Genomic DNA, 46,729 nt, shown 5'->3' on the forward strand with positions numbered 1-46,729 from the left:
TCGGCCGGCACCGCCCAGGCCAAGAAGGAAGCGCTGGAGAAGGTCGGCGTCCGCGTCGGCAAGACCCCCAGCGAGACCGCCCGCCTGATGCGTGAGGTCATGCAGGCCCGTTGATTCGGCGAAGGGCGCCCGGCGTGCCGCCGGGCGCCTTTGGCTTCTCTTGGGGTGACAGCCGTACTGGATCTTGGACAAACGGGACCGGGAGTACGGCGCGGCGCGGCCACGATAGCGGCGGGGCTTGAGAACATCGGGTACTGTGACGGCGCTTCTTGACCAGATTCGGACTGTCCCCAGAGCCGTCTTCGGTGACGAGGACCGGCGGCCGCTGCCGGTTTCGGGGATGTTGGCGGCGGCGCTGACGCTTGGCGTGGGCCTGGCCGTGCTGACCACGCTGACGCTGCTCGGGTGGATCGCGGCACCGCGCACCGCCTTCGGGCAGGGGTTGCCGGGGGTGTTCCGGACGGCGTGTCAGCTGTGGCTGGCGGCGCACCACGCGGGATTCGCCATTCCGGGCGGACGGGTGGGGCTGCTTCCGCTCGGGTTGATGATCCTGCCGGGGACGTTGCTGTATCGGGCGGGTCTCTGGATGGCCAGGGACGCGGATCTGCGGCTGCGGCTGCCCGCGCGGTTGCCGAAGGGCACGCCGAAGGACCTGGCCAACGCGCGGCGGCGGGCGCAGTTCGTGCTGATCGCGCGGGCGGGCGTCTCGCTGGCCGCGCCGTACGCGCTGCTGGCGGGCATGATCGCCCTGGTGGCGCAGAACGACGTCACTCAGCCCTTCCTGGGGGAGACGCTGGTCAGCCACTTCCTGCTGGCGTTCCTGGCCGCGTCGGTGGCGGTGGCCCGGACGATCGGGCCGTGGCGGTCGATGCTGCGGCTGCTGCCGGAGCGGCCGAGGTCGGTCGTGGTCGGCACGGCGATGGCCATGTCGATGATGCTGGCGGCCGGCCTGGTGCTGGTGCTGGGTTCGATCGCCGTCAACTTCGACGAGATCCAGAAATTGTCGGACATGCTCAGCCCGGGACTGGTGGGCGGGCTGCTGCTCCTCCTGATCGAGGGCCTCTACCTGTTCAACGCGGTCATCTGGGGCATGGCGTACATCGCCGGCCCGGGTTTCGCGATCGGCACGGGCACCCTGGTCGCGCCGACGGGTGTGAAACTGAGCACACTCCCGACGCTGCCGCTGCTCGGCGCGCTGCCCGATTCCGGAGCCGTGCCGCCGTGGATGATGGCGGTGATCGCGGTGCCGTTCGCGGCGGGCACGGTGGCCGGGGTGGTGGTCGCCAGGATCGCCCCGACGCCGTCGCTGGAGGCGGCCCCGCTGTGGGGTTTCGTCTGCGGGCTGTCCACGGGCGGCGTCGCCGGCATCCTGGCCGCCCTCTCCGGCGGCCCGCTGGGGGGAGCACGCCTGTCGGCGGTCGGGCCGTCCCCCTGGGAGGTCGCCCTGTCGGTGACGCTGGAGGTCGGCGTGGCCGCGGGCATCTCGGCGGGCCTGGCCAACTGGTGGATGATGTCCCGCTCCCCGGTGGCCCCGATCAAGAAAGCCGTGGTCAAGGTCGCCAAGAAGGTCAAACCGGCCAAACCCCTGCCCGGCCACTGGATGGACGCCACCGAGGCCGACACCATGCCCATCCCGGTCATCACGGACGACTGGAGCGACGAACACTCCGACACCGACGCGTTCCCCCGCAAACGCTCAGAACCGGCCCGCCCCGGCCGTAACGACATCGTCGACGAAACCGACGACCGGGGCGGCCACGTCATCTACGTCGACCCGTACGCCTGGGACCGCGACGACTGAATCACCCAGGCAGCATCACCCAGGCAGCGGCATATCGGCCGGCCACGGCACGCCCAGCTTGCTCTCCAGCGCCTTACGCAACGCCTCGGTGCACTCCTGCTGGGCGGTGACCGTCCCGGCCCCCTTCCGGCACTCCGTGTACGCGGTGAGCTCGGCCGAGAGGTACACCTGGACGACCGTGGTGACCAGCCCGAGCAGGAACGCGATCACGGAGATCACGATGGCGCCGGCCGCCATCCCGGTGCGCTGTTTGGCCCGGCCGAGCAGGCGCGCGTCCCGCACGCCCACCACGAACCCGAAGACCGACAGCGCCACCCCCGCGGCGGGCAGCATGAATGTGAAGATCAGGGCCATCAGGGCCAGGGTCAGCGCCCGGCGCCCGCCCAGTTCCGGCGTCGACACTTGCAGCGGTGTAGTCACGTTCTCCTCGCCCGATACCCTTCTCCCGCACCCAGTTCCACTCGCCGCCGTTAGGAGCTTGCCCTGTCTTCCCGACTCGTGGTCCTCGTCTCGGGTTCGGGGACCAACCTACAAGCCCTGCTGGACGCCGCGGCAGATGACGCCTTCGGCGCCGCCGTCGTCGCCGTCGGGGCCGACCGCGACGGCATCGAGGGTCTGGCCCGCGCCGAGCGCGCCGCCGTCCCGACGTTCGTCACCCGGGTTGGCGACCACGCCACCCGCGCGGCCTGGGACGCGGCGCTGGCCGCCCGCATCGCCGAGCACAAGCCGGATCTGGTGGTCTCCGCCGGTTTCATGAAGATCCTGGGTCCGAGCGTGCTGGACGTCTGGCCGGTCGTCAACACCCATCCCGCCCTGCTGCCCGCCTTCCCGGGCGCGCACGCGGTCCGGGACGCGCTGGCGTACGGCGTGCGCGTCACGGGTTGCACTGTGCATCTGGTGGATTCGGGGGTGGACACCGGGCCGGTGATCGCGCAGGAGGCGGTCGCCGTACTCGATGGGGACGATGAGGACAGCCTGCACGAACGCATCAAGACGGTTGAGCGACGGATGCTGGTCGAAGTCGTGGGCCGGATGGCGCGCGACGGCTGGCACGCGGACGGGCGGCATGTCCGGTTCGGCCGCGCGGAGAACTAACCCGGTTCCTGATAACCCGGGTTGAATCAAAACAGGAGGAGCACCCGTGACCAGAATCGCCATCAGGCGCGCGTTGATCGCGGTTTACGACAAGAGCGGGCTGGAGCAGCTGGCGCGGGGCCTGGAGGCGGCCGGTGTGGAGATCGTCTCCACCGGAGGCACTGCTGCGGCGATCGCGTCGTTCGGGATCCCGGTGACCAAGGTGGAGTCGCTCACCGGCTTCCCCGAGTGCCTGGACGGCCGGGTCAAGACGCTGCACCCCCGGGTGCACGCCGGCCTGCTCGCGGACGGCAACAACCCATCCCACGTCAAGCAACTGGACGAGCTGGAGATCGAGCCCTTCCAGCTCGCCGTGGTCAACCTCTACCCGTTCCGCGAAACCGTCGAATCCGGCGCCTCCGACGCCGAATGCGTCGAGCAGATCGACATCGGCGGTCCCGCCATGATCCGCGCCGCCGCCAAGAACCACAGCACGGTCGCCGTCGTGACCGACCCCGGCACCTACCCGGACGTCCTGGCCGCACTCTCCGAAGGCGGCTTCACGCGCACAGAACGCACCAGGCTGGCCGCCCGCGCCTACGCGCACACGGCCTCCTACGACATCGAGGTCGCCTCCTGGTTCGCCAACGTCTACGCGGCCGAGGAGAGCTGGCCGAGGTTCATGGGGGCGTCCTGGCGGCACCGCGCCACCCTCAGGTACGGTGAGAATCCACACCAGCAGGCTGCGCTCTACTCCGGCCAGGCCGGGGGGCTGGCGAACGCCGCGCAGCTGCACGGCAAGGAGATGTCCTACAACAACTACGTGGACGCGGACGCCGCCTGGCGGGCGGCCTGGGACTTCGAGGCCCCGGCCGTCGCGATCATCAAACACGCCAATCCCTGCGGCATCGCGGTCGCCGACGACGTGGTCGAGGCGCACCGCAAGGCCCACGCCTGCGACCCGGTCTCCGCGTACGGCGGAGTGATCGCGGTCAACCGCGAGGTCACCCGTGAGCTGGCCGAGCAGATCGCCCCGATCTTCACCGAGGTCCTGATCGCGCCCTCGTTCGCCGAGGACGCGCTGGCCGTGCTGACCGGCAAGAAGAACCTGCGCCTGCTGGCCTGCCCGGCGGGCCCGGCCAACCCGGCCGAGTTCCGGCGGATCGACGGCGGCCTGCTGGTGCAGCGCACCGACCGGTTCCAGGCCGACGGCGACCACCCGGAGAACTGGGAGCTGAAGGCGGGCCCCGCCGCGTCGGCGGAGGTCCTGGCCGACCTGGAGTTCGCCTGGCGGGCCTGCCGCTCGGTCAAGTCCAACGCGATCCTGCTCGCCTCGGGCGGCGCCTCGGTCGGGGTGGGCATGGGCCAGGTCAACCGGGTGGACTCGGCCCGGCTGGCGGTCTCCCGCGCGGGCGACCGCGCGGTCGGCGCGGCCGGCGCCTCGGACGCGTTCTTCCCGTTCGCGGACGGAATGCAGGTCCTGATCGACGCGGGCGTGACGGCGATCGTCGAACCCGGCGGCTCGATCCGCGACGAAGAGGTCATCGCCGCCGCAGAAGCCGCCGGTGTGACGCTCTACTTCACCGGCACCCGGCACTTCTTCCACTAGGGGGGCACCACATGACGGCTCGAATCCTGGACGGCTCGGCCACCGCCGCGAAGATCAAACTCGACCTGGCCCAGCGGATCGGCAAACTGGCCGAGCAGGGCGTCACGCCCGGCCTGGGCACCGTCCTGATCGGCGACGACCCGGCCAGCCGCATCTACGTGGCCAGCAAGCACCGGGACTGCGCCGACGTGGGCATCACCTCGATCGGCCGCGAACTGCCGGCCGACGCCACCCAGGCGCAGGTGGAGGCCGTGATCGACGAGCTCAACGCCGACCCGGCCTGCCACGGCTACCTGGTCCAGCTGCCGCTGCCCCGCCACCTGGACACGATGGCCCTGCTGGAGCGGGTCGCCCCGGGCAAGGACGCGGACGGCCTGCACCCGGTCAACCTGGGCCGCCTGGTGCACATGGTGGAGGCCCCGCTGCCGTGCACCCCGCACGGCATCGTGCACCTGCTCCGCGAGTACGGCGTGCCGATCAACGGCGCCGAGGTCGTGGTGGTCGGCCGCGGCATCACCGTGGGCCGCCCGCTGGGCCTGCTGCTGACCCGGCGGTCCGAGAACGCCACCGTCACCCTGTGCCACACCGGCACCCGCGAGCTGGCCTTCCACGTGCGCAACGCGGACATCGTGGTGGCCGCGGCCGGGGTGCCCGACCTGATCACCGCGGACATGGTGAAGCCCGGCGCGGCGGTGCTCGACGTGGGCGTGTCCCGGGTGAACGGAAAGATCGCCGGTGACGTCGCGCTCGGTGTCCGCGAGGTCGCCGGGTTCGTCGCCCCCAATCCGGGCGGCGTGGGCCCGATGACCCGCGCGCTGCTGCTCACCAACGTCGTCGAGGCGGCGGAACGGGCAGCCGCCTCGACGCGCTGAGGCTCAGCTCGCCCGGCGGCTCGCGGCTCCCGCCGCGGGCTGCGCGGGCGCCCCGGAGGGGGCCGCCGACTCGGTCGCCCGTTGCGGCGGGACCACCGGTGTCGGCCTGACCAGGCCCAGCGCGACGACCTCGTTGGCGAGGCGGGTGCGCCGGTTGGTGCCTTCCGGGATGCGGAACTTCTGGTAGAGCCGGAGCAGGTGCTGTTTGACCGCCGCCTCGGTCACCACCAGGTCGTCGGCGATCTCGCGGGCGGTGGCCGGAGCCACGAACGCCTCGTCCGAGAGCGCCGGCCGGCACAGTGAGGTGAGCACGTCGACCTCGCGCCGGGTGAGTTCGGGCGCGGCAGCCCGCCGCAGCTCGACCTCGGGCGCGATGTCCTCGCGGGGCACCCCGCCGACTCTGGCCCGGGCGGCGCCGAACGAGACGACATCGCCGTCGTCGAGCACCCTCCGGGCGATCGGCCTGCCGTTCACCCGTGTGCCGTTCCTGGATAAGCCCAGGTCGACGACATACAGGTACGGCCCCCGGCGGACGAATTCGGCGTGCAGTCGTGACACGCTCGGATCCGTCAGCCGGATGTCGGCCCCTCGGCCCCGGCCGATCGTGGTGATCTCGGGGCGCAAGGGCACCACCTCGCCGGTGTCCTCGATCCGTATGAACGGCCCCTCCACGGCAGTTCCTCCCCAGGTAGCCCGCCGTTACTTTCCCTACACCTCCGGCTTACCCAAACGTGGTGATGGGGAATCGCCTTTGCCCAACGGAGAATCCATCCGGAAATTGGTTTGGACCTCTGCAAAGCCCTTTACCTGCTCACAGGTAGACTTCCAGCGTAGATAAGTGGAGGAAACACTTATGGCGGACAAGCCCACCAAAGGCCTCGCAGATGTCGTCGCCGCGTCCACAGCGCTGAGCGACATCGACGGCAAGGCGGGTCGGCTCTTCTATCGTGGCTACGACATCCACGATCTGGCCGGCCGCACCACCTTCGAAGAAACCGCCCACCTGCTCCAACACGGAAAACTTCCCAATAGGGAACAGCTCGCCGCATATGGCGACGAATTGGTCCGTGGTCGGAGTCTGGGCAACCTGGTCCAGGCCAACGTGGCCGAGATCGCCGAGAAGCAGGAGCCGATGGAGGCCCTGCGCACCCTGGTCTCCCTGGCCAGCGCCGACGATCCGGACAAGGACTCCAACGCCGCCGACGCGAACCTGCGCAAGGCGGCCCGACTCACCGCCCAGCAGCCCCTCCTGGTGGCTCGCTACCACGCCGCCAGAACCGGTACGGAGATCCCAGAACCCGACCCGGAACTGAGCGTCGCGGCCAACTTCCTGCTCCAGATCACCGGGCGGAACCCGTCCCCGCGGGAAGTGGAGATCTTCGACGAGTGCCTCGTGCTGCACGCCGACCACACCATGAACGCGTCCACCTTCGCCGCCCGGGTCTGCGCGGCGACGCTGTCGGACATGCACTCGGCCGTGGTCGCCGCGATCGGCACCCTGAAGGGCCCGCTGCACGGCGGCGCCAACGAGCAGGTCATGCGGACGCTGGAGAGCATCGACCCGGCGGGCGTGGCCCAGACGGTCCGCGACAAGCTGGCCGCGCACGAGAAGATCATGGGCTTCGGGCACCGGGTCTACAAGGTCGAGGACCCGCGGGCCACCCACCTGCGCGCCATGTCGCGGGAGCTGGGCGAGGCGTCCGGGGACGACACCTACTACCGGATGTCCAAGGAGATGGAGGAGGTCGTCCTCGCCGAGAAGGGACTGTTCCCCAACGTCGACTTCTTCGCCGCGACGGTTTACCACTACCTTGGGATTCCAACCGATTTGTTCACCGCGGTGTTCTCGGTCAGCCGCATGGCCGGGTGGACCGCGCACGTGATCGAGCAGCACGCCGACAACCGGCTGATCCGCCCGGACAGCGAGTACATCGGCGAGCGCGACCAGAAGTGGACCCAGATCGACGAACGCTGACAAGACCCCCTGGTGGCCGTACCTGCTGGTTGCAGCGGGTGCGGCTACTGGGCTTGGGCTGATCGGCCTGGGCCTGGGCCACATCACCGGCGGTGTGGTGATGGGCGGCAGCATGCTGGCCGGCGCCGGGCTGCGCCTGGTGGTGCCCGGCCGGAGCACCGGGGCGCTGGCCATACGGCGCAGAAAGACCGACGTGCTCACCCTGGCCACGTTCGGATTCCTGCTGATGGCGGGGTCGCTCGCCTTCCTCATCGAGTTTCATGCGACCTAGTCGCGGACCGGTGACGCCGGTTCGATAGCCTCAACGGCACCGCAAAAAGGACTGCCGCAACAGGATTGTGTTCGTTCAGAAGGGGAACCCCACGCATGCCCAAGATCAAGGTAGCGGGCCCGGTCGTCGAGCTTGACGGCGACGAGATGACCCGGATCATCTGGCAGTTCATCAAGGACCAGCTGATCTTGCCCTACCTGGACGTCGACCTCAAGTACTACGACCTCGGCATCGAGCACCGCGACGCCACCGACGACCAGGTCACCATCGACGCCGCGCACGCGATCAAGCAGTACGGCGTCGGCGTCAAGTGCGCCACCATCACGCCGGACGAGGCCCGGGTCGAGGAGTTCGGCCTGAAGAAGATGTGGCGCTCCCCGAACGGGACGATCCGCAACATCCTCGGCGGCGTCATCTTCCGCGAGCCGATCATCATGTCGAACGTGCCGCGTCTGGTCCCCGGCTGGACCAAGCCGATCGTGGTCGGCCGTCACGCCTTCGGCGACCAGTACCGCGCCACCGACATCAAGATCCCCGGCGAGGGCGCCCTCACCCTGACCTTCACTCCCAGCGACGGCAGCCAGCCGATCGAGCTGGACGTGTTCGACTTCCCCGGCGGCGGCGTGGCCCTGGCCATGTACAACCTGGACGAGTCCATCCGCGACTTCGCCCGCGCCTCGCTCCGGTACGGCCTGGACCGCAACTACCCGGTCTACCTGTCCACCAAGAACACCATCCTCAAGGCGTACGACGGCCGGTTCAAGGACATCTTCGCGGAGGTGTTCGAGAGCGAGTTCAAGGCCGACTTCGAGGCCGCCGGGATCACCTACGAGCACCGCCTGATCGACGACATGGTGGCGGCCGCGCTCAAGTGGGAGGGCGGCTACGTCTGGGCCTGCAAGAACTACGACGGCGACGTGCAGTCCGACGTGGTGGCGCAGGGCTTCGGCTCGCTCGGCCTGATGACCTCGGTGCTGATGACCCCGGACGGCCAGACCGTGGAGGCCGAGGCCGCGCACGGCACGGTCACCCGGCACTACCGCCAGCACCAGCAGGGCAAGCCCACCTCGACGAACCCGATCGCGTCGATCTTCGCCTGGACCCGCGGCCTGCAGCACCGCGGCAAGCTGGACAACCAGCCTGAGGTGATCGACTTCGCGGACCAGCTGGAGCGGGTCTGCGTGGAGACCGTCGAGGGCGGCCAGATGACCAAGGACCTGTCGCTCCTGGTCGGCGGCGACGCCGAGTGGCTGACCACGCAGGACTTTTTGGCGGCGCTGGATGAGAACCTGAAGAAGAAGATGGCGCGTTAGACCCCCGTCTCGCAAAAGGGCCGCCGAATGGCGGCCCTTTTGCGTGCGGGGGAGCACGTTGCCGCGTCTGCGTCGTAAAGTGCTGCTGGTCAGTACTTAACCGAATCATGGGGACCAGATGATCGTTCCGCTCGGGCCGGGGGATCCCACACAGCTCGGGCCCTTCACGCTGACGGGGCAACTCGGCGAGGGCGGTCAGGGGATCGTCTATCTGGGGGTGCAGGAGTCCGGGGAGCGGGCTGCGATCAAGCTGCTGCACGTGAAGTTCACCGGGGACACCATCGCCAGGTCCCGGTTCGCCCGGGAGTTACGGGCCGCGCAGCGGGTGTCGAGCGTGCGCACCGCGCGGGTGATCGCCGCCGATCTGCAGGGCGACACGCCGTACATCGCGAGCGAGTACATCGAGGGGCAGTCGCTGCGGCACGCGGTGGAGGAGTCGGGGCCGCTGCGCGGCGCCGAGCTGGAGCGGCTCGCGGTCGGCACGGCCACCGCGCTGACCGCCATCCACCAGGCCGGGATCGTGCACCGGGACTTCAAGCCGGACAACGTGCTGCTGGCCGCGGACGGGCCGAGGGTGGTCGACTTCGGCATCGCCCGGATCATCGACTCGACCGGGACGATCACCAGCCGGGCGGTGGGCACCCCGGCCTACATGGCGCCCGAGCAGATCTCCGGGGACGAGATCGGCCCGGCCACCGACGTGTTCGCCTGGGGCGCGACCATGGCGTACGCGGCGACCGGGCAGGTCACCTTCGGCGGGGCGTCGATCGCGGTGGTGCTCAACCGGGTGCTCAACCATGACATCGACGTCAGCGGGCTGCCCGAGCCGCTGCGCTGGGTGGTCAGGGACTGCCTGAACAAGAACGCGGCGGCCCGGCCGACCGCCGACCAGATCCTGTTACGCCTGCTCGGCCGCCCGGACCAGGGCGCCGCGTCCACGGTCGTGCTCGACCAGATCGAGCCGACCCGGGCGCCGGCGCGCAGGCGGCGCTGGCTGCCCGCCGGGCTCGCGGTCGGCGCGGCCGTGCTGGTGATCGGCGGCGTGGTGGCCGCCACCCAGCTGATCCCCCTGGACGTGACCCCCACGCCGCCCGCCAGCCCGACGCCCATCCTGACCACCAGCACGCCGACCCCGTCCCGGTTCACCTCGGTCTTCGACAAGGCCGCCGCCACCGGCCAGCTGGTCATCGGGGTCAGGTCCGACGTGCCGGGGGTCGCGTTCACCCAGGCGGGCGAGTCCAGCGGCTTCGAGGTCGAGGTGGCCAAGTTCATCGCCGACAAGCTGGGCGTGCCCGCGCGCGGCGTGTCGTTCAAGTCCGTCAGCAGGTTCACCCGGGTGGACGCGCTGAAGCGGGGCGAGGTGGACCTGGTCGTGGCCACCTACTCCTACGACGACTTCAAGGCGGACGAGGTCACCTTCGCCGGGCCGTACTACGAGGCCAAGATCGACGTGCTGGTCCGGCGGGACGCCGGCATCACCACCCTGGCGGAGCTGACCGGCAAGCGGCTGTGCACCCGCACCGACAGCTTCAGCGCCCAGGAGGTGCTGGCCCGGGTGAAGATGACGACGGTCGGCGCGGAGAACTACGGCGACTGCATGAACCTGCTCAAGGAAGGCAGGGTCGACGCCATCCCCGGCGAGGACCTGATCCTGGCCGGTTTCGCCAACCGGGAGCAGGTCCTGAAGTTCCGGATGCTCGGGCTGGGCCTGGGCGACGTGCGCTGGGCGGTCGCGCTGCCGCGCGGCGACACCCGCACCTGCGAGCCGGTCCGGCAGGCCATCCTCGACCTGTACGAGAGCGGCTCCGCCAGGGCGCTGATGCGGCGCTTCTTCGGCAAGGTGGCGTTCACCCCCGACACGGACACTCCGGAACGACTCGCCTGCTGACCGTCGGCGTGTCAGCACGATCAGCGCGGTCCCGCCGGGTTTGAATTGACCTTGAGAGTTCGGGGGAGCCGCATGGGTCGTTGGGTAGTTGCCGGGTTGATGTGCCTGCTCACAGGTGTCGCGGCGGAGCCCGCGCACGCCATGGAACAGTTGGGCGCAGCGGATCTGATCGTCCGGATCGAGTCCTTCCCGGCCATCGCCCAGCCGGGGCAGCCGATCGCCTACCGGGTCACGGTGGCCAACACCGGGCCGGGCGACGCGGTGCTGCCGGTGCTGACCGTCCGGATCCCGCGCGAGGTCGAGATCATGAGCGTGGACGTGGCCGAGTGCCTGCCCGGACGGGGCTACAACGAGGTGGTCTGCCGGTCGCCGCGCGACATCCTGGCCGGCGGCAGCGGCGGGGTGACCATCACCGGACTGGTACGGCCGAGCGCGACCGGGCCGCTCCGCGCGCACGCCACGCTCAGCTCGGAGGTGGTGGACGCCAACGAGCGGAACAACCGGGTCAACTCCCAGATCAAGGTGGACGAGGGCGCCGACCTGGGCGTCCGCCTCATCCCGGCCCGCCGGGCCGCCCACCCGGGCGAGCGTTTCGACGTGGACGCGGTGGTCAGCAACCGGGGGCCGCGCGAGGTCAGGGACGCCTTCGTCTACGTGCAGTCCGGCCGGGCCCGGTTTCTGACCGGGCTGGGCGCGCGCTGCAAGGTCCGCGACGATCTGGTCGGCTGCGCACTGCCGCCGATCAGGTCCGGCGCGTCGACCCGGTTCCAGCTGGCGTTCAGGGCGCCGGACCGGCCGGTCAGGACCCAGGCCACCGTGTACTCACGTGATCTGGGCGATCGGCGGCCCGCCAACAACCAGGCCCACCTGCGGCTCGCCGCCGGGGGCTAGAGCGGGCATTTGACCGACGACTGAGGGCCTGGGCCGCCGGTGGCGAAGACCACACCGGCGGCGGCGGCGAGACTGCCCAGCACGATGAGAGCCACCAGCCCCAGTTTGGGAAGCAGTTCCCGCATGATGAAATCTCATCACATTTCACGGATTGAAACGGGGCAATTACCGAACTGCCGTCCAGGCGTCGGTGATGATGCTCCGGAGCGTGGTGTGTTCGGGTTTCCAGCCCAGGTCACGCTGGATCTTCTCGGAGGAGGCCACCAGGACGGCGGTGTCGCCGTCGCGCCGGGGGGCGGTGACGACCGGGATCGGGTGGCCGGTCACCTCGCGGCAGACGTCGATGACCTCCTGGTTGGAGAAACCGGTGCCGTTGCCCAGGTTGTAGATCAGGTGGCGGCCGGGGATGCAGGCGTCCAGGGCCAGCAGGTGGGCGCGGGCCAGGTCGGCGACGTGGACGTAGTCGCGGACGCAGGTGCCGTCGGGGGTGGGGTAGTCGGTGCCGAAGAGGCTGATGGAGTCGCGTTCGCCTTGGGCCACCTTGAAGAGGTTGGGGATCAGGTGGGTTTCGGGGTGGTGGCGTTCGCGGGCCGCGCCGTACGCGCCGGCGACGTTGAAGTAGCGCAGGCTGACGGCGGCCAGGCCATACAGCTCGGCGAAAGTAGAAAGCGCGGTGTCGACGGCCACTTTCGAGGCCCCGTACGGATTGTCGGGCCGGGTGGGGTCGGTTTCGCGGATCGGGATGTGCTCGGGCTCGCCGTACACGGCGGCGGTGGAGGAGAAGACGATGCGGCCGACGCCGCTGCCGCGCATCGCGTCCAGCAGGGCGAGGGTGCCGCCGAGGTTGTTGGCCCAGTAGCGGCCGGGGTGCGCGACCGACTCGCCGACCAGGGAGCGGGCGGCGAAGTGCAGCACGGCGTGGAAGCCGGTCAGGTCGCCTGGCTCGGCGATCGAACCCTCCACGAAACTCGCCCCGGCGGGGACCGCGTCGGCGTGGCCGGTGGAGAGGTCGTCCAGCACGGTGACCGCGTGCCCGGCCTCGACCAGCTGGGTCGCCACGACACTCCCGATGTAGCCGGCGCCCCCGGTAACCAGTAGCTTCACGTTTGATCCTGTTCGGTTCTGTTTGAATCTGTACGGCTAGCCTAGCCGAGTACGCTGTCAGATCAATCTGTCGGCTCGGGCGGGAACCCAGTGAACAGTGTCCTCGCGAACATCGCCATCGTCCTGATCTTCATTTTGGTCGGGGGGTTCTTCGCCGCCGCCGAGATGGCCATGGTCTCGCTGCGGGAGAGCCAGGTCCGCCGCCTGGCCGGGCTCGGCCGGCGTGGCGCCCGGGTGGCCAAGCTGGCCCGCGACCCGAACCGGTTCCTGTCCGCGGTCCAGATCGGGGTGACCGTCGCCACCATGCTGTCGGCCGCGTTCGGCGCCGACCGGCTGACCGGCGAGCTCGCCCCCGTGCTGGAGGAGTGGGGCCTCACCGTCCGGGCCGCGCCCGTGGTCGCGCTGGTGCTGGTCACGCTGGCCATCTCGTACGCCTCGCTGGTGCTGGGCGAACTCGCGCCCAAACGGCTGGCCCGGCAGCGCGCCGAAAGTCTGTCCCTGGCGGTCGCGCCGTTCCTGGACCGGGTGGCCGCGATGTCCCGCCCGGTCATCTGGGCGCTCTCCAAATCCACCGACGGCGTGGTCCGGCTGCTCGGCGGCAACCCGCACGCCGACCGGGAGAAGATGTCCACCGAGGAGCTCCGCGACATGGTGGTCGGCCACACCGAGCTCACCGCCGACGAGCGGCACCTCATCGGCGAGGTCTTCGCGGCCGGGAAACGCCAGCTCCGCGAGGTCATGCTGCCCAGGACCGAGGTCGAGTTCATGGCCGCGGACACCCCGCTGGCCGAGGCGGCCGTGCTGGCGGCGAGCATGCCGTACTCGCGGTTCCCGGTGTACCGCAGCTCCTACGACGACGTGATCGGCTTCGTGCACGTCCGCGACCTGCTCGACCCGGTGCTGACCGGCCGGATCGACCCGATCAGCGAGCTGGTCCAGATCCGCCCGGTCAAGCTGCTCCCCGGCAGCAAACGGGTGCTGATCACCCTCTCCGAGATGCGCGACGAGGGCCACCACCTGGCCATCGTGGTGGACGAGTACGGCGGCACCGCCGGCATCATCACCCTGGAGGACCTGGTCGAGGAACTCATCGGCGACATCCGCGACGAGTACGACGAGGCCGAGCAGCCGGTCCGCAGGATCGCCGGCGACATCGAGGTCGAGGGCCTGGTCCGGCTGGTCGACTTCGCCGACGAGACCGGCATCGAACTGCCAGAAGGCCCCTACGAGACGCTCGGCGGCTACGTCATGTCCGTGCTCGGCCATCTGCCGCAGGTCGGCGAGGCGGTGGACAGCCCCGGCGCCGGGCTCACCGTCACCGAGATGGACGGCCGCCGGGTGTCCCGGGTCAGGGTCACCCCGAAACCGCCGCCGCCCCCGCCCGAACCCCGGTGATTCAAGTCGCGAGCTCCCCTGGTCTCCTGCCAGAATCGTGAGTTATGGCCCGCCCTCGCGTTCTATCCGGCATCCAGCCCACCGCCGACTCGTTCCACCTCGGCAACTATCTGGGCGCGGTGCGCCAGTGGGTCGCGCTGCAGGAGACGCATGACGCGTTCTACATGGTGGTGGACCTGCACGCGATCACGGTCAACCCCAGCCCGGCCGAACTGCGCCGCCGCACCAGGGTGGCCGCCGCGCAGCTGTTCGCGGCCGGCCTGGACCCGGAGCGCTCCTCGGTCTTCGTGCAGAGCCACGTCCGCGAGCACGCCGAGCTGGCCTGGGTGCTGATCTGCCAGACCGGCATGGGGGAGGCCGGCCGGATGACCCAGTTCAAGGACAAGTCCTCCAAATACGGCGAGGGCTCCGCCGGGGTCGGCCTGTTCACCTACCCGATCCTGCAGGCCGCCGACATCCTGCTCTACCAGGCCGACCAGGTCCCGGTCGGGGCCGACCAGAAGCAGCACCTGGAGCTCTCCCGCGACCTCGCGCAGCGCTTCAACAACCGGTACGGGCGCACCTTCACCGTGCCCAGCCCGTACATCCTGAAGGAGGTCGAGAAGATCACCGACCTCCAGGACCCGACCGCGAAGATGTCCAAGTCCTCCTCCAGCCCGCAGGGCATCCTGGACGTGCTGGAGCAGCCGGGCCCGCTGCGCAAGAAAGTCATGCGCGCGGTCACCGACACCGGCACCGACGTGGTCGCCGACGACGAGAACAAGCCGGGCATCACCAACCTGCTCAGGATCCTGTCCGCGATCACCGCCACCCCCATCCCCGAACTGGAGGCCCGATACGCGGGCCAGGGCTACGGCACCTTCAAGAAGGACGTCGCCGAGGCCGTGGTGGACGCGTTCGCGCCGATCAGGGAGCGGACCGAGAAGCTGCTCGGCGACGAGGCCGAACTGGACCGCATGCTCGCCGCCGGCGCCGCCAAGGCCCGCGCGGTCGCGGCCGAGACGATGGCCCACGTCCGGGAGAACATCGGGTTCCTGCCGACCCCGTGAGGGTACTGCTGTGCCTGTGATCGCGCGCGTCAATCAGCTCATTGAGTCGATCAAGACGCGCGGGCGCGTCCTAGTCGAACGCGGCCGGATCCGGTTCGGGTGGCTGGACCACCTGATCCGGGCCGTGCAGCGCTACCAGGTGCAGTCCGGCGACCACCTCGCCGGCGCGGTCACCTATTTCGTGTTCCTGTCGTTCTTCCCGCTGATCGCGCTGGTCTTCGCGCTGTTCGGGTACGTGGTGGCGTTCGGCTGGCTGGATCGCGAGGCCAGGAAGACGATCACCGCCGCGTTCAACGAGCAGCTGCCCGGCCTGGCCGACCAGCTCGGGCTGGACCAGATCGCCGACGCCCGGGTGAACGCCGGGATCATCGGTCTGGTCGGCCTGTTCTACGCGGGCCTCGGCTCGGTGGACGCGCTCAGGGTCGCCTTCCGCAAGATCTGGATGAGCACAGAGCCGCAGCTCAACTTCTTCCTGGCCAAGCTCCGCGATCTGGTGGCGCTGATCCTGGTCGGGATCATCATGCTCGCCTCGGCGCTGGTGGCCGGTTTCGCGAGCGGCGCGACGACCACGGTGGCGGGCTGGTTCGGCCTGGAGCGCTCGGCCCTGGGCACCTTCAGCGTGGGCCTGGTCGGCGGGCTGGTCAGCCTGGCCGCCGACATCCTGCTGTTCCTGGTGCTGCTGGGCTGGATGGCCAAGCCGAAACCGGCGCAGCCGTTCAAGTTCGTGGTCCGCGGCGCGGTGCTCGGCGCGGTCGTGTTCGGCCTGCTCAAGCAGCTGGCCGCGCTGCTGCTCGGGCACACCCTGACCAACCCGGTGTACGGCGCCTTCGCCGTCATCGTCGGGCTGCTGGTCTGGATCAACCTGTCGGCCCGGGTGATCCTTTACGCGGCCGCCTGGACGGCGACGGCCACCTTCGGGCCGCCACCGGAACCTAGTCCCATGCCGTCGAACCGTGCCTACTGACAGCGCCTACTGACGGCGGGTTCTGCGGCGGATGCCGTACCCGATCCAGGCCAGGCCGCCGATCAGGCTGCCGGCCAGCACGAGGGTGGCCACCAGCGGGGTCGGGCTGCTGTCGCCCGCGGCGGCGGTGGCGGCGACGTCCGCGGCCGGGAGCGGCGTCGGCGCGGCCGGTTTCACGGCCAGCGGCGTGGGCGGGTGCTCGGGGAGCGGGTCGACGAGTGCGCCGACCGGGGTGACCTTGCCGCGGTTGGCGAAGCCCCAGTCCAGCAGGTCGGCCACCTCGCCCCAGAAGGAGCCCTCGTGGCGCATGATGGCGACGATCACGGTGTGGCCGTCGCGGGTGGCCGCGCCGACGAAGCTGCCCATCGCCTTGGACGTCCAGCCGTTCTTGACGCCGACCATGCCGTCGTAGGTCCAGAGCAGCTTGTTGTGGTTGCCGATCTGGTAGTAGCCCTTGGGGGCCGGGAATTTCGCGGTCTTGGTGGAGATGTAGTTCTTGAAGGCGGGCAGTTTGAGGCCGGCGCGGGCGATCAGCGCCAGGTCGTAGGCGGAGCTGCTCTGGCCGGGCTGGTCTAGGCCGCTCGGGGTCTTGGCCACCGTGTCGTTGGCCTGGAGGCGCTTGGCCTCCTCGTTCATGGCCGCCAGGGTGGCCGGCACGCCGCCGTTGGCCTCGGCCAGCGCGTGCGCCGCGTCGTTGCCCGAAACCATCAGCAGGGCCCGGAACAGGTCGTCCACCTGGTAGATCCGCTTGGGCACCAGGCCGACCGCGCTGCCCTCGATGTTGCACGCCTCCCGGCTCGGCTGGACCAGCTTCTTGCGGTCCAGCTTCGGGATGAGCGTGACGGCGGTGAGCGCCTTGAGCGTGCTGGCCGGCAGGAAGCGCCCGTGCGGGTTCCTGGCCGCCAGCACCTGCCCGGTCTCGGCGTCGGCGATCACGAACGCCTTGGCCGTGCTTTTGGGCGGTTTCTTGATCCCGCCCGGGAGCACCAGCCCGGGGGAGGCCAGCAGCTCGCCGCCGATCGTGTCCGCCCGCGCGCTCGTTTGGCCGGTGCCGATGAGGGCAGCCGTCAACACCACGACCCCGAGGGAACTTGTCCCTTTTCGTGTGAAGCAACTTCGCATGTGGCGACACATCCCCCAAAGATCGCAGTCGTACGCATCGCGACACGCCGACCCTACTGGGCCTCGGGCACGGATGGCCGCGTGGCGCAAGGGCTTTGACGATGTGTGAGCGTTTGGGGGGTATTGGCGGATCTTGGCCCCTGAGTGACCATGCACTGAACGCGACCGTTCGGAGTGAGGAATTCGGGTTGGCCGATTTTTGCCACGCCGAGTGACGGTGCCTGAGACGATGGACTATGGAGGTTGTTGTGGCGATTGAGTTTAATCCGTCCCGGGGTGCCACCCTCGGCGTGGAATGGGAACTTCAGCTCGTCGACACGCGCACCCGGCGCCTCCGGCAGGACGCGCGTGACGTGCTCGCCGCCATCCCCGACCTGAGCGAAGGCCCCCGGCCGAAGGCCATGCACGAGCTCATGCAGTCCCAGATCGAGATCGTCACCGACATCTGCCACACGGCGGCGGAGGCCGTACAGGATCTGGAGAAGAGCATCCAGCGGTTACGCTCGGTGGTCGAACCGCGGGGAATTGCCCTGGCCTGTACTGGAACGCACGCCATCAGTGAGTGGCAGGACGCCGAGTACGCCCCCATGCAGCGCTACGCCGAACTGGTCGTGGAGTTGCAGTGGTTGGCGTGGCGCATCCAAACATTTGGCGTACATGTCCACGTCGGGGTCCGGGAAAGAGATAAAGTCATTCCCATAGTCAACGCACTTGCGGCCTACCTGCCGCATTTCCTGGCGCTGACGACCTCCAGCCCGTACTGGGGCGGCCAAGACACCGGGCTCGCCTCCAGCCGGGCCATCGTTTTTGGTGCACTGCCCACGGCTGGACCGCCGCATCTGCTGGCGGATTGGGCGGAGTTCGAGGAGTACATGGACACCCTGGTGCGTGCCGGCACCATCAAGAGCATCAAAGAGGTGTGGTGGGACGTCCGACCGCACCCCGATTTCGGCACGATCGAGATCAGGATGTTCGACGGCATTCCGACCTTGCGGGAGGTCGGGATGGTGACCGCGCTGTCGCAGTGCCTCGTGCAGCTGTTCGACCAGCAGCTCGACCGAGGTTACACGCTGCCCCACCCGGCCGCCTGGGTGGTCAGGGACAACAAGTGGCGGGCGACCCGGTACGGCCTCGACGCCATCGTCATCACCGACGACCGCGGCTCCACCGCACCGATGCGCGACATGCTGTACGAGCTGCAGCGCGAGCTGGAGCCCGTGGCCGACCGGCTCGGCTGCGCCGACGAGCTGGCCGTCCTGACCGACGTGCTGGAGCAGGGCAGCTCCTGCGAGCGCCAGCGGGCCGTCCGCGCCGGCGGGGGCACGCTTGAAGACGTGGTGGACGCCACCATCACCGAGTTCGCCGAGAACCGGTTCGTGATCTCCGGCCACCATTCCTCCCGCGAACCGACCGACCACATAGGAACGTGAAAGGGAACGCCAGTGACGACCTCGCTCGCGGAGGGGACCGAACTCGCCGGGCAGTTGGCCCAGTTCCTCGTCAAGCACGACGAGGAACTGATCGAGTTCCGGCGTGACCTGCACGCCCACCCGGAGACCGCCTTCAACGAGCACCGCACCACCGAGGCGATCGCGCAGCGGCTGAAGGAGGGCGGGCTTAACCCCCGCCCGCTGGCCCGCGGCACCGGCCTGTGGGCGGACATCGGCCGGGGCGACGGGCCGCTCATCGCCCTGCGCGCGGACATAGACGCGCTGCCGATGGAGGATGAGAAGGACGTTCCGTACCGGTCGGTGTTCCCGCACGCCTGTCACGCCTGCGGGCATGACGCGCACACCGCGATCGTGCTGGGGGCCGGGCTGTTCCTGCAGACCCAGGCTGAGGCGGGGCTGCTGCCCGGCCGGGTCCGGCTGATCTTCCAGCCGGCCGAGGAGATCGCGGGCGGCGCGCTTGAGGTGGTCAAGGAGGGCGGTCTGTCCGGGGTCGACCGGATCTTCGCGGTGCACTGCGACCCGCGGATCGAGGTGGGCAAGGTCGGCCTGCGGACCGGCGCGATCACCGGCTCGTGCGACAACCTGCAGATCAAGGTGTCCGGGCCAGGAGGGCACACCGCCAGGCCGCACCTGACGGTGGACCTGGTGTACGCGCTCAGCAAGATCGTCACGGAGCTGCCCGCGGTGCTGTCCCGGCGGGTGGATCCGCGGTCCAGCCTGAGCGTGGTGTGGGGGCAGATCTCGGCCGGTTCTGCGTTCAACACCATTCCGGACATCGGGTACGCCCAGGGCAGCGTGCGCTCCCTGGACGAGGACACCTGGCACACCGCGCCTGAGCTGATCAAGTCGCTGGTGGACCAGGTGGCCGCGCCGTACGGGGTGGACGTCGAGCTGGACTACCGCCGGGGTACCCCGGCCACGGTCAACGAGGCCAAGAGCATCCAGATGTTCAACGACGCGGTGAGCAAGTTCATCGGCGAGAGCGCCGCCGTGCCGACCCCGCAGAGCCTGGGCGGCGAGGACTTCTCCTGGTACATCGAGTCGGTGCCCGGCGCGCTGGCCCGGCTCGGCGTGCGCCCGCCCGGCGCGACCGCCGTCACCGACATCCACCACCCGGCGTTCGACATCGACGAGCGGGCGATCGGGATCGGCGTCAAGGTGATGGCGAGCACCGCGCTCGCCGCCATGTGACCCGACCAGCCCCATGACGCGGCGAGAGTCCTCAGCGACTCCGCCGCGTTCGTCGTGTATGGGGGCCCGCTGAGAAGGGCTCCAGCGACCGCCCATAATGGAACGATCAAGGTGCTGACCGGTTGACCTGGTCACAAGGTGGCCTGAGCTGCATAACGGACCTGTTGCGGACTTGTGTGCCCATTTGGTAGTTGCAGGTCAAACAACTATCTTCCGTGCAGGGTTGCCGTGCGTTCCTTTCGCGCGTGCGACGGAAGTTGGACGTCACGGAAGGGGAGTTCACCTTGCTCCGCAATCGATTTGGCAGGCTCATCGCCGGTACCGCGGCGAGCGCCATGCTGTTCGCCGTCGCCGCCTGTGGCGGTGACGACACCGCGGCCGCGCCCACCAGCGCGGCACCGGCTTCGTCCTCCGCCCCCGCCGCGGCTTCGGCGAAGGTCGGACTCGCATACGACATCGGCGGGCGTGGTGACCAGTCGTTCAACGACTCCGCCGCGGCCGGCCTGGACAAGGCCAAGGCCGAGCTCGGCGTCACGGTCGAAGAGCTTGAGGCCGCCAACGGCGAGACCGACGCGCAGAAGGAGGACCGCCTCCGCCTCCTCGCGACCGGCGGCTTCAACCCCGTCATCGCGGTCGGCTTCGCCTACTCCGCCGCGATCACCAAGGTCGCCAAGGAGTTCCCCGACATCAAGTTCGCGATCGTCGACGACGCCGCCGAGGGCGCGAACATCTCGAACCTGGTCTTCGCCGAGGAGCAGGGCTCGTTCCTGGTCGGCGTGGCCGCCGCGCTCAAGTCCACCAAGGGCAACGTCGGCTTCGTCGGCGGCGTCGACGTGCCGCTGATCCACAAGTTCGAGGCGGGCTTCGAGGCCGGTGCCAAGGCCGTCAAGCCGGACATCACCGTACAGAAGAAGTACCTGACCCAGCCCCCGGACTTCTCCGGCTTCGGTGACCCGGCCAAGGGCAAGACCGCTGCCGAGGGCATGTTCGACGGTGGCGCCGACGTGGTCTACCAGGCCGCGGGCGGTTCCGGCGCGGGCGTGTTCGAGGCCGCCAAGGCCGCGGGCGGCCTGGCCATCGGCGTCGACTCCGACCAGGCCAAGACGGCCGACCCGACCGTCGCCGACGTCATCATCACCTCGATGCTGAAGAAGGTCGACGTCGCGGTCTTCGACTTCATCAAGAACTTCACCGCGGGCACCGTCAAGGCGGGCATCACCACCTACGACCTGAAGGCCGGCGGCGTCGACTACTCGGTCACCGGCGGCAAGATCGACGACATCAAGGCCCAGATCGACGACTACAAGAACAAGGTCATCAGCGGCGAGATCACGGTTCCGACCGGCGCCTGATCCGATGACACCCTGGGGCCCGGTGGCAGTAACGCCGGGCCCCTCGGTATAGCAGGGGAGGCCGAGATCAGCACCCAGACCGCAGTCGCCTTGGACGGGATCACCAAACGATTCCCCGGGGTCGTCGCCAACCGTGACATCCACCTGAGCGTGAGCAAGGGCCAGATCCACGCCATCGTCGGCGAGAACGGCGCAGGCAAGTCCACGCTCATGAAGATCCTGTACGGCATGCAGCGGCCGGACGAGGGTGAGATCCGCATCGACGGCACTCCCGTCTCCTTCTCGACCCCCGGCGACGCCATCGCCGCCGGCATCGGCATGGTCCACCAGCACTTCATGCTCGCCGACAACCTGACGGTGCTGGAGAACGTGGTCCTCGGCAGCGAACCCCGCCGGGCCGGTCTCGCGCTCGACTTCGCCGCCGCCCGCAAGAAGATCAAGGGCATCTCGGCCGCGTACGGGCTGGACGTCGACCCCGACGTGCTGGTCGAGGAGATCGGCGTCGGCCAGCGGCAGCGGGTGGAGATCCTCAAGGTCCTCTACCGAGGCGCCCGCATCCTCATCCTGGACGAACCCACCGCCGTGCTCGTGCCGCACGAGGTGGACGAGCTCTTCGAGAACCTGCACGGCCTGGTCCGCGAGGGCATCACCATCATCTTCATCTCGCACCACCTGGACGAGGTGCTCAAGGTCGCCGACGCGATCACGGTGATCCGCCGTGGCACCACGGTGGCCAGCGTGGACCCCGCCTCGGTGACCGCCAGGCAGCTGGCCGAGCTGATGGTCGGCTCCGAGCTGCCCAGCCCCGAGACCCGCGAGTCCACCGTCACCGACGTGGTCGCGCTGGAGGTGTCGGGACTCACCATGGCCGCCGAGGGAGGGCGGCTGCTGCTTGAGGACGTCGCCTTCACCATCCACAAGGGCGAGGTCCTGGGCATCGCCGGGGTCGAGGGCAACGGCCAGGCCGAACTGGTCGAGGCCGTCATGGGCATCCGCGCCGCCACCGGCGCGATCACCCTGGCCGGGACCGACATCACCGCCTGGTCCACGCTGCGCCGCCGCGAGGCCGGGATCGGCTACATCCCCGAGGACCGCCAGCGGCACGGCCTGCTGCTGGAGGCCCCGCTCTGGGAGAACCGGATCCTCGGCCACAACTCCGGCGGCATCTGGATCGACCGCAAGGGCGCCCGCGCCGACACCGAGCGCATCGTCGCCCAGTACGACGTGCGCACCCCCGGCATCGACGTGGACGCGGCCGCGCTCTCCGGCGGCAACCAGCAGAAGCTGATCGTCGGCCGGGAGATGAGCGGTGACCCGGTGCTCCTGATCGCCGCGCACCCGACCCGCGGCGTGGACGTCGGCGCGCAGGCCGCGATCTGGGACCATCTGCGCGACGCCCGCGCGGCCGGGCTGGCCGTGCTGCTCATCTCGGCCGACCTGGACGAGCTGATCGGCCTGTCCGACAGCCTGAAGGTGCTGCTGCGCGGCCGGATCGTCGCGGACGTCGACCCGGCGAACGTCACTCCCGAACAGCTCGGCTCGGCGATGACCGGTGCCGGGGAGGAAGCATGACCACTGGCACGCAAGCCCCCCAAACCCCCCAGGTCCCCCAGCACGCCGACACCTTCGCCAACCGGCTCGTCGGCCGGATCAGGCTCAACGGGATGATGGCGCTGGCCGCCCCGCTGCTGGCGATCCTGTTCGCGGGCCTGGTCACCTCGCTGGTGCTGATCATCACCGGCCACCCGCCGATCGACTCGCTGCTGGCCATGGTGGAGTTCGCCGGCATGCCGCGCACCATGGTCGGCATCATCAACCTGGCCTCCGCCTACTACCTGTCCGCGATGGCCGTCGCCCTCGGCTTCCGGATGAACCTCTTCAACATCGGCGTGGACGGCCAGTACCGGCTGGCCGCCCTGTGCGCCGCCGCCGTCGGCGGCGCGGTCACGCTGCCCAAGCCGCTGCACATCGCGCTGATCATCCTGGTCGCGGTGCTGGTCGGCGCGGCCTGGGCGGGCATCGCCGGGGTGCTCAAGGCCAGGCGCGGGGTCAGCGAGGTCATCTCCACGATCATGCTGAACACCATCGCCACCGGCCTGGGCGCCTGGCTGCTGACCTCGTGGGCGGTCCCGGTGGCCGGCAGCAACAACATCGGCACCAAGCCGATCGGCGAGTCCGGGCAGGTGCCGGGCATCTCGCTCATCCCGGGCGCGCCCAACCAGGTCTTCGGCCTGTTCCTGCTGGCGGTCCTGGTCGGGATCGGGTTCCACCTGCTGCTCAACAAGACCCGGTTCGGGTTCGACCTGCGCTCCACCGGCCTGTCCGAGCCGGCCGCCGTGGCCAGCGGCGTGAACGTCAAGAAGATGATCGTCATCGCGATGCTCATCTCCGGCGGGATGGCCGGTCTGGTCGGCATGCCGCAGCTGCTCGGCTCCTCCTACTCCTACGGCCTCGACTTCCCGCCCGGGTTCGGGTTCACCGGCATCGCGATCGCGCTGATCGGGCGGAACAACCCGATCGGGGTCGCGTTCGGGGCGCTGCTGTGGAGCTTCCTGGACGTGTCGCAGAACATTCTCAACTTCGAAAAGGTGTCGCCCGAGATCGTCACGATCATGCAGGGCGTGATCGTGCTCGCGGTGGTCATCGCGTACGAGCTGGTGCACCGCTATCGGATCGTGGCCGAACAGCGGCGGGTCAGCCGGGAACTGTCGGCCTCGGCCCGCACGGAAGGAGCGGCCGCGTGAGCGCCGTCACCACCTCCCCGCCGGCCGCCGCGACGCCGCCGGCCGGCAAGTTCCGGCCGACCTGGCCGGTCGTCCTGCTCGGCGTCGCCGGGCTGCTGGTCCTGCTCTCGCTGACCAGGATCGTCACCGGCGCGCACGACATCACCTCCAGCGGCACGGTGAGCGCGGCGCTCGGCCTGGCCGTGCCGATCGGGCTGGCCGGTCTGGGCGGGCTCTGGTCCGAACGTTCCGGCGTGGTCAACATCGGCCTCGAAGGCATGATGATCCTGGGCACCTGGTTCGGCGCGTGGGGCGCGCTGATCACCGGCAACCCGTGGGCCGGCGTGGTCGCCGGGGCGCTCGGCGGCGCGGTGGCGGGCGTGCTGCACGCCATCGCCACGGTCACCTTCGGCGTCGACCACGTGGTCTCCGGCGTGGCGATCATCCTGCTCGGCACCGGCATCGCCAAGTACCTGTCCGCGCTGATCTTCTCCACCATGAAGGGCGGCGGCGACACCCAGTCGCCGCGCATCCCTGGCATGCAGAGCGTCGGCCTGTGGGGCCCGGCCGGCGACAACAAATGGATCCTGTTCGAGGGCGCGGATCCGCTGCGCACCCTGGAGAGCCAGCGCTGGTTCTTCGTCTCCGACCTGGCCGGCGTGCTGCGCGGCCTGACCACCAACGTCTCGCTCTTCACCATCCTGGCCCTGCTGCTGGTGCCGCTCAGCTTCTGGCTGCTCTGGCGCACCGCCTTCGGCCTGCGCCTGCGCGCCTGCGGCGAGCGCCCGGTGGCGGCCGAGTCGCTCGGCGTCAACGTCTACTACTACAAGTACGTCGCCGTGATCGTCTCCGGCGCGCTGGCCGGGCTCGGCGGCGCGTTCCTGTCCATCGTGGCGGCCGGCACCTACCGGGAGGGGCAGACCGGCGGGCGCGGCTTCATCGGCCTGGCCACCGTCATCTTCGGCAACTGGCGGCCCGGCGGCCTCGCGGCCGGCGCCGGCCTGTTCGGCTACACCGACGCCCTCCAGCTCCGCCAGGGCGGCACCTCGGTGCACGCGCTGCTGCTGGTGGTCGCCCTGCTGCTCGCCGCCGTCGCCGTCTACCAGCTGGTACGGCTGTCGCGCAACCGCGCGGCCCTGCTCACCGGGGTGAGCGCGATCGCCGTCTTCGCGGTCTTCGCGATCACCGACACGGTGCCCGAGCAGTTCACCTCCTTCACCCCGCACCTGACCACGCTGCTGGTACTGTCCCTGGCCTCGCAGCGGCTCCGGATGCCCGCCGCTGACGGACTGCCGTATCGGAGAGGACAGGCCAAATGACCGGCCAAATGACCATCGACTGGGACGCACTGCGGGAGCACGCGGCGGAGGCGATGACGCACGCGTACGCGCCCTACTCCAAGTTCCCGGTGGGGGCCGCGGCGCTGGTCGACGACGGCCGGATCGTGGTCGGCTGCAACGTGGAGAACGCCTCGTACGGGATCGGCCTGTGCGCCGAGTGCGGCCTGGTGTCGGCGTTGCACGCCTCGGGGGGCGGGCGGCTGGTCGCGTTCACCTGCGTGGACGGGCACGGCGAGCTGCTCATGCCGTGCGGGCGCTGCCGGCAGCTGCTGTACGAGCAGGGCGGCCCGGAACTGCTGGTGGAGACGCCGGACGGGCCCTGGCGGATGGCGGACGTGCTGCCGTTCGCGTTCGGGCCTGAAGACCTGTCGCGGTAGTGGGGGAGACCATGGGATTCGACGCCGTCGAGATCATCACGATCAAGCGGGACCGGGGCGAGCTGTCCACCCCGCAGATCGACTGGGTGATCGACGCCTACACCCGGGGCACCGTGGCCGACGAGCAGATGTCCGCGCTGGCCATGGCGATCCTGCTGAACGGCATGAACCGGCGGGAGATCGCCGACTGGACCCAGGCGATGATCCGGTCGGGGGAGCGGATGGACTGGTCGCACCTGGACCGGCCGACCGCCGACAAGCACTCCACCGGCGGCGTCGGCGACAAGATCACCCTGCCGCTGGCTCCGCTGGTGGCGGCCTGCGGCGCGTACGTGCCGCAGCTGTCAGGCCGTGGCCTCGGCCACACCGGCGGCACGCTCGACAAGCTGGAGTCCATCCCCGGCTGGCGGGCGGAGCTGTCCAACGAGGAGATGCTGGCGGTCATCCGCGCGTCCGGGGCGGTCGTCTGCGCCGCCGGCACCGGGCTGGCCCCGGCGGACAAGAAGCTCTACGCGCTCAGGGACGTCACGGGCACGGTCGAGTCGATCCCGCTGATCGCCTCGTCCATCATGTCGAAGAAGATCGCCGAAGGCACCGGTTCGCTGGTGCTGGACGTGAAGGTCGGCTCCGGCGCGTTCATGAAGAACGTCGAGAACGCCCGCGAGCTGGCCACCACGATGGTCGCCCTGGGCACTGACGCGGGGGTCCGCACGGTCGCGCTGCTGACCGCGATGGACCGCCCGCTCGGCCGGAAGATCGGCAACACCCTGGAGGTGGAGGAGTCTCTGGAGGTGCTGGCCGGTGGCGGCCCCGCCGACGTGGTGGAGCTGACGCTGCGGCTGGCCCACGAGATGCTGGCCGCCGCCGGGATCTCCGGCAAGGACCCGGAGCGGGCGCTCAAGGACGGCTCGGCCATGGACGCCTGGCGTCGCATGATCACCGCCCAGGGCGGCGACCCGGACGGCCTGCTCCCGCAGGCCGCGGAGTCGATGACGCTGACCGCGCCGGCCTCCGGCGTGCTGTCCCGGCTGGACGCGCTCGGGGTCGGGGTGGCCGCCTGGCGGCTGGGCGCGGGCCGGGCCCGCAAGGAGGACCCGGTCTCCTTCGGCGCTGGCATCACCCTGCACGCCAAGCCGGGCGACATCGTCCGCGAAGGCCAGCCCCTGATCACCCTGCACGCCGACGAGACAGCCCGCTTCGAGCGTGCCCTGCAGTCGTTGGAGAACGCCTACGAGGTCTCGGCCGCGTCCGACCCCGGCCTGCTGCCGCTGGTGATCGACCGGATCGAGGGCTAGCTCAGAGGTACTTGCCGAGGACGGCCCGATGGGTGGGCCGGGCCTCGGCATGGGTGTCCCGGCCCTTCTCGGTGAGGCTGACGAAGACGCCGCGCCGGTCGGCCTGGCAGAGCGAGCGGGTGACCAGGCCGTGGTTCTCCAGGCGGGCGATCAGGCGGGACAGCGCGCTCTGACTGAGGTGCACGCATTCGGCCAGTTCCTGGACGCGGAAGCCGCCGTCGGGGGACTTGCAGGCGCCTTCGGCCATGCGGTCGAGCACCTCGAACTCGCTGACGCCCAGGTCATGTCTGTCGTGTAGTTCGCGCTCCAGCGCGCACACGATCGTCGCGTGCTGGGCCAGCAACTGGCGCCAGGCGGTGCCGACGTCGGTGTCGTTCATGAGTCCTCCCGGGCGTACGTTAGCATGCGCGGACACTATATGCAAATGCATTAATTGCTTGTGCATTGAATGTGCGTGCATGTAATGTCCCGCTCATGGAATCGTCTGCGCGGGACCAGCGCTGGGGGGCGGCCCTGTGGGGGCTGCTTGTCGTTCTCTGCGCCGTGGTCTTTCTTGATGGGCTGGATGTGTCGATGGTCGGCGTTGCCCTGCCGTCCATCCAGGCCGAACTGGGGATGTCGACGGCCGCCCTGCAGTGGGTGGTCAGCGGCTATGTGCTGGGTTATGGGGGATTGCTGTTGCTCGGCGGGCGGACCGCCGATCTGCTGGGCCGGCGGCGGGTGCTGCTGGTCGCGCTCGGAGTGTTCGCGGGGGCATCACTCCTGGGCGGTCTGGCCGACAACGGGGCGTTGCTGATCGCGGCGCGGTTCATCAAGGGGGTCAGTGCCGCTTTCACGGCCCCTGCGGCGTTGTCGATCATCACGACCACGTTCGCGGAGGGACCGGCCAGGAACCGGGCGCTGAGCATCTTCACCGCCTGCGCGGCCAGCGGCTTCTCGCTCGGGCTGGTGCTGTCCGGCTTCCTCACCGAACTGGGCTGGCGGTGGACGTTCCTGAGCCCGGTGCCGGTCGCGCTGATCGCGCTGGCGGCGGGGATCCGGCTGCTGCCCAAGAACGACCACCGGGCCGAGGGCGGCTACGACGTGCTCGGCGCGGTGACCATCACCGGCGCCATGCTGCTGCTGGTGTTCACCGTGGTGGAGGCGCCCGAGGTGAGCGTGACGCGCACGGCTCTGACGGGGGCCGCGTCACTCGCGCTGCTGGGCCTGTTCATCTGGCTGGAGCGCCGGGTCCGGCATCCGCTGGTCCGCCTCGGGATCCTCCGGGCCGGGCCGCTGGCGCGGGCGAACCTCGGGATCATGATCCTGTTCGGGTCGTACATCGGGTTCCAGTTCGCGGCCATGCAGTACTTCCAGAACCTGCTCGGCTGGTCGGCGCTGGAGACGGCGCTGGCGTTCCTGCCGTCCGGGCTGCTGGTGGCGCTCACCTCCACGAAGATCGGGGCTCTGGCGGACCGGTTCGGCACCGGCAAGCTGATCGCGGTGGGGGCGGCCGCGCTGGTCGGCGCGTACACCATGTTCCTGCGGCTGGATGAGGATCCCAGCTTCTGGGGGCTGGTGCTGCCGGGCATGGTGCTGCTGGGGACCGCGTTCGCGCTGTCCTTCCCATCACTCAACATCCAGGCGGTGGCGGGGGTCCACGACGACGAACAGGGGCTGGCGTCGGGACTGGTCAACACCTCGGGGCAGATCGGCGGGGCGGTGGTGCTGGCGATCGTGACGGCGGTGCTGACGCTCGGGTCCGGGGACCCGATCGCCACCTTCCGGGCTGCGATCGTGATCTCGGTGGTGTTCGCCCTGCTCGGCCTGGGCATCGCCATCAGCGGCCTGCGGTTCCGGCGGTCCGGGTCGGCGGATCAGCCGGAAAAGGTACTCGAAACAGTCTGAGAACTTTGTTGTCCGTTTCCACGTCCTAAGGAGTACAGAACACTTCTCAGGAAGGAAACGGACATGAAGTTCAGAGTGCTACTGGCGGCGTTAGTCGTCGCCGTGGCCACGCTCGGCGTGGCGGCCCAGCCCGTGGCCGCCGCGCCGAAGCCGTTCAGCAAGGCGGAGGTCACCGTCACGCGGTCTTGGAACGTTCTAGCGGTCGTCACCGGCGTGCGGTATGCCCGGCACAAGGGCTACGACCGGATCGTCATCGACCTCAAGGGGACCATCCCGGGCTACACCGTCCGGTGGGAGAAGAAGCTGATCTCCGATGGTTCCGGGATCCCGTTCAACGTGAAGGGCAAGGCGTTCCTGGAGATCAGGCTCGGCTGGGCGGCGGCGCACACCATTGAGGGCAAGCCCACCTGGAAGGGCGGGCCGATCTACCGGGCCGACCTGGGGAACGTCACCCGGGTGGTCAGGACCGGCGACTACGAGGGGTATGTCGGCGTCGGGCTCGCGCTCAAGAAGAAGAAGGGATTCCGGATCATCGAGCAGCGGCAGCCCAACCGGCTCGTCATCGACGTCGCCCAGTGAGATTCGGCAAACTCTGCTAGATCGTCGTTTTCGCAGGTGGCGGTAGGATGCCGGGATGACCCAGCCCACTCTAGAGCAGATCCGCCAAGCCCCGAAGGTCCTGCTCCACGACCACCTCGACGGCGGCCTGCGGACTGAGACGATCATCGATCTGGCTCGCGAATCCGGCTACGACAAGCTGCCGTCCACCGATCCTGCCGCCCTCGCCCGGTGGTTCCAGGAAGCGTCGGACTCCGGGTCGCTGGAGCGGTATCTGGAGACCTTCGAGCACACCGTGGCGGTCATGCAGACCCGGGACGCGCTGGTCAGATGCGCCGCGGAGTGCGCCGAGGACCTCGCCGCCGACGGCGTCGTGTACGCCGAGGTGCGGTATGCGCCGGAGCTGCACATCTCCGGCGGGCTCAGCCTGGACGAGGTCGTCACCGCGGTCAACGAGGGGTTCCGGCTCGGTTCCGAGGGCCGGGGCATCAGGGTCGGCGCGCTGCTCACCGCGATGCGCCACCAGGCCAGGTCGATGGAGATCGCCGAACTGGCCGTGCGTTACCGGGACGTCGGCGTGGTCGGTTTCGACATCGCCGGCGCCGAGGCCGGGTTCCCTCCCACCCGGCACCTCGACGCCTTCGAGTACTTGCAGCGCGAGAACGCGCACTTCACCATCCACGCCGGCGAGGGCTTCGGGCTCCCCTCCATCTGGCAGGCGATCCAGTGGTGCGGCGCCGATCGGCTCGGTCACGGCGTGCGGATCATCGATGACATCGCGGTCGCCGGAGACGGTGAGGCCAAACTGGGCAGGCTGGCCGCCTACGTCCGGGACAAGCGCATCCCGCTGGAGATGGCCCCGACCTCGAACCTGCAGACCGGAGCCGCCCCGTCGATCGAACGGCACCCGATCGGGCTGCTCCGCCGCCTGCACTTCCGGGTCACCGTCAACACCGACAACCGGCTGATGAGCGCCACGTCGGTGTCGCTGGAGTTCCACAAACTGGTGGAAGCCTTCGACTACGACTGGGACGACCTGCAGTGGTTCACCATCAACGCGATGAAGTCCGCCTTCATCCCCTTCGATGAGCGCCTCGCCCTGATCAACGGGGTGATCAAGCCGGGGTTCGCGCAGCTCAAGTGGCGCGCATGACGTACCGGTCGACGGCCTCCTGGATCTTCGGCTGGGTCTGGCTGGTGTTCGCCGCGCTGAACACGGCGGACCTGATCATCCGGGGCACGCTGCCGGCCGCGCTGGTGGTCGGCGCGGTGCTGGGCCTGATCACGTACCTGGTCTTCGTGCTGTCGCTGCGCCCGGCCACCATCACGGAGGAGGGCGGGGTGCGGATCCGCAACCCGTTCCGTACCGTCTACCTGCCGTGGAACACCGTGGACGCGGTCGAGGTGTCGAACGCGATCACGATCACCGCGGGCGACCTGGCGGTGCGGTGCTGGACGCCGCAGCCGTCGGCGCGGGAGCGGGCCAAGGCCGCCAGGCAGGGCGGTTCGGCCGGCCGGTCGGGGCGTTATCCGTCGCGGGAGCCGGTGCGCAGCAAGGGCGAGCGGGCCGCCGCCGCGGCGATGGCGGGCCGGACCCACGCCGACTGGGTGGCCGAGCAGATCCGCGACCTGGCCGAGCGGAACAAGCGCAAGGCCACGGGGGAGGCCACGGTGATCTGGTCGCCGTATTCGATCGCGGCTTCCGCGGCGGCCGCGATCCTCGTCGTCGCGGCCGTCGTCGCGCTGGTGGCCGGTTAGAGGCCCAGGACTTCGGAGAGGTCCCGCTTGAGGGCGTCCAGGTCTTCGGCGGCCTGGGCGCGGGTCGCCGCCACGTCGCCGGCCACCGGGAGCACGACCTCCAGGTAGCACTTGAGCTTCGGTTCCGTCCCGCTCGGCCGGACCACCACCCGGGCGCCGCCGGCCAGCCGGTAGCGCAGGCCGTCGGTGGGCGGCAGGCCGTTCGCGCCCAGCGCCAGGTCCTCGGCCGATTCGACCTTGCGGCCGCCCAGTTCGGCCGGGGGGTTCTCGCGCAGCCCGTCCATCGCCCGCGTGATCAGCGATAGGTCCTCGACCCGGACCGAGAGCTGGGCGGTGGCGTGCAGGCCGTAGGTCCTGGCCTGGTCGTCGAGCAGGTCGAGCAGGGTCCTGCCGTCCTTTCTGGCCTGGGCGGCGATGGCGCCGATGGTTAGCGCGGCGCTGACGCCGTCCTTGTCGTGCACCGGCAGTCCGGCGTCGGAGCCGACGCTGTAGCCGAGCGCCTCCTCGTAGCCGTAGATCAGCCCGGCGCCCGCCTTCATGATCCACTTGAAGCCGGTGAGCGTCTCGGTGCACGGCACGCCGTACGCCTCCGCGATCCGCCCCAGCAGCGACGACGACACGATCGTGGTCGCCACCAGCCGGTCGGGCCCCGACGAGTTGCGCAGCACGTGCTCGCCGAGCAGGCCGCCCACCTCGTCGCCGGTCAGCATCCGGAACCGGCCGTCCGGCAGCCGCGCGCCCACCGCGCACCGGTCCGCGTCCGGATCGTTGGCGATCACGATGTCGGCCTGGACTGCGGGCGCGGACGCCAGCTCCAGGGCCAGATCCATCGCCCCCGGCTCCTCCGGGTTCGGGAACGCGACGGTGGGGAAATCCGGATCCGGCCGGTGCTGCGCGCCCACGATCATCGGCGACTTGAACCCGGCCGCCATGAACGCCGCCGCCAGCGTCGACCCGCCCACCCCGTGCAGCGGCGTGTACGCCACCCGCAGCTCACGCGCGTCCCCCAGCGGCAGCGAGGTCACCGCGTCCAGGTACGGCTGCACGATCGCGCCCTGCCCGAGCGTCACCCACTCGTCCCCGAGCGGTAGCTCGTCCACCCGGCCGACCGCGTTGATGGCCCGGGAGATCTCCCCGTCGACCGGCGCCACGATCTGGGTGCCGTCGCCCCAGTAGACCTTGTAGCCGTTGTCGCGCGGCGGGTTGTGCGAGGCGGTGACCATGACGCCGGCGTCCGCGGCCAGGTGCCGTACCGCGAAGGCCAGCACCGGGGTCGGGTAGCGGTCGCCCATCAGCGCCACCCGCAGGCCCGCGCCGGTGAGCACGGCCGCGGTGTCGCGGGCGAACACGTCGGAGTTGTGCCGGGCGTCGTAGCCGACCACGACCAGCTTGCCCGGCCCGAGCACCGCCGCCAGGCCCGCCGCCGCGCGCATCACCGTGACCCGGTTCATCCGGTTCGGTCCCGCGCCCAGTTCGCCGCGCAGCCCGGCCGTGCCGAACTCCAGCTTCGCCCCGAACCTGTCTCGCAGCGCCGCCGGATCGTCCAGCAGCGCCACCAGCTCGGCCCGGGTCACCGGGTCAGGGTCCTGGGCCAGCCAGTCAGCCGCCAGCAGTTCGAGATCCACGTTCATCGCCGCCCCCAGATATGGATCGTTCAGAGCTTGTTGACCACTTCGCTGAGCAGCACGCCCATGCGTTTCGCCGTGGCCTTGCCCACCGCCAGCACTTCCTCGTGGTTGAGCGGCTCGCCGACCAGGCCGGCCCCCGGGTTGGTCACCAGCGAGATGCCCAGCACCTCGGCCCCCGCCTCGCGGGCGGCGATCGCCTCCAGCACGGTGGACATGCCGATCATGTCCCCGCCCAGCACCCGCAGCATCCGGATCTCGGCCGGCGTCTCGTACGTCGGGCCGCGGAAGGCCACGTAGACGCCCTCGGCCAGGCTCGGGTCCGCCTCGCGGGCGAGCACGCGCAGCCGGGGCGAGTAGACGTCGGTGAGGTCCAGGAAGGTGGAGCCGGTGAGCGGGTTGGCCCCGGTCATGTTGATGTGGTCGCTGATCAGGACCGGCTCGCCGACCCGCTGGGTCTCCGGGCGCAGCCCCCCGGCCGCGTTGGTCAGCACCACCGTGCGCACCCCGGTCGCGGCGGCCGTGCGGATGTTGTGCACGACCGGCTCGACGCCCCGGCCCTCGTACAGATGGGTACGGCCCAAAAAGATCAGGGCGTGCAGGCCGGACTCGGTGCGGACCGCGCGGATCTTGCCGGCGTGGCCGGCCACGGCGGGCGCGAGGAAGCCCGGCAGTTCGGTCACCGGCACCTCGGCCAGCGTCTCGCCGATCGCGTCGGCGGCGGGCACCCAGCCCGAACCCATCACCAGGGCCACGTCGAAACTGTCCACCCCGGTGCGGCCGCGCAGGGCGGTCGCGGCCTCGGCGGCGAGGGAGTATGCGTCGTTGCTCACAGCACCGAGCGTACAGAAAGGGATGAAGTATCCCGGCCGTCCCTCTTGCCAGAATCTTTCACCCGAATTTCAGCGAAATTTCCCGATGTGGGGGTTTGGCCGCGCCTGTGTCTGGACTGAGGAACGCAGGTCGCGAAGCGGCCGGAGTGACGAGGGAAGACACAGGCTCCCGAGCGGCCAAACCCGCCGTGCCGGAGGCGCGGCCAATGTCACAGCTAGTCGCCCAGGGACTTGCACGGGCGTGTTCGCAGGTCCTTCACATAATCATCCGGGGCGCCGGCCTTCTCGGCCGAGTCGGCGATGATGCCCAGGTAGCGGGCCGAGGGCAGGCCGCCTTCGTAGGAGTCCAGGACGTACACCCAGGCCAGCACGTCGCCGTCCAGGGTGGCCACCCGCAGCCTGACCCGCTTGTACATGCCCAGCTCGATGCCGGTCCACTGGTCCAGGGAGGCCTCGTCCCACTCGGGCACGTCGTACAGCACCACGAAGACCTGCGAATCGCGGTCCTCCACGACGGTGGCGAGCGCGCCCTCCCAGTGCACGTCCTCACCGCCGAAGGTCAGCCGCCAGCCGACCAGCCAGCCGGCGCCCCGCATCGGAGAGTGCGGGGCACGCTCAGCCATCTGCTTCGGGTCCATGTTGCTGGCGAAAGCGGCGTAGACAGGCACAGCGTCCTAGCCTAATCCAAGATCGCATTGTCGCGCCCGGTCGTGGCGATTCCACGTATGCGCGTCCATTGCGCGCAACCCCATTCGTTAAGTACCCGCCTGATGCGGGAGAATGGGGTATGTGACGAGGATCGTGATCATCGGTGGCGGGCCAGGCGGCTACGAGGCGGCGCTGGTAGCCGCGCAGCTCGGCGCCCAGGTGACCGTCGTCGAACAGGACGGGCCGGGCGGCGCGTGCGTGCTGACCGACTGCGTGCCGTCGAAGACCCTGATCGCCACGTCCGTGCGCAAGCAGGCGCTGCTGGACGCCGAATCGCTGGGGGTGTACTTCACCGGCGGCGAGGACGGCGACGTGGGCGGCGCGGTGGCCGACATGCCGCTGGTCAACGGCCGGGTGAAGGAGCTCGCGCACGCCCAGTCGGCCGACATCGCGGCCCGGCTCGCGGCCGAGAACGTCGAGGTCATCCGGGCGGCTGGGCGGCTGGTGGACCCGCAGTCGGTGCGCGCGGGGGACCGGACCATCCGGGCCGACGTGGTGATCGTGGCCACCGGCGCGACCCCCCGGGTGCTGGTCGGCGCCGAGCCCGACGGCGAGCGCATCCTCACCTGGCGGCAGATGTACGACCTGACGGAGTTGCCGGAACACCTGATCGTGGTCGGCTCCGGGGTGACCGGGGCCGAATTCGCGGGGGCGTACCAGTCGCTGGGGTCCGAGGTCACCCTGGTCTCCAGCCGGGACCGGATGATGCCCAACGAGGACGCCGACGCCGCCGAGGTGCTCGAAGCCGTCTACCGGCGGCGCGGCATGAACGTGATGGGCCGGTCCCGGGCCGCCTCGGTCAAACGCACCGCCCACGGCGTCGTCGTCACCCTGGAGGACGGCAGGACCGCCGAAGGCACCCACTGCCTGATGACCGTCGGCATGGTGCCCAACACCGGCGGCATCGGCCTGGCCGACAACGGCGTCAAACTCGACCGCAACGGGTTCATCGAGGTGGACAAAGTGTCCAGGACCTCGGCCCCCGGCGTGTACGCGGCCGGTGACTGCACCGGCGTGCTCATGCTCGCCTCGGTGGCCGCCATGCAGGGCCGGATCGCCGTCTGGCACGCGCTCGGCGAGGCCGTGCAGCCGATCCGGCTGGCCACCGTCGCCTCCAACATCTTCACCGACCCGGAGATCGCCGCCGTCGGCGTCTCACAGAAGCAGGTCGAAGCGGGCGAGATCGAGGCCAAGGTCGTCAAACTGCCGCTGGCCACCAACGCGCGGGCCAAGATGCAGGGCTTCAACGACGGCTTCGTCAAGCTGTTCTGCCGCCCCAACACCGGCATCGTGCTGGGCGGCGTCGTCGTCGCGCCGCGCGCCTCCGAGCTGATCCTGGCCCTGTCGCTGGCCGTGCAGCACCGGCTGACCGTGGACCAGCTGGCCCACACCTTCGCCGTCTACCCGTCCCTGTCCGGCTCCATCACCGAGGCCGCCCGCCGCCTGATGTCGCCGCTGACCGCCGGGATCTAGTTGTACGTCCGGCCCATGCTCGACCGGACCCGGTGCAACGCCAGCCGCCCATGATGTACGGCGGCCGCGGCAGCGTGCAGCTCACCCGGCGTGCGGGCCAGCATCAGCGCCCGCTTGGCCGCCTCGTACGCGTCCAGCGCCGCCCGCCAGTCGTGGCTCGGCCCGCTGACCGCGTTGACCTTCATCTCGAAGTCGAGTGTGTCGATCTCCTCGCCGAACCGGGTCACGTCCTCCTCGGCCGCGTGCCTGGCCATCGAGAACGTGGCGTGGTGGCGCTTGCGCCGGCCGCTGCTGATCCCCCAGATCAGCAGCGTCATGCTCAGGCCGAACGCGCTCACCAGCACCACCAGCAGCGCGGGCGAGAGCCCGAACAGCCCCTTGGAGCCGGTCGGCTGCTCCAACTCCCGAGCCGGACCTTCGGTCTTGTCCCCTGCGGGCGGCTCCTCGGTCGCCGGGGCCACGATCGTGTCCGACGGGAGGTTGGCGCCGCTGCCCCGGGCGCCGGTCAGGTTCACGTCGCTCGCCTGGATGAAGGACGCCTGCTCGATGATCGCCCCGGTGAAGTCGGCGCCCTGCAGTTCGGCCTGGGTGAAGACGGCCTCGGTCAGGTCGGCCTCCTTGAAGACCGCGTGCTGCAGGGTGGCCTGCCCGAACTTCACGTCCCGCAGCTTCGCCCGGGTGAAGTCGGCGGTGCGGCCCTTGATCTGGCCCAGCGCGGCCTGGTTGAGGTCGGCGTCGGCCAGTTTGGCGTCGGTGAAGTCGGCCTGGGTGAACACGGCCCGGGTCAGCGTGGCCTTGGTCAGGTTCGCGTGCGGGAATTCGGCCTGACCCGCTGAGGCGTCGATCAGGATCGCGGCGCGAAGATCGGCGTGTTTTGCCTGCAATTGGCCCAGATCGGCCGAAGTCAGATCCGCGCCGCGCAGGTCCGCGTACTCGACGTGGGCCTGGGTGAGGTCGGCCTCTTTCAGGGACGCACCACGCAACACCGCACCAGTCAGATCGCGCTGGGTCAGGTCGAGCTCGTCCAGCTTCGCGTTCGTCAGGGTCGCGCAGCGCAGGTTCTGCGGCAGCTGCTCGACCCTGGTGAAACGTTTACCGGCAAGGTTGGGGCCACTCCCGATCGCACACGGCCTCGCGGCGGCGTCGGACGCCGTCGCCGGCAGCATGATAGCCAGCACAATGCCCACCAGGACGGTGATGAGCACGGCGAGCAAAGCGAAGAAAAGCGGAGTGACACGGGGGGTGTAGCGGCGCACGAGGGCCTCCTGGGGGAACACCAAGATTGTCCCATGGCCGCTTACATCCCCCTTGCAACCGCCTTACCAGTCGCCGCCCCCGAAATCTCCGCCGCCGAAGTCGCCGCCGCCCCAGTCGCCACCGGAGTCGCCACCGCCGCCCCAGTCGCCGCCGCCGTCAGCGGCCGCGCCGTCGGCGTAGCCGGCGCCGTACCCACCCATGCCCCAGCCGCCGAAGGCGCTGCCGAGCATGGTGCCGACCAGCATGCCGGTCAGCAGGCCGCCGCCGTCGAACCCGCCGTAGTACCCCGACGCATACGGCTGGTAGGCCGGACCCGCGTTCCAGTACGGCGCACGCTGCCCGTTCGGCAGCACGACCTCACGCATCTGCGGGTCGAAGCCACGCTCGATCGCCTGGGCGTCCATCGCGCAGGCCGGCACGTCCCGGAGCGCGCCGCCGGGCGGGGCCCAGCGGACATTCCGGACCGACGGCCCGTGCTGCGGGTTGAAGAAGCAGGGCGCCAGCCGCTCCGGCACCGGCAGCTGGTTGACCTTGGCCTTGACCACGGCGAGCGCGTAACGCCCGTCCTCCAGGGTGGCCGTGACCGTGCGTAGCTCGTCGGGCCGCTTGGTCGCGGCCAGTTCGCTCTTGGCCTTCTCGTAGGAGTCGAGCGCGTGCTGCCAGTCGGTGTCGGTGCCCGCGGCGGGCAGCATCCGGGCGTCCAGGTCCAGCGCGGTGATCTCCTCGCCGAACTTGGTCACATCCTCCTCCACCGTCACCTTCACGGCGGCGAGTTCGGCGGCCGCCTTGGCCTCACGCTGCCGCTTCATCCGGCGCGAGATGATCCACAGGCCACCGCCGCCGACCACGGCGACGCCGAGCAGCCCGTACCAGATCGCGGCTGAGCCCGCGCCCGGGTTGGCCAGCGAGTTCGGGCCCTGCGCCTTGCGCGACTCGCCGCCGACGACCAGGTTGACCCGGTTCACGAAGTCCTGCATGCCGGTGACCACGTCGCCGTTGTGGGCGGTGGCCAGGTTGGCCAGGATGGCGGGGGCGTCGGCCGGGATCGCCGAGGAACCGGCGAACAGGCTCATCCCGTCCAGCACCGTCACCGTCGCGGCCGAACGCCCCGCCTTGTCGAGAGCGGCGATCGCCTGGGTGATGAACTGCCCCGCCTCGGCCTCGGTGACCGAGCCGTCGGGGAGCGCCACCGCGTAGATCTTGGACTTGGACCCGCGCAGGGCCTCGCGGACACCCGACTGCTGCTCGGAGGTGAGCGGCGAACCGGACAGCACGAAGAGGGGGTCCTTGGCGTTCTGCCAGTGGGAGAGGGCGGTGGCCACGTCGGGTGGAGCGGCGGCACGCGCCGCGGGACTCAGCATGAGCAGCGCTACCAGGCCGACGAACAGAGCCGCCGCAGCGGCCCCCACGCGGCGCAGCGGATGGGTGTTGGTCACGGCTTTCAAGCCTCCTTCGCCCTTCAGGACGAACGGCGAGTCGCGATGGTTCCTCACGAACCACCGTATCCGCCGAACGGGGCGCCCACGCACTCGTCCGGTCACGCGTCTTTGATCTCGCAGATGACCGACCCCGCGGTCACCGTGTGCCCGACCGCCGCCACCAGGCCCGTGATCGTGCCGGACTTGTGCGCGGTCAGCGGCTGCTCCATCTTCATCGCCTCCAGCACCACGATGACATCCCCGGCGGCCACTACATCCCCGTCCGCGCTCACCACCTTCACGATCGTCCCCTGCATCGGGCTGACCAGCGCGTCCCCGCTCGCCGCCGCCTTCTTCGCGCCGCCACCCCCGCGCCTGGGCGCCTTCCTGGCCTCGCCCGGGTCGGTACGGCTGCCGAACCCGGCCGGCAGCACCACCTCCAGCCGTTTCCCGCCCACCTCGACCGTGATCCGCTCCCGCGCGTCAGGCTCGGCCACGTCGGCCGGGCCCTCGTACGGCGGGATCTGGTTCACGAACTCCGTCTCGATCCACCGGGTGTGCACCGCGAACGGCTCGCTGGTGAACGCCGGATCGGCGACCACCGCCCGATGGAACGGCAGCACGGTCGGCATGCCGTCGATCTCGAACTCGGCCAGCGCCCGCCGGGCTCGCTCCAGCGCCTGCCGCCGGGTCGCGCCGGTCACGATCAGCTTGGCCACCAGGGAGTCGAACGACTGCGGGACCGTCATCCCGGCCTCGTAGCCGGAGTCCAGCCGTACGCCGGGGCCGCTTGGGGCGCGCATCGACAGGAGGGTGCCGGGCGCGGGCAGGAAGCCTCGGCCCGCGTCCTCGGCGTTGATCCGGAACTCGAACGAGTGGCCGCGCAGCGCCGGGTCGTCGTAGCCGAGCGCTTCGCCGTCGGCGATCCGGAACATCTCCCTGACCAGGTCCACGCCCGCGACCTCCTCGGTCACCGGGTGCTCCACCTGGAGGCGGGTGTTGACCTCCAGGAACGAGATCGTGCCGTCCTGCCCGACCAGGAACTCGCAGGTTCCGGCGCCGACGTAGCCGGCCTCGCGCAGGATGGCCTTGGAGCTGTCGTAGAGCAGGGTCAGCTGGCTTTCGGTCAGGAACGGGGCCGGGGCCTCCTCGACCAGCTTCTGGTGGCGGCGCTGCAGTGAGCAGTCCCGGGTGCTGACCACGACCACGTTGCCGTGCGCGTCGGCCAGGCACTGGGTCTCCACGTGGCGGGGGCGGTCCAGGTAGCGCTCCACGAAGCATTCGCCCCGGCCGAAGGCGGTGACGGCCTCGCGGACCGCCGATTCGTACTGGTCCGGGATCTCGTCCAGGGTTCTGGCCACCTTGAGGCCGCGCCCGCCGCCGCCGAAAGCCGCCTTGATCGCGATCGGCAGGCCGTGCTCGGTGGCGAAGGCGACCACCTCGTCCACCCCGGAGACCGGGTCCGGGGTGCCCGCAACCAGGGGCGCGCCGACCCGCTGGGCGATGTGCCGGGCCTGGACCTTGTCGCCGAGCGCGGTGATCGCCGACGGTGGCGGGCCGATCCAGGTCAGGCCCGCGTCCAGGACCGCCTGGGCGAAGGCCGCGTTCTCGGCCAGGAAGCCGTAACCGGGATGCACCGCGTCCGCGCCGGTCTGCCGGGCGACGGCCAGCAGCTTGCCGATGTCCAGATAGGTCTCCGCCGGGCTCTGGCCGTGCAGGGCATGGGCCTCGTCGGCTGTTCTCACATGCAGTGCGTCCAGATCCTGGTCCGCGTACACCGCCACGCTGCCCAGACCCGCGTCCGCGCACGCGCGGGCGATCCGCACGGCGATCTCGCCGCGATTGGCGATCAGGACCTTCTCCACTGGAGCTCCTCCCCTGAACACACCCTGACATGGGGAGTGTAAGCAGCGGCTTTGTGGTTTCACGATGCCGCCCCTTGCTCAATGCGCCCCTATACGCAGCGCAGTTCCGGGCGGCGTCCCCCAAAAGGCACTTATAGCGAGAACGCATAACCGAGGCAATTCCCGACCACGAGATCTACGGTGAGGGCGCCCATACCTCGGCGAAGGGAAACGAGATGAGTCACAGCTTGCTCGGCGGCGACCCCGCGGAAATGCAGAGCATGGCCGCGCAGTTCACCCAGCAGGCAGATCAGGTCCGGGCGACCATGGCCGCCCTGGACCGCGAAGCGGCGAAGGTCGGCACCGTCTGGACCGGTGCGGGAGCGCAGCGCTTCCGGGATTCCTGGCAGAGTTACCGCGCGGCTTTCCAGCGCATGTCCGAAGAGCTCAACGAAGCGTCCCGGGTGATCAACACCTACCGAGGAAACATCGAGTCGGCGACACGCTAACTCGGGTTCGGGACGGCGGCCTGGATGGGAGTGGCACTCCCCGACACAACCAGCAGGCCGCGCCCCGGCGGGCCCCCGGTCGCGCCCCTGGGCAGCCGGACGTTGAACAGATCCCCGTCCGCCGGGCTCTGCACCGCCAGCAGCACGCCGGTCCGCGCCTTGCGCGCCTCCGCCACGAAGCCACGGTAGGCCGCGGCCAGATCCCCCGTCGTCCCGGCGATCAGCAGACCGTGCTCGCCGTCGCGACCGGTACGGAGGATCTCGTCCAGCGCGGAGCCGAGGGCCGAATCCGGGGAGATCAGCTCGGCGTCGTCGACGATGACGACATACCGCTCCTGCTCCGCGAGCACCTTGAGCGGGTCGATCGCGCCCGGCAGCCCACCGAACCCGTCGTCGGCGGCTTCCGCGCGCAGGCTGCGCGCATTCCCGTCGAGTACGGCCAGGACGCCGCGGAGCTCACGCAACGGGCTGCGGCGGGGGGCGATGACCAGGACGGGGACGTTCCGGTCGAGGAAGGACTGGGCCGCGGTCAGCAGCGTGGACGAGCGGCCGGATCTGGCGGGCCCGGCGACGACCGCGGCCGGTCCGTGGGCCAGCAGGTCGAGACCGCTCGGGGTGAGCGCGTCGCCGCCCGCGCCGATCAGCGTCCACAGCGGGGACGGCGGGGTGAAACCCGGGGTCAGGTCCATGACCTGGTCCGCGGTGATCCTGGTGGGGAGCGCGTCCACGCGCAGCGGACGCTGGTGCCGGGGCTCGCCGCTCGTGCGTGCCAGCGCCTGAAGCGCGGCGACCTGCGCCGGCCCGGACGGATCATCGGCGAGCAGCGCGATCTGGCTCTCGACGACCCCCTGCTCGGTCATGGACAGCGCCCGGCCGTTCGGCATGGCCGCCGGAAGATTCTTCGCGGGTAACCCCGCCAGGCCGTAGTCCGCCTGGTCGGCCATCCTCAGAATCAGCCGATCCTCAAAGACGGTCGAGATCTGCCCAAGCAGCCCAGAACGGTCCGAAGTGACCACTGCCCGCAACCCCACGGCCGGGCCTTCCCTGAGCAGCTGAAGCATGGCGTCCAGCAGCCGGCCGTAGTCGTAGTTCTCGAAGGCGGCCACGTAGCCTTCCCAGCGGTCCAGCATGAGAATCAGCCACGGCTCCCGGAGCCCACCCGCCCGCGCCTCCGCCAGTGACGCGTAACCGGCATCCGCCAGAACATGCTGCCGGCGGGCCACCTCGGCCCGGAGCCGGGTAAGCAGCCGTTCGACCCGATCCAGCTGGTCCCGGGTGACGACGGCACCACAGTGCGGCAACGCGACCAGCGGCAGCAGAGCACCGGACCCACAGTCGATCACATGCAGATGCACATCGTCGGGAGCCGCGTGCGCGGCGATCGACCCAGCGATCGTGCGAAGCGCCGTGGATCGCCCGCTCCGCGCGGTCCCCGCAATCAGCAGATGCCCGCTCCCCAACGCCAACGGCCGCGTGCTCTGCGCCCACGGCAAATCAGAAACCCCAAAGGGGATCTCGTAACTCGCGACGTGATCCTGCGCCGTGAGGTCCCTGCGCGCGGAGCCTGTTTGCGCCGGGTCTATGTGCGCGGAGGCTCCATACGCTCGATCCTCGTGCTGGGGCTCCCCATACTCTGTATCCCGGTACGCGGAGTCCTTGTGCGCGAGGTCCTCGTGCGCTGACCTGCCATGCGCGAGGCCGCTGTGCGTTGACCCGTCGCGGGCCAGGTCGCTGTGTGCTGACCCGCCACGCGCGAGGTCGCTGTGCGCTGACCCGTCGCGGGCCAGGTCCCTGTGTGCTGACCCGCCATGCGCCAGATCCCTGTGCGCTAACCCGTCACGTGCCAGGTCCCCGTGCGCCGGATGCCCGTGCGCCGGGTCTTCATGTGTGGGGCCTCCGAAAGCTGGGCCTCTGCGAGCCGAGTCCTGCTCGGCGAAGCCACGACGTGCCGCGCCTCCGTGCTCGGGGTCGCTGTGGGCGGAGTCCCCATGACCTCGAACTCTGTTCGAATCCCCCCCTGTGAGGTCGCCAGATGCTCGGTTGCGGGGTGATGGGTCCTTGGACCTGGGATCTCCAGAGGTGGGGTTTCCACGGGTGCCGTCGTGGCGCGGCAGGTCGTGTGGGTTCTCGGGTGGGGCTTCTTGGAGGTGGTCGCTTGGCGCTGGGTTCAGCTGGGTGGGGGCTGGGTTGGTGCGGGTGGGGTTTCTGGGGGTTATCGGGAGGGTTAGGCGGTCGGGGAGTGGGGGGAGCCAGGGGCTTGGTTGGCGGGGGATTGAGTGGGTGACGGTGCGGACGTGGTCGACGAGGCGGGAGAGGTCGGTGGTGCCGGAGGCTTCGATGGTTTTGGTGGTTAGGGGGTGGCCTAGGGCGGGCCAGGGGAGGTCGGTGATTTGGACTTCGGTGGTGGGGTTGGTGCCGCCGGGGGCTCGGCCGCCGATTCTGGCCGCCTGGATGGCGATGGCGGGGGTGGAGCCGGAGCGGATGTAGCAGCGGCCGGGGATGGTTTTGGGGATGTGGGCGGCTTCGGGGCCGTCGATGACGTCGGCGGATTCGTGGGTGTCGGTGACGCGGAGGGCGATGCGTAGGGATGTGTTGGCCTGGATGTCGGCGGTGACGACGCCGCCGGGGCGCTGGGTGGCGAGGATGAGGTGGATGCCGAGGGAGCGGCCTCGTCTGGCGATGTCGACCAGGCCGTCCACGAAGTCGGGGAGTTCGGCGACCAGGGCGGCGAACTCGTCGATGATCAGCACCAGGCGGGGGAGCGGGGGGAGTTGACGGCTCTGGGTGGTTCGGGTCGCGGCCGGGCTGGGCCGGTCGAACAGGCCGGTGACCTTGCTCTGGGTGACGCCGGACGCGCCCAGGACCCAGGTGGTGCCGCGCTCGGCGGCGTCCCGGGACTCCAGGTAGTCCTCGATGTCCTTCGCGCCCGCGTCGAGGAGAAGACGTTCTCGGCGGCGGATTTCGGCCGCCAGGGAGGTCAGGGCGCGCTGGGTGAGGTGGCCGTCCAGGTCGCTGACCATGCCGACCGTGTGGGGCAGGCGGACACACTCTTTGAACGCTGCGCCGCCCTTGTAGTCGATCAAGACGAATGTCATCTCGTCGGGGCGGTTGGCCACGGCCAGAGAGCTGATCAACGTCTGGAGAAGTTCGGACTTGCCGGCGCCGGTGGTTCCGGCGATCAGGGCGTGCGGGCCGTCGCGGCGCAGATCCACCGTGTACGGCCCTTCGGGGCCGACGCCGAGGACGGCGCGGGTGTCCCGGCTGGGGGGCTTGGTGAGGTCGATCAGGTCCAGGAGGCGGGCGGAGTCGGGCAGGGCGGTGGCCGCGTCGTCGCGGCTGACGTCGCGGAGAGGGGCCAGCGCCCGGGCCATCCGGTCCACCCAGCGGGTGGAGACCTGGTCGGCGCGGATCCGGCCCAGGGCGTCCAGACCGCCGCCACGGAGGCGGAGAGTGCCGTTGGGGGAGCAGGAGACCACCGTGGCGCACTCCTCCGGGAGCAGCGCCTGGTCGTCTTCGATCGCGATCGTGAAGACCCCGGCGGGCGGGCCCTGGCGCAGGACCTGGGGCATGCCGGGGAGGCCGCGCAGCACTTGGGCGCCGTCGAGCACGACGAGGACGTCGTAGGGCCGCTCGTCGTAGGTGCCGAAGGAGGGTTCCGCGGGGCGGGGAGTGCCTCGGCCGAGTTCGTTCCAGCCTGCCGGGCCGCCGCTGAGACGGCCGGGACGGAGGAGCGGGGCGTTCTCCTCGTCCAGGCGTTCGGTGATCAAGGCGGCGAGTTCGGCGACCCGGCGGGCGGCGGCTTCCGGGTCGGCTCCGATGAGGGCGACGCTGTCGGTGACGTGGGTGACGCAGTGGGGAAGCCAGCGGACCCACTGCCAGTGGTCGGCGCCGTCCGGGTGGGCGGAGAGGACGACGATGGCCAGGTCGCGGGGGCTGTGCAGGGCCGCCGCCTGGCCGACCAGCCAGCGGGCCGTGCCCAGGGCGGCCCGCCTGGGCCCGGTCACGCCCGCCACACCAAGGCGGCGCATGGCCAGGGCCACCGGGACGTCGCGGGCGGTCGGCACGTCCTTCGTGGCCGGCTCGAACTCGATCTCGGCCGGGAGGTCGGCCAGGCCGACGCGGAGGCGGAGAGCGTCCTGGTCGTGGGTTCTGCGCTCCCACAGGCGGCGGCGGGGGCCGGTCGCGGTCAGCAGCAGTTCGGCGGGGTCCGGGGCCGCCGCCCGCCTGGCCTTCTCATCCTCGATCCTGGCCGCGTCGACGCGCCTGGTGAACTCCTCGGTGGCCTGCTTGTACTCCTTGAGCGCCTGCCGGTGCTGCTTGCGGCCATGGCGGCGGTCGCTGGCCCACTGGCCGATCATGATCACAGGAGTCATGAACGCCATCAGCAGGAAGTACGGGGATTGGAAGGCGATCGCCATGGCTACCCCGAAAACGGCAGGGAGAAGCGCGGCCAGCAGCTGGAGCCGCATTCCTTCGGCCCGCTTCGGCTCCTGCGGGACGGCGAAGGTGATGGTTCGCTCCGGTACGTGCAGGCGCGGTGGCCGGTTGTAGGCGAGCCCGCCGTCGGGCAACGCGTCCAGGTGTGCGTCCGGCGGCTCGATGGCACCGATGGAGAAGACCGAATTCCCGCAGGCCAGCATGACCCCTTCGCCCCAGGCGACCGCCTCCTGCACCGGTTCCCCGTCCAGCGTCGGAGGCTTGCCCATGGGTCCACCCGCGCTCCCTGAGGGAAACCGGGACCCGCTCCCCGAGGCCGCCCAATCGTCGACCGGTGATTCGGACGTGGACCACGAATCAATGCCGGGACCGTTGGCCGAAAATCCGGCCCTGGAAAGGTCCGAAGGCCCAGATCTCGGATCAGCTGTCGGGCGCTGGCCCGGGAGCCTGGCTGCGAACCCGGATGGGTCTGTTGATGATCGGGGTGTGGATCGTGGGTCGGTTGCCGGGGGTTGGCCGGAGAGCCTGGATGTGAACCCGGATGGGTCCGTCGTTGGTCGGGGTGTGGATCGTGGGTCGGTTGCCGGGGGTTGGCCGGAGAATCTGGATGTGAACCCGGATGGGTCTGTTGACGACCTGGGCGTGGATCGCTGGTCAGTTGCTGGAGACTGGCCGGAGAACCTGGATCTCGAAGGGTCCGTCGAGGATCTGGACGAGGGCCCCTCGGCTCTTGGAGCCTCGGTCGTCGAGGATGGGCGGGATTTGGTTCCTGAGGTGGGGCTGGATGACGGTGATTTGAAGGAAGATCCGGCCTCCACGGTGATGCCGGACGGGATGAGGCGGATGACTGCTGCCTCGGGGCCCAGGGTTGGGTCTGGGACGGTGATCGCGCAGGCGGGGTCTGAGCCGATTACGTGAGTTCCCAGGCCAAGGCGGTGTACGGCACCTGCGCCGGGGCCGCCGACGATGCGGAGTTCGACCATGCCGGCGGGTTCTTCGATGACTGTTTCAAGGGCCGAGCGGCGGTCGAGCGCGATGCGGTCGCCTTCGCGGAGGAGGCCGAAGACGCGGGCGGTCGGGTCGAGGCGTTGGCCGTCGAGCCAGATCTCGATGTGGGTGGGTTCGGGGGGTTCGCGATCCATGCCGTAGGGGGCCCGGGCGCGCGGTAGCCGCACCACGTTGGAAGGCCGGGAGTTCGGGCTTTCCAGGGCTCTGGCCAGGGCGGCGATGGTGGTGCTGTCGTCGCCTTCGACGATGACGTCGCGGCTGGCGGTGGGCCCGGGGGTGCCGACCACGGTGATCGCTATCCGCATCTGCGGCTCCAAGGGGTGGGGGGCGGGGTCACGGTACAGAATCGGGCTGGGG

General features: G+C 70.1%; 42 protein-coding genes and 1 pseudogene. 30 read left to right on the top strand and 13 right to left on the bottom strand.

Features of this window, described 5'->3' with window-relative positions:
- Positions 1-114 (top strand): annotated as a pseudogene (locus Acor_RS45090) (succinate--CoA ligase subunit alpha); the annotation flags it as partial.
- A 142-nt stretch (positions 115-256) separates the two neighbouring features.
- A complete protein-coding gene (locus Acor_RS36520) occupies positions 257-1,801 on the top strand; it encodes a cell division protein PerM (protein WP_155341349.1) in 1,545 nt (514 codons plus the stop codon).
- A 15-nt stretch (positions 1,802-1,816) separates the two neighbouring features.
- Here the strand turns inward: Acor_RS36520 and Acor_RS36525 are convergent, their stop codons facing one another.
- Positions 1,817-2,221: a hypothetical protein gene (locus Acor_RS36525; RefSeq protein ID WP_155341350.1), complete on the bottom strand. Its 405-nt coding sequence runs from the start codon at positions 2,219-2,221 to the stop codon at positions 1,817-1,819.
- Positions 2,222-2,284: 63 nt separating this feature from the next.
- Between Acor_RS36525 and purN the strand changes: the two genes are divergently transcribed.
- From purN to Acor_RS36540, 3 genes are read left to right on the top strand one after another with little or no spacing between them, the layout of a single operon-like run.
- A complete protein-coding gene (purN, locus tag Acor_RS36530) occupies positions 2,285-2,896 on the top strand; it encodes a phosphoribosylglycinamide formyltransferase (protein WP_155341351.1) in 612 nt (203 codons plus the stop codon).
- Positions 2,897-2,942: 46 nt separating this feature from the next.
- Positions 2,943-4,484, top strand: a complete 1,542-nt coding sequence (gene purH, locus Acor_RS36535; protein WP_155341352.1) for a bifunctional phosphoribosylaminoimidazolecarboxamide formyltransferase/IMP cyclohydrolase — start codon at positions 2,943-2,945, stop codon at positions 4,482-4,484.
- An 11-nt stretch (positions 4,485-4,495) separates the two neighbouring features.
- Entirely contained in the window at positions 4,496-5,356 is an 861-nt protein-coding gene (locus Acor_RS36540) for a bifunctional methylenetetrahydrofolate dehydrogenase/methenyltetrahydrofolate cyclohydrolase (RefSeq protein ID WP_155341353.1), read from the top strand.
- A gap of 3 nt (positions 5,357-5,359) precedes the next feature.
- Here the strand turns inward: Acor_RS36540 and Acor_RS36545 are convergent, their stop codons facing one another.
- Positions 5,360-6,028 (bottom strand): FHA domain-containing protein, encoded by a 669-nt coding sequence (locus Acor_RS36545; RefSeq protein ID WP_155341354.1) that lies wholly within the window; start codon positions 6,026-6,028, stop codon positions 5,360-5,362.
- A 166-nt stretch (positions 6,029-6,194) separates the two neighbouring features.
- Here Acor_RS36545 and Acor_RS36550 point away from each other — a divergent pair, with 166 nt between their 5' ends.
- From Acor_RS36550 to Acor_RS36570, 5 genes are all read left to right on the top strand, one after another.
- Positions 6,195-7,331 (top strand): citrate/2-methylcitrate synthase, encoded by a 1,137-nt coding sequence (locus Acor_RS36550; protein ID WP_246239619.1) that lies wholly within the window; start codon positions 6,195-6,197, stop codon positions 7,329-7,331.
- A gap of 25 nt (positions 7,332-7,356) precedes the next feature.
- Positions 7,357-7,602, top strand: coding sequence for a DUF3017 domain-containing protein (locus tag Acor_RS36555; protein WP_281353298.1), 246 nt, complete (start codon positions 7,357-7,359; stop codon positions 7,600-7,602).
- 95 nt (positions 7,603-7,697) lie between these two features.
- A complete protein-coding gene (locus Acor_RS36560) occupies positions 7,698-8,915 on the top strand; it encodes an NADP-dependent isocitrate dehydrogenase (protein ID WP_155341356.1) in 1,218 nt (405 codons plus the stop codon).
- Between the two features lie 118 nt (positions 8,916-9,033).
- Complete coding sequence (locus Acor_RS36565) at positions 9,034-10,803, top strand: serine/threonine-protein kinase (RefSeq protein WP_155341357.1); 1,770 nt, start codon at positions 9,034-9,036, stop codon at positions 10,801-10,803.
- A 72-nt stretch (positions 10,804-10,875) separates the two neighbouring features.
- Positions 10,876-11,694 carry a COG1361 family protein gene (locus Acor_RS36570; protein WP_155341358.1) on the top strand — a complete coding sequence of 273 codons (819 nt, stop codon included), beginning with the start codon at positions 10,876-10,878 and terminating at the stop codon, positions 11,692-11,694.
- Here the strand turns inward: Acor_RS36570 and Acor_RS45755 are convergent.
- A complete protein-coding gene (locus Acor_RS45755) occupies positions 11,691-11,819 on the bottom strand; it encodes a hypothetical protein (protein ID WP_281353297.1) in 129 nt (42 codons plus the stop codon). The two genes, Acor_RS36570 and Acor_RS45755, sit on opposite strands and share 4 nt — an antisense overlap.
- Positions 11,820-11,859: 40 nt before the next feature.
- On the bottom strand, positions 11,860-12,798 hold the full coding sequence (galE, locus tag Acor_RS36575; protein ID WP_155341359.1) for a UDP-glucose 4-epimerase GalE: 939 nt from the start codon (positions 12,796-12,798) through the stop codon (positions 11,860-11,862).
- A gap of 90 nt (positions 12,799-12,888) precedes the next feature.
- On the opposite strand from galE, the gene Acor_RS36580 reads away from it, so the two are divergent.
- The 3 genes from Acor_RS36580 to Acor_RS36590 are packed head-to-tail and all read left to right on the top strand — an operon-like array spanning position 12,889 to position 16,206.
- Positions 12,889-14,193 (top strand): hemolysin family protein, encoded by a 1,305-nt coding sequence (locus Acor_RS36580; protein ID WP_155341360.1) that lies wholly within the window; start codon positions 12,889-12,891, stop codon positions 14,191-14,193.
- A gap of 44 nt (positions 14,194-14,237) precedes the next feature.
- Positions 14,238-15,242, top strand: a complete 1,005-nt coding sequence (trpS, locus tag Acor_RS36585; protein ID WP_155341361.1) for a tryptophan--tRNA ligase — start codon at positions 14,238-14,240, stop codon at positions 15,240-15,242.
- Between the two features lie 10 nt (positions 15,243-15,252).
- Complete coding sequence (locus Acor_RS36590; protein ID WP_246239620.1) at positions 15,253-16,206, top strand: YihY/virulence factor BrkB family protein; 954 nt, start codon at positions 15,253-15,255, stop codon at positions 16,204-16,206.
- 6 nt (positions 16,207-16,212) lie between these two features.
- Here Acor_RS36590 and Acor_RS36595 read toward each other — a convergent pair whose 3' ends face one another.
- On the bottom strand, positions 16,213-17,283 hold the full coding sequence (locus Acor_RS36595) for a D-alanyl-D-alanine carboxypeptidase family protein (RefSeq protein WP_246239621.1): 1,071 nt from the start codon (positions 17,281-17,283) through the stop codon (positions 16,213-16,215).
- Positions 17,284-17,576: 293 nt separating this feature from the next.
- Between Acor_RS36595 and Acor_RS36600 the strand changes: the two genes are divergently transcribed.
- The 8 genes from Acor_RS36600 to Acor_RS36635 all read left to right on the top strand — a co-directional run bounded on the left by Acor_RS36600 (position 17,577) and on the right by Acor_RS36635 (position 27,057).
- Positions 17,577-18,758: a glutamate--cysteine ligase gene (locus Acor_RS36600; protein ID WP_155341363.1), complete on the top strand. Its 1,182-nt coding sequence runs from the start codon at positions 17,577-17,579 to the stop codon at positions 18,756-18,758.
- A gap of 12 nt (positions 18,759-18,770) precedes the next feature.
- The gene (locus tag Acor_RS36605) at positions 18,771-19,970 is read left to right on the top strand and encodes an amidohydrolase (RefSeq protein WP_155341364.1); all 1,200 of its coding nucleotides are present in this window, start codon (positions 18,771-18,773) and stop codon (positions 19,968-19,970) included.
- Between the two features lie 245 nt (positions 19,971-20,215).
- Entirely contained in the window at positions 20,216-21,322 is a 1,107-nt protein-coding gene (locus tag Acor_RS36610) for a BMP family lipoprotein (RefSeq protein WP_246239623.1), read from the top strand.
- Positions 21,323-21,370: 48 nt separating this feature from the next.
- Complete coding sequence (locus Acor_RS36615) at positions 21,371-22,894, top strand: ABC transporter ATP-binding protein (RefSeq protein ID WP_155341365.1); 1,524 nt, start codon at positions 21,371-21,373, stop codon at positions 22,892-22,894.
- Complete coding sequence (locus tag Acor_RS36620) at positions 22,891-24,066, top strand: ABC transporter permease (protein WP_155341366.1); 1,176 nt, start codon at positions 22,891-22,893, stop codon at positions 24,064-24,066. Before Acor_RS36615 ends, Acor_RS36620 begins: the two co-directional genes overlap by 4 nt.
- On the top strand, positions 24,063-25,364 hold the full coding sequence (locus tag Acor_RS36625; protein WP_155341367.1) for an ABC transporter permease: 1,302 nt from the start codon (positions 24,063-24,065) through the stop codon (positions 25,362-25,364). Before Acor_RS36620 ends, Acor_RS36625 begins: the two co-directional genes overlap by 4 nt.
- Positions 25,361-25,762: a cytidine deaminase gene (locus Acor_RS36630; RefSeq protein ID WP_246239625.1), complete on the top strand. Its 402-nt coding sequence runs from the start codon at positions 25,361-25,363 to the stop codon at positions 25,760-25,762. Before Acor_RS36625 ends, Acor_RS36630 begins: the two co-directional genes overlap by 4 nt.
- 11 nt (positions 25,763-25,773) lie before the next feature.
- Complete coding sequence (locus tag Acor_RS36635; RefSeq protein ID WP_155341368.1) at positions 25,774-27,057, top strand: thymidine phosphorylase; 1,284 nt, start codon at positions 25,774-25,776, stop codon at positions 27,055-27,057.
- 1 nt (position 27,058) lies between these two features.
- Here Acor_RS36635 and Acor_RS36640 read toward each other — a convergent pair whose 3' ends face one another.
- Entirely contained in the window at positions 27,059-27,436 is a 378-nt protein-coding gene (locus tag Acor_RS36640; protein WP_155341369.1) for a MarR family winged helix-turn-helix transcriptional regulator, read from the bottom strand.
- Between the two features lie 95 nt (positions 27,437-27,531).
- Here Acor_RS36640 and Acor_RS36645 point away from each other — a divergent pair, with 95 nt between their 5' ends.
- The 4 genes from Acor_RS36645 to Acor_RS36660 all read left to right on the top strand — a co-directional run bounded on the left by Acor_RS36645 (position 27,532) and on the right by Acor_RS36660 (position 31,260).
- Positions 27,532-28,944: an MFS transporter gene (locus Acor_RS36645; RefSeq protein ID WP_155341370.1), complete on the top strand. Its 1,413-nt coding sequence runs from the start codon at positions 27,532-27,534 to the stop codon at positions 28,942-28,944.
- 63 nt (positions 28,945-29,007) lie between these two features.
- Positions 29,008-29,523, top strand: coding sequence for an AMIN-like domain-containing (lipo)protein (locus Acor_RS36650; RefSeq protein WP_155341371.1), 516 nt, complete (start codon positions 29,008-29,010; stop codon positions 29,521-29,523).
- 55 nt (positions 29,524-29,578) lie between these two features.
- The gene (locus Acor_RS36655) at positions 29,579-30,655 is read left to right on the top strand and encodes an adenosine deaminase (RefSeq protein ID WP_155341372.1); all 1,077 of its coding nucleotides are present in this window, start codon (positions 29,579-29,581) and stop codon (positions 30,653-30,655) included.
- Complete coding sequence (locus tag Acor_RS36660; protein WP_155341373.1) at positions 30,652-31,260, top strand: PH domain-containing protein; 609 nt, start codon at positions 30,652-30,654, stop codon at positions 31,258-31,260. The genes Acor_RS36655 and Acor_RS36660 overlap by 4 nt, the downstream gene beginning before the upstream one ends.
- On the opposite strand, the gene Acor_RS36665 is transcribed toward Acor_RS36660, so the two are convergent.
- The 3 genes from Acor_RS36665 to Acor_RS36675 form a co-directional block, all read right to left on the bottom strand.
- Positions 31,257-32,891: a phospho-sugar mutase gene (locus Acor_RS36665; protein ID WP_155341374.1), complete on the bottom strand. Its 1,635-nt coding sequence runs from the start codon at positions 32,889-32,891 to the stop codon at positions 31,257-31,259. The genes Acor_RS36660 and Acor_RS36665 overlap by 4 nt on opposite strands.
- A gap of 23 nt (positions 32,892-32,914) precedes the next feature.
- Complete coding sequence (locus tag Acor_RS36670) at positions 32,915-33,718, bottom strand: purine-nucleoside phosphorylase (RefSeq protein WP_155341375.1); 804 nt, start codon at positions 33,716-33,718, stop codon at positions 32,915-32,917.
- 215 nt (positions 33,719-33,933) lie between these two features.
- Positions 33,934-34,386 (bottom strand): gamma-glutamylcyclotransferase family protein, encoded by a 453-nt coding sequence (locus tag Acor_RS36675; RefSeq protein ID WP_155341376.1) that lies wholly within the window; start codon positions 34,384-34,386, stop codon positions 33,934-33,936.
- Positions 34,387-34,507: 121 nt separating this feature from the next.
- Between Acor_RS36675 and Acor_RS36680 the strand changes: the two genes are divergently transcribed.
- Complete coding sequence (locus Acor_RS36680) at positions 34,508-35,899, top strand: NAD(P)H-quinone dehydrogenase (RefSeq protein ID WP_155341377.1); 1,392 nt, start codon at positions 34,508-34,510, stop codon at positions 35,897-35,899.
- Here the strand turns inward: Acor_RS36680 and Acor_RS36685 are convergent.
- The 3 genes from Acor_RS36685 to Acor_RS36695 all read right to left on the bottom strand — a co-directional run bounded on the left by Acor_RS36685 (position 35,896) and on the right by Acor_RS36695 (position 40,439).
- The gene (locus Acor_RS36685) at positions 35,896-37,155 is read right to left on the bottom strand and encodes a pentapeptide repeat-containing protein (protein WP_155341378.1); all 1,260 of its coding nucleotides are present in this window, start codon (positions 37,153-37,155) and stop codon (positions 35,896-35,898) included. The two genes, Acor_RS36680 and Acor_RS36685, sit on opposite strands and share 4 nt — an antisense overlap.
- A gap of 63 nt (positions 37,156-37,218) precedes the next feature.
- On the bottom strand, positions 37,219-38,592 hold the full coding sequence (locus Acor_RS36690; protein ID WP_155341379.1) for a hypothetical protein: 1,374 nt from the start codon (positions 38,590-38,592) through the stop codon (positions 37,219-37,221).
- A 101-nt stretch (positions 38,593-38,693) separates the two neighbouring features.
- Positions 38,694-40,439, bottom strand: coding sequence for an acetyl/propionyl/methylcrotonyl-CoA carboxylase subunit alpha (locus tag Acor_RS36695; RefSeq protein ID WP_155341380.1), 1,746 nt, complete (start codon positions 40,437-40,439; stop codon positions 38,694-38,696).
- A 215-nt stretch (positions 40,440-40,654) separates the two neighbouring features.
- On the opposite strand from Acor_RS36695, the gene Acor_RS36700 reads away from it, so the two are divergent.
- The gene (locus tag Acor_RS36700; RefSeq protein ID WP_155341381.1) at positions 40,655-40,927 is read left to right on the top strand and encodes a WXG100 family type VII secretion target; all 273 of its coding nucleotides are present in this window, start codon (positions 40,655-40,657) and stop codon (positions 40,925-40,927) included.
- On the opposite strand, the gene Acor_RS36705 is transcribed toward Acor_RS36700, so the two are convergent.
- Positions 40,924-45,633 (bottom strand): FtsK/SpoIIIE domain-containing protein, encoded by a 4,710-nt coding sequence (locus Acor_RS36705; RefSeq protein WP_155341382.1) that lies wholly within the window; start codon positions 45,631-45,633, stop codon positions 40,924-40,926. The genes Acor_RS36700 and Acor_RS36705 overlap by 4 nt on opposite strands.
- 340 nt (positions 45,634-45,973) lie before the next feature.
- On the opposite strand from Acor_RS36705, the gene Acor_RS36710 reads away from it, so the two are divergent.
- The 3 genes from Acor_RS36710 to Acor_RS43690 form a co-directional block, all read left to right on the top strand.
- Positions 45,974-46,282, top strand: a complete 309-nt coding sequence (locus Acor_RS36710; protein WP_155341383.1) for a hypothetical protein — start codon at positions 45,974-45,976, stop codon at positions 46,280-46,282.
- Positions 46,279-46,533 carry a hypothetical protein gene (locus Acor_RS36715; protein WP_155341384.1) on the top strand — a complete coding sequence of 85 codons (255 nt, stop codon included), beginning with the start codon at positions 46,279-46,281 and terminating at the stop codon, positions 46,531-46,533. Before Acor_RS36710 ends, Acor_RS36715 begins: the two co-directional genes overlap by 4 nt.
- Before the next feature lie 10 nt (positions 46,534-46,543).
- Positions 46,544-46,729, top strand: a 186-nt coding sequence (locus Acor_RS43690) for a hypothetical protein (protein ID WP_218034710.1), incomplete at its 3' end; no start/stop codon positions are given.

The sequence above is a fragment of the Acrocarpospora corrugata genome, assembly GCF_009687845.1.
Lineage (GTDB): Bacteria > Actinomycetota > Actinomycetes > Streptosporangiales > Streptosporangiaceae > Acrocarpospora > Acrocarpospora corrugata.

Bases quoted from the DNA above. Each gene is read 5' to 3' on its own strand.
- Acor_RS36650 (WP_155341371.1), top strand. From the start codon at position 29,008: ATGAAGTTCAGAGTGCTACTGGCGGCGTTAGTCGTCGCCGTGGCCACG.
- Acor_RS36665 (WP_155341374.1), bottom strand. From the start codon at position 32,891: ATGAACGTGGATCTCGAACTGCTGGCGGCTGACTGGCTGGCCCAGGAC.
- Acor_RS36540 (WP_155341353.1), top strand. From the start codon at position 4,496: ATGACGGCTCGAATCCTGGACGGCTCGGCCACCGCCGCGAAGATCAAA.
- Acor_RS36660 (WP_155341373.1), top strand. From the start codon at position 30,652: ATGACGTACCGGTCGACGGCCTCCTGGATCTTCGGCTGGGTCTGGCTG.
- Acor_RS45755 (WP_281353297.1), bottom strand. From the start codon at position 11,819: ATGCGGGAACTGCTTCCCAAACTGGGGCTGGTGGCTCTCATCGTGCTG.
- Acor_RS36565 (WP_155341357.1), top strand. From the start codon at position 9,034: ATGATCGTTCCGCTCGGGCCGGGGGATCCCACACAGCTCGGGCCCTTC.
- Acor_RS36645 (WP_155341370.1), top strand. From the start codon at position 27,532: ATGGAATCGTCTGCGCGGGACCAGCGCTGGGGGGCGGCCCTGTGGGGG.
- trpS (WP_155341361.1), top strand. From the start codon at position 14,238: ATGGCCCGCCCTCGCGTTCTATCCGGCATCCAGCCCACCGCCGACTCG.
- Acor_RS36630 (WP_246239625.1), top strand. From the start codon at position 25,361: ATGACCGGCCAAATGACCATCGACTGGGACGCACTGCGGGAGCACGCG.
- Acor_RS36635 (WP_155341368.1), top strand. From the start codon at position 25,774: ATGGGATTCGACGCCGTCGAGATCATCACGATCAAGCGGGACCGGGGC.
- Acor_RS36560 (WP_155341356.1), top strand. From the start codon at position 7,698: ATGCCCAAGATCAAGGTAGCGGGCCCGGTCGTCGAGCTTGACGGCGAC.
- Acor_RS36570 (WP_155341358.1), top strand. From the start codon at position 10,876: ATGGGTCGTTGGGTAGTTGCCGGGTTGATGTGCCTGCTCACAGGTGTC.
- Acor_RS36620 (WP_155341366.1), top strand. From the start codon at position 22,891: ATGACCACTGGCACGCAAGCCCCCCAAACCCCCCAGGTCCCCCAGCAC.
- Acor_RS36655 (WP_155341372.1), top strand. From the start codon at position 29,579: ATGACCCAGCCCACTCTAGAGCAGATCCGCCAAGCCCCGAAGGTCCTG.
- Acor_RS36700 (WP_155341381.1), top strand. From the start codon at position 40,655: ATGAGTCACAGCTTGCTCGGCGGCGACCCCGCGGAAATGCAGAGCATG.
- Acor_RS36705 (WP_155341382.1), bottom strand. From the start codon at position 45,633: ATGGGCAAGCCTCCGACGCTGGACGGGGAACCGGTGCAGGAGGCGGTC.
- Acor_RS36640 (WP_155341369.1), bottom strand. From the start codon at position 27,436: ATGAACGACACCGACGTCGGCACCGCCTGGCGCCAGTTGCTGGCCCAG.